Genomic DNA, 57,671 nt, shown 5'->3' with positions numbered 1-57,671 from the left:
GAAGGCGTTGCTTGCAGAACGGTGGCGCCTTCGTCCTTCAGCCGGGTCACCAGCTCGTAGCCGGTGCGCACTTCTGTATGGCCTGCGATGAACGTCTGTCCACCCACGATCAGCGGCAGGAACAGCTCGAGGCCGGAGATATCGAAGGAGAACGTGGTGACTGCAACGATGCGGTCTCTCGCATCAAAGCCCGGCGCTTGCGCCATCGACAGCAGGAAGTTGCTCAGTGCGCGATGGCCAATCTCCACGCCCTTGGGCTTGCCCGTCGAGCCCGACGTGAAGATCACGTAGGCCGAATCCGCATCCGACACGATCGGCAGCGCCACATCTTCGTCGTCGCTTTCGGCAAGCAGCGCTTCCAGTTCCAGCACGCGATGTTCACCCGCTTCCAGCACCGTGCGGCTTGCAGCATCGCTGAGGATGGCGGCGATGCCGGCACCATCGAGGATCTGACTCAGGCGCGCAGCCGGCATGGTCATGTCGAGGGGCACATAGGCGCAACCGGCGCGCCACACACCAATCATGGCAGCCACGGTCATGGCCGTGCGGTCCATCGCTATGGCGACGCGTCCGCGCGGTGCGATACCTGCCGCTACGAGCCGGCGGGCGATCTGGTTGGCGCGTGCATCGAGTTCAACATAGGCCAGGGCTTCCGTTTCGTCCGATACAGCCGTCGTATCGGGGGTTTGGTGGGCCTGCGCCGCGATCATCGCCGGGGTCGTCTGCGACAGATCGAAGTCACGCTGCGTTGCGTTCAGTTCGTCGCGAAGATGGCGAATCTCGCTTTCGTTCATCAAAGGCAGTGCCGCGATAGCCGTTTCCGGATTCTGGGCGATGCCCGCAAGCAAGGTCTCGTAGTAGCCGAGCCAACGCTGCACCGTCGCTTCGTCGTAGACGTCGGTGTTGTAGTCGCAATCCATGCGAAGACCTTCCACCGATTCGATGACGTTCAGGAACAGATCGAAGTTGCTGTAGGCCTTCGCGTTCGGTGTGAAGTGCGTGGCCACGCCGGCCATGTCGAGCTGTTCGTCGACCTTCTCCAGATTGAATTGCAGTTCGGTCAGCGGCAGCCGGTTGAAGTCGCGCTTGATACCAAGGTCGCGGACAAGTGCGCCATACGTGTAGTTTTGACGGTCGCCCGCATCGAACACGTGATCACGCACCGCTTTCATGTGAGCTGCGAAAGGCTTCTCGCGGTCGAACTTGACGCGCAACGGCAGGAAGTTGACGCAGTGCCCGACCAGCAGCGCATCGCCGGCCTGAGACTGGCCTGCCATCGGGGCGGCGATCACGACATCGTCATTCCCAGAGAGGCGGCCAAACAGCACCTGGGAGGCACCCAACAAGGTGGCAAACAGCGAGCAACCTTGCTTCGATGAAGCGGTCTTCACCTGCTTGAGAAGAGGCGCACCAATATGACGTGTGGTCGAGGCGCCGCGGAAGCTCTTCACCTCGGGGCGCGGACGGTCGCCCGGCAGGTCCAGTTGCGGAGCGGGGTCGCGATGCAGGTTCAGCCAGAAGTCGCGCGTTTCTGCGTCGATACCCGCTTCATCCTGTGCCTTGGCGAAAGCGAGGAAGCTCTGCACTTCGTCGAGTTCAGCCTTGCTGCCCGACATCTCGGCCGCGTAGAGGGCGCCCAGGTCGCGCAGGACGATGTTGATCGACCAGCCGTCGCAGACAATGTGATGGGCGGTGAATACGAAGGCCCACTTCTGAGCTTCCAGACGCACCAGCGCGGCGCTTACCAGCGGAGCACGCGTCAGATCGAAGACTTCGCGCGCTTCGGCATCGATGAAGGTCTGCAGTTCGCCGGCTGCATCGGCATGGCCGGAGAGGTCGAATTTTTCCAACGTAACGGTGGTCGACGCGTCGGCGAACATCTTGTCGCCGGAGCGCGAGAACCGGGCGCGCAATGCATCGTGGCGAGCAACCGTCGCTGCAAAGGCGCGTTCGAAAGCGGCCTCGTTGAAGTGGCCCGTCAGCTCTAGGGTGAAGGACTCGTTGAACACGAGCGATGCTTCGTTACCCAGTTGCGCCGACATCCAGATTTCTTTCTGAGGCTCGGTCAGCGGAGACTCGGTGAGCGGCTTCGGTTCGGCCGGTGTCGTAACCTCCAACGCGTCCTTGTTACCGCCAAGAATGCCGACGGCCTGAAGCGCGTCGATACTTTCGATGAAGGCATCGCCGATCCGCTGGATGTCTTCATCCGAGTGGCTGGTCGTCAGGAAGCAGGGGAAGCCTTCCATGATGTGGATGCCGAGGTAGCGCATGTACGGATAGAACAGGCTGCCCAAGCGGTCTTCGCCCGAGAGGCTGACATAGAACCAGCTCGAGAACGATTCTGCGCGTGCTGCAATGCCGACTTTTTCCAGATGCCCGTTGATGCGCTGAACGAGGCCGTTCATGCGGATGCCGAGGTTTTCCTGCAGTGCCGGGCCGGCTTCCTTGAGGTGCAGGAGGACGGCTTTCATCGCGGCCAACACCACGGGATGGCGCACGAAGGTGCCGGCAAAGAAGGTCGGCGGGACTTCGGGAACCGACGCGTCGCCGAATTGCCACTGGCCGCCGTCGAGCGCATCCATGTACTGCGAGCTACCGGCGAGGACGCCGACGGGCAGGCCGCCGCCAACCACCTTGCCGTAGGTCGCCATGTCGCCCTTGATGCCCCAGTAGCCTTGCATGCCGGCTTGATGGACGCGGAAGCCTGTGACCACTTCGTCGACGATCAGTGCGGATTCATTGGCCGCGGTGACATCGCGCAACTGCTGCACGAATTCCTTCGGGCGCAGATTCGGATGGCGCGACTGCACCGGCTCGATCAGGACAGCGGCAATATCGTCGATATTGGCCTTGATCCACTCCAGGCTTTCCGACCGGGCGTACGGCAGCACGACCATGTTGCCCACGGAGTTCTTCGGGATGCCGGGCGCGAGCGGGAAAGCACGCGGGACGCCCGCTTCGCTGCCCGGCTTGACGAGGACTTCGTCGAACTGGCCGTGATAGTCGCCGTCGAAGCAGACGACCTTGTCCTTGCCTGTCACGGTGCGCGCGAGGCGCATGGCTGCCATCACCGCTTCCGAACCGGTATTGCAGAAGGTGACGCGCTGATGCCCGGTCATATCGGCGAACATCTGGGCGACTTCACCCGCGAGCGGGGACTGCGGTCCGATCGCAAAACCTTCCGCCATCTGCTTGTTGACTGCTTCAACCACGAAATCCGGCGTATGGCCAAACGCGGTCTGGCCGTAGCCATTGACCACATCGACATATTCATTGCCGTCGATATCCCAGATCTTCGAACCCTTGGAACGCTGGGCGACGATCGGATAGACAAGCTCCTTCCAGTCCTCGGTGAAGCCGCTGGCGGTACGCGGATCGGCGAGCACTGCACGATACGATTGCGTGCGCGACTTGGAGGCGGCAGTCTTCGCCGAGTAGCGAGCCGACAGATCGCCGATGAAAGCCTTCTGGACATCGGTGATCCCCGCCGAGGTCGAAGCGCCTGGCTTGTACGCGGTGAAGCGCGAAGGGCGGTTCTCGTCGAAGTTGATCTGCGGCGCGGTGGACGCCACGGCAGCCGTGACCGACTTGAGGGCGACGGTCAGGGCCGGAGCCTGGATTGCCGCTGCGGGCTGCTGAGCGGCCGCGGGCACGCCCTGGAACATCTGCAGTTGACGCTCCATCAGGGACTGCATCGCGGCGAGCTGGTCGCGGATCACGGATTGCATATCGCCCGTGACCGGGCCAGCGCCCATGACAGGAGCGGCCAGCACCGCAACAGCGGCCGGTGCAGCTGCGGCAGCGACCGAGGCTGCGACCGGTGCGACTTCCGGTGCCGGATCAGCCGGCAAAGCGCCATCGAGGAACTGCGCGAGGGCGGGCAGCGTCGGGTAGTCGCTCATGATCTGCCGGAAGCTGATCGTGACGTCGTAGCGGCGACGAAGCTGGCGGGACACTTGTCCCATGAACAGCGAGTCGTAACCGAGATCCCAGAAGGTCACGTCCGGATTGGACGTATCCGGCGCTTCGCCGGACATCTCGGTGAGCAGTGACGCGAGTTCAGCGATGAGGCGCGGGGTGCGATCGATTTGGACGGCTTGTGTCATGGCGATATTGGGAGTGTCGGTTATAACGTCGGACGAAGCGGGAGCTGCAATGGTCGCGGCGGCCGTGGTCGTGTTGATAGAGGAAGTAGTTGCAGGAGCGTCAATCCAGTGCCGTTCGGGTTCGAACGAATAGGCCGGCAGCGAAATGCGACGGGCGGCTTCGGCCTGAACGGATTTCCAGTTCGGCGTGACGCCGTTGAGCCACAGCCGCCCGGTCGCTTCGGCGAGGACGGAAAGCTCCCGATCGCGCATGGCGAAGTCAGGCAGCGAGACAATCGCGCCCGCATGCCGGTCCTTGGGCAAACCCTGCATGACGAAGGTCGACAGCGTCCGGCCGGGACCGATTTCCAGGAACAGCGGCTTGCCGTCTGCCGTCACCGTGGTCAGGGCGTCGTTGAAACGCACCACGTTGCGGCAATGACTGGCCCAGTAAAGTCCCGGCACCGGTTGATCCATCGCCGCCCACTGTCCGGTCACAGAGGACACGTACGGGATCTTCGGCCGTGCAAAAGAAAGGGTATCTGCAAGCTTGGCAAGATCTTCCACGACGCCGGACATCATGCGCGAGTGGAAGGCATGCGAGGTATGCAGACGGCGATGTTCGATATCGCTTGCCTTCAGCGTCGCCTCGAAAGCTTCGATGGCCGCGAAGGGACCTGCCACTACGCTGAGCGTTGGCGCATTGACTGCGGCCAGGTCGACATCGTCCGGCAGGATGCGCAGGAGATCGGCTTCCGACAGGCGCACGACCAGCATCGCGCCCGGTTCTGCCGACTGCATGAGCGCGCCACGTTGAGCGATGAGGGTCAGCGCGTCCTCGAAGCTGATCGCCTCGGCTACGCACGCTGCTACCAGTTCGCCAACGCTATGGCCGATCATGGCCGTCGGCTTGATGCCGCGCGAGATCCACAGTTGCGCCAGCGCATATTCGAGCAGGAACAGGGCCGGTTGCGCGTAGATCGTTGAACGGATCGGATGCGGCGTGTCGTCGCCTTCCGGGGCTTCGCTCAACAGCAGCGTGCGGATATCCAGCCCGACGAGCGGCGCCAGCGCTTCGGCGCCCTTGTCGATCCATTCGCGATAGACCGGCTCGGTACGATAAAGCGCTGCTCCCATGCCCGGGTACTGAGCGCCCTGGCCGGGAAACATAAAGACCACCGCGGGCGCGGCCTGAGGAGCCTGGGCTTCAATGGCTCCCTTTTGAAGCTTCGCCTGAGCCTGATCGAGGCTGTCGGCGATAACCACGGCGCGGTGGGTGAAAGAGCGGCGGCCCGTTTGCAACGTCGCGGCGACGTTGGCGAGCGAGACGCCAGGATTGGCTACCAGATGCGCGGCAAGATTGGCCTTCGCGCGTTCGAGCGCTGCCGGGCTTCTTGCTGACAGCGGCAAGATCTGCAACTGCTCTGACGGCGCTTCTTGCGACCCACAGGCGGCATCGGCGCGATAGGGCGCTTCTTCCAGCACCACATGCACGTTCGTACCGCCCACGCCGAAGGAGCTCACGCCGGCGCGACGCGGTGCCGGGCCATCAGCCCAGGGACTCGCCGCGCTGTTGAAGAAGAACGGGCTGCTAGCGGAGTCGATGGCCGGGTTGGCCGAATTGAAGTGCAGGAGCGGCGGCAAGACACGGTCGCGCAGCGCAAGCGACGCCGCGATGAAGCCGGTCACGCCTGCAGCCGCGTCAAGGTGCCCAACGTTCGCCTTCGCCGAGCCGAGGGCACAGAACTGGCCGCCCTCGACGCCGCCCAGGCGGAATGCCTGCACGAGGCCGGCGAATTCGATGGGGTCGCCAAGCGGCGTCGCCGTGCCATGCGCTTCGATATAGCCGATGGAGGCGGGATCGATGCCGGCCTCGGCGTGCGCGATGGCAATCGCGCGGGCCTGCGCATCGACGCTGGGAGCCGTGAAACCGACCTTGTCGGAACCGTCGTTGTTGATGCCGACACCACGGATCACGGCATAGATCGGATCCCCGTCGGCGATGGCGTCGTCCAGACGTTTCAGCAAGACAACGCCGGCGCCGCTGCCGAACACCGTGCCGCTGGCGCCGGAATCAAACGGGCGGCAAACGCCATCGGGTGCACCCATCCCGCCTTCTTCGTAGAAATAGCCGCGCTTCTGCGGGAAGGTGACCGACACACCGCCGGCCAGCGCCATGTCGCAGCGTCCCGACCGAAGGTTCTCGACCGCCAGGCTAATCGCCGTCATCGAGGTCGAGCATGCCGTCTGTACCGAGATGGCCGGCCCCGTGAGGCCGAGCTTGTAGGCGGTGCGGGTGGCGACGAAATCACCAGCCCCGACCAGCTTCTGATACTCGCCGATCTGGAACTGGCTCGTGAACTCGTCGATGACCGCACGGTCAGTCAGGACATGCTTGAGGAAGTAGGTATTCATCGAGGTGCCGGCGAACACCCCGACGGCGCCAGCGACCTTGGCCGGATCGTAGCCGGCATCTTCGAACGCTTCCCAGGCGATCTCGAGGAACAGGCGTTGTTGCGGGTCCGTCAGCGCCGCTTCGCGCGCCAGCATTCCGAAGAAGCCGGCATCGAAGCGGTCGACGTCCGCGAGTATCGGCCGCGCCTTGACGTAACGCTCTTCGCGGCGAGCGCTATCGTCGAAACTGTCTTCCAGTTCCGCCACGTCGAAATGCGTGATGCAGTCGCGACCCGCGAGGATGTTGGCCCAGAGCTCGGAGACATTGCGTGCGCCTGGAAACCGTCCGGACATGCCGATGACGGCGATAGCGCCGCCTTGCGTGTCCCGGCGCAGCTTGATTGCCTCATCCTTCGTCACCCCGAGCGTGGCACGCAGCTGCGTGGCCAGCGCCTCGACATTAGGATGGCGAAACAGATCCACCAGTGCAACCTTGGCCGCCACGTCGCGCACGATGATGGCATGCGCCCGCATCAGATCCAGCGAGCGCAGTCCAAGGTCAAAGAAATTCGAGCGGCGATCGACCGGGTTGCCGAGGAGTTCTTCGAACACAGCCGCCAGCTTCCCGGCGATATCGTCGTCCATCGGTTCCGGTGCGGCCACTGCTGCGGCAGGTGTATCGAGCCCTGCCAGCAGGGCTTTGCGATCGATCTTGCCATTCGGCGTCAAAGGAAAAGCCGGCAGGATACGCAACTCCGTCGGCATCATGTAGTCGGGCAAAGCAGCCTTGAGATAGGCGCGGATGGTGTCCTGCAAGACGGCAGGCGCCGCGGCATCAGCCTTCACGAAGCCGGCGATGGCCTTGCCCCTGCGGCCTTCGAACGCTGCCACGGCTGCGTCGGCGACGCCGGGAGCTGCACGCAACGCATGTTCGATTTCATCGAGCTCGATACGTTTGCCGGCGATCTTGATCTGGCGATCGTTACGACCCAGAAAATCGATGGCCCCGTCCGGGCGCCGGCGGACCAGGTCACCGGTACGGTAGAGCTTGGAACCGGGGGTAAACACGTCGTCGACGAACTTCTCCGCCGTCAGTTCGGGACGATTGAGGTAGCCGAGCGCAACGCCGTCACCGCCCACGACGAGTTCACCGACTTCTCCCTCGCCAACCGGAACCAACTTGTCGTCCACGATATAGACGGCCGTGCCCGCGATGGCATCGCCAATGGGAATGGCATCGCCATTTGCCAAGGCCTCGCCGCCGCGCGGAATGCGGTAGCAGCAGGAGAAGGTCGTGTTCTCGGTCGGGCCATAGCCGTTGATGATCTGCAGCCCGGCATGGGCTTCCATGACCTTGCGAACATGGACGGGCGACAGCACGTCTCCGCCTGTCAGGACTTCTTTAAGCGGTACAAACGCTTCCAGCCGATAGTCGGCGAGCGCATTGAAGAGGCCGGCCGTGAACCAGGCGCTCGTGACGCCGAGTCGCGCAATCTCGGACGCAACTACGTCAAGCGAAGGCTGAACCTCGTTGATGATCGCGGCGCAGCCACCGTTCAGGAGCGGACCCCAGATCTCCAGCGTGCTTGCATCGAAGGCGAGGGGCGCCAGGTTGAGGAAGCGCGTCTTCGGCGACAGGTCAGTGAAGCTCTGGCCACGCACCAGGCGCAGAATGGCGCGGTGCGGCACGACCACGCCCTTGGGTTTGCCGGTCGAGCCGGAGGTGTACATGATGTAGGCAGCATCGTCGCCGCCGGATGCCTGGAGCGGTGCCGGATCGGCAGCCACCGACGAAGCCACGATCTCCGCCAGATCAACCACTACGCCATTCAGGTCGCCAACGGTCGCGAGAGCCGCCGCTTCTGCGATGATGAGCTTGGGCGAGCAATCGGCAACGATGAAATCGAGCTGCGCGCGGGGATAGGCCGGATCCAGCGGTACATAGACTGCTCCCACCCGCAGGATCGCCAGGATCAAAGCCAGCGTGTCCCGGCTGCGCGGAACCATGATGGCGCAGCGCTCGCCTCGCTCCAGCCCCATGCGACCCAGGACGGTTGCAAGACGGGCCGAACGTTCGTTGAGGGCGGCATAACTTTCTTCGCCCGTCGAGTCAATCACAGCAAGATGATTGCGAAATGCCGCACATACGGCATCGAAGCGCACCGCCACACCAGGTGCATCACCTGGGCCGCTCGGCAAATCGTCTAGATATCCATCTCTGTGTGACATTTGCTGCTCTCCAATATTTTAGAATGTAGGCCTTGTACTGAACTGCGCTTGGGCGATAAGCGCGCAGCAAGCACCTATGACGGCGCCCGTTCACGGGAGCGCAAATAACACGAAGCTATGCGCGCCTAACCCGTTCCTCGAACGTGAAATTTACTGTAAGAGAAAGTTAATCGCCCTTGACATAACTATCCGTTCGTCGTCGCACACACCAACGATGCAACAACACATCACCCCGAGGCGCTCGCGGGCCCAGAGCGTGTCAGCACTTTTGCTCAAATTTGGAACGTGGCGGGAGGACAGTCGCACGCCATACCCGGCCGACGTCCCGGACGAGGAAGGGAGCTAAGCCGCTCCATATGGCGCAAGCAGCTGCATCGTGGCGTATACCCCGACCTGCTCTCGCTGTGGGAGCAGGTCTGCAAGCAAGCAAACGCAACGTCTGCTTAACGCGAGTTGCTTCGAGGGGATGGGTAAACGATTGGTTTTCGGCGCTGCGCGCGACGCAACCGCGTCAGGCCGATCAGGTTTGTTCCGGCATTGCGTGAGAATTCGCTCGTCCAGGTTTCTCGCCGGAGGCCGTTTCTCTGGTGAAGACGCCGTCGGTCAATTCATTTCGACAATCGACCAGTCCGTGCGTCGGGCCGCTACCGCTCCCGCACAGCTCGAGGTCGAGGTCGGACTGGATGAGAGGGCGCAAATGCGCCAATGCCTTGCTTCCTCCGCTTCTCCGCCGACAAAGCGAGGTGTCGTGTCACCGCGGATGGAAAGATCGAACTCGAAATGGGTGGGGGGCAGGATAAAGCCGGTGCCGAGCGCTTTCAAGCAGGCTTCTTTGCGCGCCCAGCTTTCAAAGAAGACTTCTTGTCGTTCTCTATCCGGCAACGCGGTGAATTGCGCGCGCTCCTGAACGGAGAATACTTCGAGCGGCATACCCTCCTCGATCGGGCGGACTTTTTCCACGTCGATGCCGACCTCGAAACCGTTCGAGATTGCGAGAGCCGCCGCACTCTCGCTGTGGCTGAGGTTGAAGCAGATATTGCATTCAGGAGGTTGAATCGTGCAGAAAGGTTTGCCATCCGAACCATAGTCAAGGGCGACTTCCTTCGGTGTTAACCCGAGATAGCGGCTGAGGAGCCGCCTGAGTTCACCTCGTCCCGCTACGAAGCGACGGCGATGCCGTTCGAAGCGGAATTTGTCGGCGCGCTCTCGCTCTTGCGTAGATAGTATTTCCCAGTACCGATCAAATTCGCCACTGCAGTCATCGAGATCCCACTGCCAGACATGCACTTCGTGCGCCGAGGGCGGAGTGAGGAGAGAAAAGATCATTGAATGCCTGGGTGCGACTGGTGGTGGGGCTTCTTGATTCTACAGGATCACTACTGGTCATCAAAAGCTGGGAGAGCGGTACTGTGCCGCAAGCGTTGCTGTCGATTGCGATTCCTGCGTACATACAGGTATAGGCGTCACTGCGCTATCGGCTTAGGATGGTTATCGACAGGGGACCTATCAGCCAAGTAATTCGTCACCCGCGGAATTTCTGGCGGCCCCGAACGTTTTATGTCGTTAACGCTAATCAGCGATCAGGGCTGCGGCGGTTCGCATGTGGGCCATCGAACAGTGCCGTCCTGCGCGCAGCGGTCTAATAATGCGGTGACGAATGGCTGAGAGGCGCACGTTGTCCGAATTCGATCCACAAACGAGCGTAAGAGCGAATGAAAATATTAATAGCCAATACCTTATACAGCCCCGATATGGTGGGGGGGGCGGAGATATCTACGCAAATACTTGCAGAGGGCTTGGTCGCGGCAGGCGCCGAAGTGTGCGTCGTCTGCGCAACAGGTACGGGCGTTGATCGTGTCAGCGAACTGAACGGCGTGAAGATTTATCGTCTGCGTCTTAATAATTTTTATTGGCCCCATAATTCAAACAAGCACTCGCGGATCATGAAGATGATCTGGCACGCGGTCGATGTCCATAACGTCCTTATGGCACTTAAATTAAAAAAGATCATTCAGCGGGAAAAGCCGGATATCGTCAGCACGAGCAATCTGGCATGCCTTTCCATCGGCATCTGGCGTATATCGAAGCGAGCCGGTGTGCCGATTGTTCACACCGCGCGCGACTACTATCTGATGTGCCCGTCATCGAAGATGCTGTCGCATAACAAATCATGCGAACGACAGTGCGGAGTCTGCGCGCGCTATACCGGACCGAAAAGAACCGCGTCACAGCGTGTCGATGCTGTTATTGGCGTGAGCCGGTTCGTGTTGCAGAAACATCTCGACAACGGATATTTCGCGAACGCCTCCACAACGGGAGTCATCAACGACTGCTATCTTCCGATGCAGAGCGACGTGCCGCCTGTGGTGTCGGACGTATTGCGCGAAGGCGCAGTTCGACTCGGCGTGCTTGGACGGGTATCCCCCGAGAAAGGCATAGAAGTGCTTCTCGACCAGTTGTGCCGTGACTCGTCGCTGAACAACTGGACCTTGTTGATTGCCGGCAGCGGTGACGCGGCCTACCTGGCTGCTTTGAAGAGCACTTATAACGATCCGCGCATCAGCTTTGTTGGCCATGTCGTGCCCGCGCAATTCCTTCAGAGCATCGACATTCTGGTTGTGCCGTCGAAGTGGAATGAGCCATTCGGCCGTGTCACGGTCGAGGCTTACTCGCAGGGTGTTCCCGTTGTTGGCTCAAACACCGGCGGCATCCCCGAGGTGATCGAGCCGAACTCACACCTGGTCTTCGACATTGATCAGCCGCATACGGTGATCGACAAGATCCACGAGGCTGTCCGGCTATTGAAAGATCCTCAGACACCAACGCGTTTGCGCGACTACGCGGAATCGTTTAGCCCGAAGGCCATGGTCGAGGCTTATCTGGAGGTGTATAAAAATGCACTGAAAGCGAGGCCGTATAGCGTTGCTGCAGCGCATCAAAAAGTCACGTCATAGTGCGTATCAAAGCCTCTTGGTCTCTCGTTATTAAAAGGCCTTGGTTAAACGGTCATCGAGAGACACGCTCGGCGGTCTAAGCGTGTAAACACGCCCTACACGCCAGCATCGGCTTTCTCTTTCTCGGAGAGGCGTTTCGGACGCGGGTTCAACGCGCGCCGGCTTTTCACACGCAACGCGTTGAACTGGGCATGGCCGGCAGCGGTGTTATCGAAAATGCACCAGACTTCGTGCGCTTTTTTCGCCCGGTCATGCAGCGTAAGCGCGAGGGCATCGAGGTAGGGAAATTCATATGACGACTGGTACATCTCCGGCGAGCCATGCAGCCGGAAATACACCAGCGACGTATCTGCCCGGTGCGCGATGAAACAGTCATCGGGTTGGGGATCAGCATCGACGTACGCGATCTTTTTCGACTTCAGCAAGGTGGCCGCGCTTTTCGTGAACCAGCTCTCGTGCCGTGCTTCCAGCGCAATCGGAATGTGCGTGCGTTCGCGCATCAATGTAAAAAAACTTTCTGCCGCGGCCGGATCGAATGCGAGGCTCGGCGGCAATTGCACCAGCCAGCAACCGAGTGTGTCGCCGAGTTGTGTCGCGGATTCGAGGAAGGCATCGAGCAGCGGCTCGCAATTGACCAGGCGCGCGTCGTGCGTAATGGCCTTTGGGATCTTCACGGAAAAGCGAAACGAGCTGGGCACGCTGTCGCGCCAGCGTGCATACGTTTCCGCCCGATGCGGCCGGTAAAAGCTGGAGTTGATTTCGACGCAGGTCAACACCTGCGAATAACGGGCGAGGTGAGTACCCTCGCCGGGGAAGTGTTCCGCGACCGCGTCCGTAAGACCCCAGCCAGCGCAGCCGATCCGTACGGGGCCGGAACTGTGCTTGAGTGGGGGGAGCGATGGTTTGCGCAGCGGCATGGGTGAGTCTCGCTCCAGGAAAATATCAGTGGCGGGCTTCGCCCGGTGTAACGGGTGGTGCATCTGCTTGTGTATCTATGACCACGGGCGGTGTTTCGTCGTCGTCATCGTTCGACCGCGCCCAGAAAAATCGATCCGGCAAATACGCGCCCATGCCGGGCCTGAAGGCTGCGCGGGTCGCCTGGAACACATATTCCTGAGCTTCGCGCGCGGCTTCCGCGGGTTCCTGTCCGTTGGCCAGCAACGCGGCGATGGCGGACCCGAGCGTGTCGGTAATGCCCATCATGCGGTGCTCGGTCCGGTCCCACGTGTCCTGCCGGATCTGGCCTTCCTCGCTGTAAAGCGTGTTCACATGCCGGTGCGTGCCCGTTTCCGTCGCCAGGATGTACTCGCAGCCCTGCGACAGCAAATGCGAGATCGCGGCGTCGAGCGTGGGCGCTTCGGCGTCGCCATCGGGCTGTGCGAGCTGCAGGAGCGTGGCGTGATCGGCGACAAGCATGGTGGTTTGCGGCACCAGCAAATCCGCGATCGATTCGCGCAATTCGTCCGCCGCCAGCACGTGCTCGTCGTCGAGCGTGAAGTCGGGCGCGAGGATCAGCGGCACGTCGTCGTAGTCGGCGACCACTTCTGCAATTGCACTCACCACTTCCGCGCGCGTCGCCGCGCCGATTTTGAAGGCCGCTACAGGCATATCTTCCAGCAACATGCGGGCCTGAGTGCCGACGGTGTCAGGGTCGAGGCCGGTGACTTCATCGCAGGTCGCCGAGTCGCGCACGGTGTAGCCGGTCAGGACGGTGAGCCCGTGACAGCCCATGCTGGCAAGTGTCAGCAGGTCTGCCTGCAGGCCGGAGCCGCCCGTGGGATCGGACAGGCCAAAGGTTAGAACAATAGGAGGGGTGTCGCTGGGCATCGGATTATTCGTGTGTTCGATCTATCGGCTATTCAAGCGGCCGGACAAGGAGTCGGCGCAAACGGCACGATTATGCGGCCTAAAGTCGCGCGGACACATGAGATGGGCTTTTTTTCGCACCAAAACCGGGTGAAACAGTGCGCGGGAAGCAATGCAACGAGGGACCGATACTTGCTGGAAGGGCGTTGCGCGCCGTGTAACGCTCAATGGCGGGCCAGTGACGGTGCCGGCGATGGCGCCGACGGCGGGGCCAACGGCGGGGCCAACGAAAGCCTGACGAAACCCGAAAGCCGTCCGAATTTCGTCCGAATTTCGGCCGATTCCCGGCCGATTCCCGGCCGATTCCCGGCCGATTCCCGGCCGATTCCCGGCCGATTCCCGGCCGATTCCCGGCCGATTCCCGGCCGATCGGCCGACGCTGCTGCATTGCTAGGCATCGCGCCGCCAAACCGGTACCATCATGCACTCATTTAACCGATTGCCCGACGCGACATAAGTATGGAATACAGAAGCTGGATGTGCCTGATTTGTGGCTGGATTTATGACGAGGAAGCGGGACTGCCCGAGGAAGGGATTGCGCCGGGCACTCGCTGGGAAGACGTTCCAATCAACTGGACGTGTCCGGAATGCGGCGCGCGCAAGGAAGACTTCGAAATGGTCCAGATCTGAGCAAAGGCTCGGATGTCGTGCAGGAAAAACCGCGCCGCATGGATGGGATGCCTTCATGCGGCGCGCCTTTGTTTACGCATGGGAACATGACATGCGCTTCGCATGATGCGTCGTGGTTCGCTTTGTGGTTCGCGGCGCGCATGATGGTCAGATAGACCACAATCAGATCCGTGAGCAGGAACGTTCGGCCAGCGAGTTGGCTCGACTCGACTCTTCGGGCGTGTGTCCGGGTTGTATCGCCAGAGGGGATGCGGCGGCATGCATCGGCATGCATCGGCAGATCCTGGCGAAAACGTGCCCGGGTTCGATCAAGATCCATCCGATGCACGGCTTAACGCCAGCGTCGGCTCGTGAGCGTTCCATGACAACACAATCCGGCTTGAGCAACACGTTCCAGGCATTGCCCAACCCGCGCGGGGGCGCCGTGCGGATTGCGGAGATGGCGCTGACCGACGCGCTGCACGCATTCATGCGCGACGGCGACACGCTCGGGGTCCTGCGTCGCGGGATTGGTGCGTTGCACTCGGCGGGCTGGCTGCCGGCGCAGCGTTTTGGCGAGACCCTGGTGCTGGTGTCACCGCTTGCCAGCCTGACCGACAAAAATCGCAACCAGTTCGCCGAGGCGCTGCGTGATTTCAGCGCGGCCGTGGAGCGCCGCAATCTGCGCGAGCTTGCCTGTTCCACGCTGCTGTTCGAGCATTATCGCGGGCTGCATGCGCTGATGGCCGCACATACCCGTGCCGCGCCCGTTTCCTTCGATGACCTCGCGCTCGCCGGCCGCGCCATTGCGCCGGCTACGCTGCGTTCCATTTCCCCTGAGCGCCTTGCTCGCGTGCGGGCACACTACGAACGTGCGTTGCTGATGCTGCTGCGTTTGAAGGCCGGCGAGTTGCGGGGAGAGGCGGAAATCGTCTCTATCCTGGACGCCTGTCTGGCCGATCTCGCCGGTCCCGATCCCTACGATTTCTGGCGTCTGGCGGGCGCGGTGGTCGAGGCATTGCGTTTGCAGCCCGATCCCGACACCGCTGCTGACGCGCATCGCCTGTACGCTCGCTTCAATCTGGTTCTCGCCGATCAGGCGCACGGTTTGTCGCATGCGCCCAAGTCGCTGGTGCGCGCCGCGCTGGCGCTGCTGTGGCGCGACTACGCGTTATACGGCGCGTCGGCGGAGGATTCCGTCCAGGTCGATGTGTTGCGCGATTACGGCTTGACCGTGGACTGGCACATTGCTGCGTCGCAGGAGTCCGAGGACGCGTGGGAGCGCAATGCGGAGCAGGCGCGTGATGCCTCCACTCGCGATCTGGGCGTATTGCGCGTGAACGCGGTTGCGTACGAGGACTTCCTGACGAGCGCCGAGCCGGCTATTGGCGCGTTGATCGAGCATGGGATCTCGGCGCGGGAGGCTAGCCTTATTGACGTACCCGCTGCGCTCAAGGCTGCTGACGCGGCGTATCGGCTGGGCGCGGCGGCGTGTGCGCTAGGTCTTGGTCATGTCGCGTTGCTTGCCGACACGCTCGGGCTTGCGTGGCGGCGGATTGCTTATGAGGCACAGACAACGCCGGTGGGCTCGCCGCTCGACGCCGCGATTCCCGAGAAGGCCGCTCAGGCGCTTGGCGCAATGTTGCATCAGGCTGCGGCGGGGATTGCGCCTTCAGAGCACGGGTCGTCTGTTGCGGCGCTGACCGCAATGATCGAAAGGGGCATGGCGGTCGCGCGATAGGTTTGTTTCCGTTCGCGCTTACCGGCAGGAACCTCGCTTAAATTGCGCTACTTGATTGCGGCATACCGCGCGAGTGTGACTTTGCGCGCCGCATCGTGATCGACGACCGGCATGGGGTATTCAGCGCCCAGCGAAATCTTCGCGGCCTTCAATGCATCCGGTTTCGCTTTCCACGGCGCATGGATGTCCTTATCCGACAACGCGGCGAGTTCCGGCACGTAATGTCGGATGAACTTGCCGTGGGTATCGAATTTCTCCGACTGCGTGATCGGATTGAAAATGCGGAAATACGGCTGTGCGTCGCAGCCGCTCGACGACGCCCACTGCCACCCGCCATTATTCGATGACAGCTCGAAGTCGTTCAGCAGGGACTCGAAATGCTGCTCGCCCCGCCGCCAGTCAAGCCCGAGATCCTTCGTGAGAAAACTCGCCACGACCATCCGCAAGCGGTTATGCATATAACCCGACTGATTGATCTGGCGCATGGCGGCATCGACTAGCGGATAGCCGGTCTGGCCTTCGCACCACGCGGCGAAATTGGCATCGGCGGCGTCGCCCGTTTCCCACTTGATACGGTCATATTCCGGCTTGAACGCCTTGTGGTCGCCCGGCACGCCAACATACGGAAAATGGTGCAGCACCGAAAAATAAAAGTCGCGCCAGACCAGTTCGGACAGCCACGTTTCCGCGCCTCGATTGCCGTGGCGCTGAGCGTCGTGCGCGGTGCGGGCTAACGCGCGAATCGAAATGGTGCCGTGCCGCAGATGGACGCTGAGATAGCTCGGACCTTTGACGGACGGGAAGTCGCGGGTCCGGTCGTAATCGGCCATGCGGTCGATGAAGTCATCGAAGAGCTGGTACGCGCCGCTCGATCCTGCCGGCAACGCGGGCGCGTGCGCAGCGCTGAATCCAAGTGCCTCCAGCGATGGAATGCCGTGCTTCACGCCAGCCGGCGGCGGCGCCAAAGCATCGAGATTGTCCTCCGACGCATACGGCTTCAACGCGTCCGGCGTAAGCGATGCCAGCCAGTTGCGCTTATAGGGCGTGAACACGGTGTACGGTTTACCCGCGCCCGTCAGCACGTCGTCCTGATGAAAAATCACCTGGTCTTTGAACGTGAAAAACGCCACGTCCGCGCTGGCCAGTTTTTTGCCGATATCCTCGTCTCGCGCTTTCGCAGAGGGCTCGTAATCGCGATTGGTGAACACCGCATCAACGCCGCATTCGCGGGCCAGCGCCGGAATCTCGTGCGACGGCACACCGTGCCGCACCATCAGTCCACCGCCCGCGTCGCGCAGGGTTTTATCGAGTTCGATCAGGCTGGCATGAATAAACGGCACGCGCCGATCGTTTTGAGGGAGGGGCGAGAGAATTTCGCTGTCGAAAATGAACGCGCACAGCACCCGGCGGCAGCGTGTTAGTGCGTGATAAAGTGCAGCATGGTCTGCTACGCGCAGGTCTCGTCGAAACCAGACTAGTCCCAGATCAAAGTCGGCCATCAAGCAGTGCCTTTGAAAAAATTTGAATTATGTCCAAGACTTCCGATCGCATCAATTTGACCAATCAGTTCCTGATCGCCATGCCTAACATGGCCGATCCCACGTTCTCGGGGACTGTAGTCTACCTTTGCGATCACAGCGAGCGCGGTGCGCTCGGCCTGGTGATCAACCGGCCGACCGACATCGACCTCCAATCGCTTTTCAATCGCATCGACCTGAAACTCGAGATCGAGCCGCTCGTGCATTTGCCTGTTTATTTCGGCGGCCCGGTGCAGACCGAACGCGGCTTCGTGCTGCACGATCCGGCCGACGGCGATGTCTATACATCGTCCATGAGCGTTCCCGGCGGCCTTGCCATGACCACGTCGAAAGACGTGCTCGAAGCGGTTGCGAGCGGCAAGGGCCCAGCACGGTTCCTGCTCACGCTCGGCCATGCCGGCTGGGGCGCGGGGCAACTCGAGGAAGAAATCGCCAAGAACGGCTGGCTGACCGTGGAAGCCGATCCGCGCATCGTCTTCGACGTGCCCGCTGAAGACAAGTTGCAAGCGGCGTTGTCGCTGCTTGGCGTGTCGCTGTCCATGCTGTCGGGCGAAGCGGGCCACGCATGACGGGTGACGGCCGCCCTGACACCCGCGCCGAAGCCACGCTGCTCGCCTTCGATTACGGCGAGAAACGCATTGGCGTCGCGGTCGGCAATACATTGACCGGACACGCCCGGGCGCTGACGGTGTTTGAAAACCGCAGCCGTGAATATCGTTTCGAAATGGCGGGTCAATTAATTGCCGAATGGAAACCCATGACGGTAATTGTCGGGCTGCCGATGCATCCCGACGGCACGCCGCACGAAATGACCCAACTGGCCACGCGCTTCGGCAACCAGCTCAATGGTCGCTTCAGCGTGTCGGTGACCTGGGTGGACGAGCGGTATTCATCGGTGGAAGCGAAGGCCGAAATGAAGCGCAACGGCGTGAAGATGAATGCAAAGGGCCGTTACGACGATATCGACGCCGAAGCCGCGCGCGTCATTCTCCAACAGTATCTAGACGGACTTGATAACAACCATGAGTTCCATTGACGCCGAGGCGCTGTATCGCGAGTTGCTGGGTCTGATTCGCGCGGCTTATGGCGAGTCGCTGACGCAAGCCGGCGCTCCGGTGCTCGCCGGTATTTATAGCGGTGGCGTGTGGCTCGCTGAACGGCTGGCCAAAGACCTGAACGTGGCCGAATTCGGCGTGGTGAACGTGTCGTTGCATCGCGACGATTACGCCAAAAAAGGCCTGCACAGCCAGGCCAGCCCGACCTCGTTGCCGTTCGAAGTCGACAATCGAAAAATCCTGCTGATCGACGACGTGCTCTCAACAGGTCGGACCGTGCGTGCAGCCGTCAACGAGCTTTATGACTTCGGCCGACCGGCCTCCGTGGAACTGGCCGTGCTCGCCGATCGCGGCGGCCGCGAGTTGCCCATGGCGGCGCGTTTCACCGGCGGTGTAGTCGATGTACCCGCGAGCGCCAATCTCGTGCTCGCGCGGCGCGACGACGGCACGCTGGCGTTCACGACTGAAGCTCGCACGGATTAAAGCGCGCGTGTAAGAACAGCAGCGACGCCTCTCCCCCGACAAAAACACCGCACCATCAGGATCGACATGAACACGGCCACCCAGGGTTCTGCCGAAAGCAGCGTGCCGGACAGAAAACCGGCGTCTTCGCGCTACGGTTTTCTCAAAGGCAATCCGCAGCTCACGAAGAACGGCGAACTCAAGCATTTGCTCACCATAGAAGGACTTCCGCGCGCGATCGTCACGCATATTCTCGATACCGCCGAACAATTCGTCAGCGTGACGGATCGCGAGATCAAGAAAGTGCCGCTGCTGCGTGGCAAGTCAGTCTTCAACCTGTTCTTCGAGAACTCCACGCGCACCCGGACCACGTTCGAGATCGCCGCGAAGCGACTCTCGGCGGACGTCATCAACCTGAATATCAATGCATCGTCCACGAGCAAGGGCGAGTCGCTGCTCGACACCATCAACAACCTCTCGGCCATGCACGCGGATATGTTCGTCGTGCGTCATGCGTCGAGCGGCGCGCCGTATCTGATTGCTGAACATTGCGCGCCGCATGTGCACGTGATCAATGCCGGCGATGGGCGTCATGCGCACCCGACGCAGGGTTTGCTCGACATGTACACCATCCGTCATTACAAGCGCGATTTCACGAATCTGCGCGTGGCTATTGTGGGTGACATTTTGCATTCGCGTGTCGCCCGTTCGGATATTCACGCGCTGACCACGCTGGGTGTGCCGGAAGTGCGCGCGATCGGTCCGCGCACCTTGCTGCCGGGCAATCTCAACGAGATGGGCGTGCACGTGTATCACAACCTCGACGAAGGGCTGAAGGGTGTCGATGTGATCATCATGCTGCGCTTGCAGAACGAACGCATGAGCGGGGCGTTACTGCCGTCGGCGCAAGAGTATTTCAAGTCCTGGGGACTCACGCCGGAGCGTCTTGCGCTGGCTGCGCCCGACGCTATCGTGATGCATCCCGGACCGATGAATCGCGGCGTGGAAATCGATTCGCAAGTGGCCGACGGCCCGCAATCGGTGATCCTCAACCAGGTCACATTCGGCATTGCCGTGCGGATGGCGGTAATGGGCATCGTTGCCGGAAATCACGACTAACACCATGAAGATCCTTATAAAGGGCGGCACGCTCATTGACCCGGCTGCGGGCACCCAAACTCAGGCCGATGTGTTTATCGCGGCGGGGAAGATTGTCGCCATTGGCGATGCCCCCGCCGATTTTCACGCGGCGCGGGTGATCGATGCAAAAGGGTTGGCCCTTGCGCCGGGTTTTGTCGACTTGAGCGCGCGGTTGCGCGAGCCGGGGTTTGAACACAAGGCCACGCTCGAGTCCGAAATGGCGGCTGCGGCGGCAGGCGGCGTGACCAGTCTCGTCTGTCCGCCCGATACCGATCCCGTTCTCGATGAACCGGGTCTTGTTGAAATGCTCAAGTTCCGCGCGCAGAAGCTGCATCAGGCGCACGTGTATCCGCTCGGCGCGTTGACCGTGGGGCTCAAGGGCGAAGCGATCACCGAAATGGTCGAGTTGACCGAGTCGGGTTGTATTGGCTTCTCGCAAGCCGATACGCCGATTGTCAATACACGCACGCTGTTGCGCGCGCTGCAATATGCGACCACGTACGGGTATGCCGTGTGGCTGCGCCCGCAAGACTCGTATATGGCGAGCGGCGGCGTGGCGGCGAGTGGCGCGGTGGCGTCGCGCCTCGGCTTGTCGGGCGTGCCGGTGTCGGCGGAAACCATCGCTCTGCATACTATTTTCGAATTGGTGCGGGTGTCGGGCGCGCGAGTGCACTTGTCGCATTTGTCGTCGGCGGCGGGCGTGGCGCTGGTGCGTGAAGCGAAGGCCGAGGGCTTGCCTGTGACCTGCGACGTGACCATCAACCACGTGCATCTGACCGATATGGACATCGGTTATTTCAATTCGCAATTTCGTCTCGATCCGCCGTTGCGCTCGCAGCGTGACCGCGACGCGATTCGCGCGGGGCTGGCGGATGGCACCATCGATGCAATCTGCTCAGATCACACCCCGCTCGACGACGACGAAAAGCTGCTGCCTTTCGCCGAAGCGACGCCGGGCGCGACTGGGTTGGAACTGTTGCTGTCGCTGACGGTGAAATGGGCGCGGGAGACGGGGGTGCCGCTGGCGAAGGCGCTTACGCGCATCACGACGGCGCCGGCCGGCGTGCTCAAGCTGAACGCGGGGCGTATTGCCGTAGGTGAAACGGCTGATCTCTGTCTCTTCGATCCCGCCGCCGAATGGCTCGTCGAGCCCGCCAAGCTCAAGAGCCAGGGGCACAACTCGCCGTTCCTCGGTTATGAATTGCCGGCACGCGTACTGATGACCATCGTGTCGGGGCATATTGCCTTTGACATCCTCTCCGCCCTAATGGACGGGGATTCCCTCTGCAGGCGCTCGATGTCCCGAGCGGGCAAGGATATTTAATGCAGCATTCACATCACGATCATGGACCGCACTGCAATTACTGCACATCCAATGCCTTATTCCAAGCCCTGCGATACCTTTCGGCCGCGAGTTGGGCAATGTGCCGCAACTCGAGCAGGTTTGGGAGGTAAACCGTTCGCTCACTTCTTCGACCATAGCCCCGTGCGCAATCGCTTTGAACTTGAGCATGTCTCGGAAGGACGACCAAGCGGCATCGTTGACGGACTTCGCCATCTTGGTCTTGGCGAGTCCGCTGCTGTCGACGTTGCCAACAGCGATGTAATCAAACTCTCGCACGATGCGATGCGAGAGTTTGTGAAGAAAATCGGCACGTGCGTTTTTGACCTTCTTGTGAAGGTTCACGGCGAGGCGTTTTTTTCTAGCCCGTTGTGCCTTTGCAAGCCTTTCCTCAAGCTCGCGGAAGTGGCGCGGATTGGCGATTTTCTCGCCAGTAGAAAGCGTGGCGAAGTCTTTGAGGCCAAGATCAATGCCGACACCGGACTGAATGGATCGGGCCTGAGTGTCAGGAATTTCGATAACTATGTTCAAGAACCAGTTGCTACGAGAATCTTGCGCAAAGCACGTCCCGTCTTTGACCTTGCCATCAGGCAGGTCGCGGGAATTGAACACTCGAAAGGTGTTTCCAGCGAACCGAAAGGAGTCGCCCTTACGCTTCAGGTCACGGCCTTTCATCGGAACCCACCCAAGCGAACGCCTGCCTCGATATCGCAGAAACGGCCGCTTGAATTGTTGGCGCGACTTGCCGTATTGCTCGCAAACGGCATTGATCGTGCCGGAGTGGATGCCCAGCTCCTTACTGGATCCAGTCGTGAGGACATTCAAGTCAAAACCTGTCGGCCACTTCTTCCGCCACTTCAGTGCATGTTTCTGCGTGTCATTGCAAAAATTCCAGACGAAGTTCACCGCCCGCGCTTGCTTGTTAAGGAGTCCGCTGAGGGACTTCACACGGTAGCGATAGACCTTAATCATTTCTGGCGCTTCAGGTATTCGTCAATGGCGCGACGGATCAACTCGGCCACCGAAAGGCCCGTCTTTTCCGAGAGTTCCTTGAGCCGCTCGATGGTCGGCTCAGGGATAAAAGTGTGTGTGCGCTTCATGCACACACCATACCGAGCTCAAGCGCGGAATGCAATGCTCGCGCATCGCGCTCCTTGTACTCCCCGCCCTGAAGGGCGGCTTTTTCCCGGAGCAAGTCTGGTGAAGCACGCCGACAGGTTCTGACCATGTTCACTTTCCGCAAAGCACGGATTTTTGGGCATCTGCTTCACGGGATGTGGACTGTGGCCACGCGTTTTCCCAACGCGACGCCGCAGGTGCGCATGGAGCTGAATCGCCGCTGGTCGATTGAAATGTTGCGCCGTTGCGGGATGAAGCTTGTCGTGCACAACGATCAGGCGCGGCTCGATAGCGGCGCGCTCGTGGTCGGCAACCACGTGTCCTGGATCGATATCTACGTGGTCAACGCATGGCGGCCGACGCCGTTTGTCTCGAAGGCTGAGGTTCGCGGCTGGCCGCTGGTCGGCTGGCTCGCGCAGCAGCTCGACACGATCTTTCTTCAACGTGAAAAACGTAGCGATGCGAAACGCATCATGCATGAGCTGTCGGATCGGCTCGTGCGCGGTGAACTGATGTGCGTGTTTCCGGAAGGGACGACGTCGCTTGGGCACAACTTGCTGCCGTTTCACTCCAACATGTTTCAGGCTGCTGTGTCGGCGTCTCGTCCGGTGCAACCGATCTGCCTGATGTACGAAGATGCGAACGGACGGCAGTCGGAAGCACCGGCTTATATCGATGACATGACGCTCGCGTTCACGCTGAACGCCATGCTCCGCGATACGCCGCTCACAGCGCATCTTTACGTCTGCGATGCGATCGAGCCGGGTGCGGACCGGCGCGTGCTGGCTAAGCAAGCGCAAGCGGCGGTGGAGGGGGCGTTGCGGCGGATGCAGGCGGGGTTGAGGGCGCCGGTGGCGGTTGTTAGCGATGATGCGGGCGCGGTTGCCGAGTTCGAAGCGGTGGCGCCGCCGGATTGAACGTTCATTCCATCGTTGCGCGGCAGTTCGAGCATTCCACCTGCGTTACCGTGCGCTCGGCCGGACTGCTTGCCAACCGCACTGCCGTCAGCTCTGCGCCCCACACGCAGCCTGAATCAAGGCCGATGATGTTATCGCGGATGATCAGGCCGAGCGCAGCCCAATGGCCGAACACGACCGTGACATCCGCGGTACCGCGCGACGGCAGGTCGAACCAGGGCATGAAGCCTGGAGGCGCTGAATCCACACCTGCGCTTGACGAGAAATCCATCACGCCGTCGGCGGAACAGAAGCGCATGCGGGTCAACGCATTGCATACGAGGCGCAACCGGTCGCTGCCCTTGAGCTTGGGTTTCCATCGATTCGGCTCGTTGCCGTACAGGCTCGCCAGCGTCTCCTTCCAGTTCGGCGCACGCAGCGCCCGCTGGAATTCATCGGCTAGTTCCAGCGTCAATGCGACATCCCATTGCGGCAACACGCCCGCATGAACCATCAACATGCCCTGATCGAAATGCGCGATTGGACGATGCCGGATCCAGTCGAGAAGATCGGCGGCGTCGGGGGCGGTCAGGATGTCATCGATGGTGTCGCCTTTTTTTGACTTCCGAATTCCCGCTGATACGGACAGCAAGTGCAAGTCATGATTACCGAGGATAGTGACTGCGCGGTCCCCCAGGGCGATCAGGTCGCGCAACGTGCCAAGCGAGTCCGGACCGCGATTGATGATGTCACCCGCGAACCAGAGTGGCGTTGTTTCGCTCGGCGCGGCCTTGGTCAGCAGGCGCTGGAACTCTTGGCGGCAACCCTGGATATCACCGAAGGCGAGGGGAATTGGGTGTAGGGCAGGTGAAAGAAACATAAAGGAGGGCAATCGGCTACAAAAAAGATGGGTGGGCGCCACGCGGGCATTGCCGGCGAAGGGGCCGGCGGTATTCAGGCCTGCTCGGTGAGGCCTGCCTGAGAAGCGTCTGATCCATCGCGCATATTAACTGACAACCTTCGATATGGCTTCCAGCTTCCTGCGCCGCGGCTTGGCCGAGCTGCGGCGAACGGGCGCTTCGCCGTCCCTGGAGAGCTGAAAAACGCGATTTAACGCTGTCAACTAATTTTTTTGATATTGAATATTTTTTGACAACAAGGGGCCTGCGAAAACGCAAGATGTCTGTACGCAGTCATTTTTTATCGATTTTTCGTTCTTTACAATCGGACCCTCTGAACCGCTGGCCGCTCTTTGCGGGACGTGCCGCTGTCAAAGCCGATCCGCACGGGTGATTATCGGATTGTAATTCCACGGATTTACATAAGCCTCTTCGCTTCTTACTTTGGCGAATAAGCATCGAGACGGGTCGGACACAATTCATCACATTGTTTAGGGTTCTCCCCATTTCGCGCATCGATAGGTGGCGCGATAGATCTACACAAAGGAGCTAAAATTGACGAGCGCAGTGATCACGGGCGTTACCGGACAAGACGGGGCATATCTCACGCAGTTGTTGCTTGAAAAGGGTTATGACGTTCACGGCACCTACAGGCGCACGAGCTCGGTCAACTTTTGGAGAATGAATGATCTGGGGCTCTTGAATCATCCGAAGCTCAATCTGGTCGAGCACGACCTGACCGACCTGGGCGCGTCCATTCGCCTGATCGAGAAGGCCAAGCCGCAGGAGATTTACAACCTCGCGGCGCAAAGCTTCGTGGGCGTGTCGTTCGAACAGCCTGCCACGACGGCCGAAATCACGGGCATAGGCGCGTTGAATGTGTTGGAAGCCATTCGCACGGTCGACCGGTCTATTCGTTTTTATCAGGCTTCGACGTCCGAAATGTTCGGCAAGGTTCAGGCCATTCCGCAGAAGGAAGACACGCCGTTCTATCCGCGTAGTCCCTACGGAGTAGCCAAGTTGTACGCCCACTGGATCACGATCAACTATCGTGAGTCCTACAACATCTTCGGTTCCAGCGGCATTCTGTTTAATCACGAGTCACCGCTGCGGGGCCGGGAGTTCGTGACGCGCAAGATCACGGATTCAGTCGCCAAGTTGTCGCTTGGCTTGCTTGACGTGCTCGAACTGGGAAACCTGGACGCAAAACGCGACTGGGGTTTCGCGAAGGAATACGTGGATGGCATGTACCGGATGTTGCAGGCGACCGAGCCTGACACCTTTGTACTTGCCACCAATCGTACCGAAACCGTTCGTGACTTCGTGACGATGGCGTTCAAGGCCGTCGACGTCGAACTGAGCTGGCGTGGAGCGGGAGTGAAGGAAGAGGGCGTCGACGCAAGCAGCGGCAAGGTACTGGTCCGGGTGAACCCGAAATTTCATCGACCGGCCGAGGTGGAACTCTTGATTGGCGATCCGTCGAAGGCAAGAGAGAAGCTGGGTTGGGAACCTAAAACGACGCTCGAGCAGCTATGCAAGATGATGGTCGACGAAGATTTGCAACGCAATAAGACGGGATTCTTGTTCTAAGCAGCAGATGCACGACGCGGCGCGTTTCGCCGCCGCGTCGATCCCGACGGGCCCTGGAACAAGTCGATTTCAGGGTCTTCGGCGTCCTCGGGTCCCTTCTTCGGGTCCCTGTTGTCACCGTAGTCCGAGCCAGCGTAATTCTCCTTCACTTCTAGTCGTCCGCAAACTTCCCCTTTGTTCAACCTGCTCATTTTTCGTGCAGATCGGGCGCAATAATTGCGTCCGTGCCTAGTCATAGCCGTGTACCTAAATCGCTTCACTACTTCAAGTAATTTTTGATAGACGGCGATTATCTTGTGATTCGACGTTTGAGTGGATTTTGTATCTAGCACGTAAGAGTCTTTTTTACATATTTCATCGATCGGCCGCGAGCTTCGCACAGGGTCCAGACCGCCGGAGCGAATGACGGCTTGCGTTACGCTTGCACGAACGCCGGCTGGACGAACAACGTCGAAATTCGAGCGCACAAACGGCCGGAAAGAGGTTCTTGTCCCTTGCCCAGCATACGTCAGGCATTTAGCGAGGTCCGCTGTGATATCGTGTTGCCTACCGACTGCGACGCGGTGCACAGCGATCTTTGAGGAGATCCGCACCGTTTGAGGCTTGACTTTTACCGGCTGTGGTCGCGGCAACCTTAATATTGATAATCAACTTTTCTGAATAAATTCAATGATATTAGTTACGGGCGGCGCTGGCTTTATCGGAGCCAATTTCATTCTTGACTGGCTGCGTACGTCGGACGAGCCGGTTTTAAATGTAGACAAGCTCACGTATGCCGGTAATCTCCAGACGCTTCAGTCGTTGCGGGACAACCCGGGGCATGTCTTTGCTCAGGTCGACATTTGCGACAGAGCGGCGCTCGATGCGTTGCTGAAGCAGCACGCGCCGCGTGCAGTGCTGCATTTTGCGGCGGAAAGTCACGTTGACCGGTCGATTCATGGTCCAGCGGACTTCGTGCAAACGAATATGGTCGGAACCTTCACGCTGCTCGAAGCGGTCCGTTCGTATCTGCAAACGTTGAGCGATGAGGGTCGAGCCCAGTTCCGGTTCCTGCATGTGTCTACCGATGAAGTGTACGGCTCGTTGTCGAGCACTGACCCGCAGTTTTCCGAGACCACGCCGTATGCGCCGAACAGCCCGTATGCCGCGACGAAGGCCGGGTCGGACCATCTGGTTCGTGCGTACCACCATACGTACGGCTTGCAGACGCTCACCACGAATTGTTCGAATAACTACGGCCCCTATCAGTTCCCGGAAAAGCTGATTCCGCTGATGATTGCGAACGCGCTTGCCGGCAAGCCGCTGCCCGTCTATGGCGATGGTCAGAACGTACGTGACTGGCTATATGTTGGCGACCATTGCAGCGCAATCCGCGAGGTTCTCCAGCGCGGCAAACCCGGCGAGACGTACAACGTTGGCGGCTGGAACGAGAAGAAGAATCTCGACGTCGTGCATACCCTGTGCGACTTGCTCGACCGGCTGAAACCGAAGGCGAGCGGGTCATATCGCGACCAGATCACTTACGTGACCGATCGCCCGGGCCATGATCGCCGTTATGCAATCGACGCGCGAAAGCTTGAACGCGAACTCGGCTGGAAGCCGGCAGAGACCTTCGAGACAGGTCTGGCCAAGACGGTTCAATGGTATCTCGACAACCAGGTGTGGTCCGATGAAGTCGCTTCGGGCGAGTACCGGAAGTGGGTCGACACGAACTACACGCAGCGCACGTAACGCTGGAACGCAACTACAAGGACTAAAGATGGCGCGAAAAGGCATTATTCTCGCCGGCGGCTCGGGCACGCGGCTATATCCCATTACGCATGTTGTATCGAAGCAATTGCTTCCCGTGTACGACAAGCCGATGATCTACTACCCACTGTCGACGCTGATGATCGCGGGCATTCGGGACGTCCTTATCATCTCGACGCCGCAGGACACGCCGCGTTTCGAGACCATGCTCGGCGATGGCAGCCAGTGGGGGATGAACATACAGTACGCGGTGCAGCCGTCGCCCGACGGCCTTGCGCAGGCGTTTATCATTGGCAAGGAATTTATTGGCAATGATCCGTCGGCGCTGATCTTGGGCGACAACATTTTCTACGGCCACGATCTGGGCAAGCAGTTGGAAAGTGCGGATTCGCGCGCCGACGGTGCAACCGTTTTCGCTTACCACGTGCACGATCCGGAGCGTTACGGCGTGGTCGAGTTCGACAAGAAATTTCGCGCGTTGTCGATTGAGGAAAAGCCCGCCAAGCCGCGTTCGAACTATGCGGTGACGGGTCTGTATTTCTACGACAACACCGTCTGCGATATTGCTGGCGACATCAAGCCGTCGCCGCGCGGAGAGCTTGAAATCACTGACGTCAACTCGCGCTATCTTGACCAGCAAAAGCTTGATGTCGAGATCATGGGGCGCGGTTTTGCTTGGCTCGACACTGGCACGCACGATTCGCTGATCGAAGCGGCGACATTCATTGCCACTTTGCAGAAACGTCAGGGGTTGGTCGTGGCATGCCCGGAAGAGATTGCCTACCGGCGTGCATGGATCGACGACGAGCAGCTGCTCAAGCTTGCCAAGCCGTTGTCGAAGAACGCGTACGGCCAATATTTGCTCAACCTTCCTACGGACCAAGTCGCATGGCCATCCAGGTAACTGCTACGGCGCTGCCCGAAGTCAAGATTATCGAGCCGAGGGTGTTCGGTGATGCACGCGGCTACTTCTACGAGAGCTTCAACGGCCGTGAGTTCTCCGAGCAAGTTGAGGCGAGCGTTGAATTCGTGCAGGACAATCATTCGCGCTCGGCACGCGGCGTGTTGCGCGGACTTCATTATCAGATCGAGCACGCGCAGGGGAAGCTCGTGCGCGTGGTTGAAGGTGAAGTATTTGATGTCGCCGTCGATATCCGTAAGAGCTCGCCGAACTTCGGCAATTGGGTGGGCGTGAATCTGTCGGAAGAGAACCACCGGCAGCTGTGGGTGCCCCCGGGCTTTGCGCACGGATTCGTCGTGTTATCGGAGTCGGCTCAGTTTTTGTATAAGACCACCGACTACTGGTACCAGGCGTATGAACGCAGCATCGTGTGGAACGATCCGGAGATCGGGATTGAATGGCCGATCGATTTCGAGCCGTTGCTGGCGGCGAAGGATGCGGCAGGCAAGCGGTTGGCGGAAGCCGATCATTTCGCGTGAGGGTGGTTGAATGACGACGCGTGAACAAGCAACAATTCTGCTGACTGGCGTGAACGGCCAGGTCGGCTTTGAACTCGAGCGAAGTTTGCAAGGACTGGGTCGCGTTGTGGTGCTGGATCGCGGCCGGCTTGATCTTGGTGATCTCGATCAGGTGAGACAAGTTGTTCGGGATGTGAAGCCCACGTTGATCGTGAATCCTGCGGCATACACGGCCGTCGATAAAGCTGAATCCGACGCCGATGCCTGCATGCGTGCGAACGCCGAAGCGCCGGGCGTCATGGCGGAAGAGGCCAAGAAGCTGGGCGCGGCACTGATTCACTACTCGACCGATTACGTTTTCGATGGTACGAAAGACGGTGCTTATGTCGAAGGCGATGTCGTCAATCCGCAGAACGTCTACGGCAAGAGCAAGCTCGCTGGCGAGCAGGCGATTGCTGCTTCGGGTTGTGATCATCTGATTTTCCGCACGAGCTGGGTGTATGGGACGCGCGGAAAGAACTTCCTTCTGACTATGTTGCGTCTGGGCGCGGAACGGGAAGAACTGAGCGTGGTAGCAGATCAGATCGGCGCGCCGACGTGGTCGAATACGATCGCGACGTTGACGTCGAATGTGCTGGCGCAAGCGGTGGGTGGTTCTGGTGATTGGTGGAAGCAGAGCTCGGGGGTGTATCACCTAACGGCTTCGGGCGCGACGTCTTGGCATGGGTTTGCGCAAGCCATCTTCGATAACTCGACGCTCGAGAAAAAGCCCACGGTCAAGCCGATTCCGGCTGCTTCTTATCCAACGCCGGCCGCGCGGCCCGCGAACTCCCAGATGTCGAGCGACAAGCTTTTTGCGACGTTTGGTGTGAAAGCGCCTGAGTGGGATGAGGCGTTGCGGCTGTGTATGGCTGAATCAAAACAATAACTTGACCGGCGCTGTACCCGCCGGGGTCAAGGATTCCTCTTTTATGTCATCAAACGAAAGCTCCCGTACTAACCTTGACTTGTCGTCAATTCGACTTGAGCATATTCCGCGCGCCAACCTCGGCCGTTCGAAAGTATTAGTGGTTGGCGACGTCATGCTGGACCGTTATTGGTTCGGTAACGTAGACCGGATTTCTCCGGAAGCGCCGGTGCCTGTCGTGCACGTTCAGCGCACCGAAGAGCGGTTGGGGGGCGCCGCGAATGTCGCTTGTAATATCGCGGGTCTCGGCGCGCAGGCCTCTCTGATCTGCGTAATCGGCCATGACGAGCCAGGTCGGCGTCTCGTCGAATTACTCGCTGCGAGCAACGTCCACGCACATGCTGAGCGCGACGTCTCGATCGCCACGATTATCAAGTTGCGCGTGATCGCGAGACAGCAGCAGTTGCTACGCGTCGACTTTGAAGAAACGCCGACGAAAGAAATCCTTTTGGCAGGTCTCGCCCGCTTTGAGGCCGTCCTGCCCGACGTGGACATCGTGCTGTTGTCGGATTACGCGAAAGGTGGTCTGACGCACGTCTCTACGATGATCTCGAGGGCGCGCGCTGCAGGCAAACAGGTTCTCATCGACCCCAAGGGACCGGGCTGGACACGCTATCGAGGGGCGACGCTCATTACGCCGAATCGTGCAGAGTTGCGCGATGTAGTCGGCGCGTGGTCGTCTGAGCAGATGCTGGCCGGGCGCGTTGACACGTTGCGCAAGTCGCTCGACATCGACGCATTGCTCCTGACGCGTTCAGAAGAAGGCATGACGCTTTTTAGCGACGCTCCGCCAGTCCATGTTCCCACCGAAGCACGCGATGTTTTTGACGTTTCCGGTGCGGGAGACACGGTCATTGCAACCGTAGCCACCATGCTAGGAGCCGGATTGTCGCTCATCGACGCTATACACTACGCAAATCGTGCGGCCGGTGTGGTCGTCGGAAAGCTGGGTACGGTCCCAATAAGCTTCGAAGAACTGTTCCCATTGCGCCAACCTTAAATTGATGAGCCGTTTGCGGTCTCGCTAAAGAAATTCCATGACAATCATCGTTACCGGCGCGGCCGGGTTTATCGGCAGCAACATCGTCAAGGCGCTCAACGAGCGTGGCGAGCAACGTGTGATCGCCGTCGACAACCTCACGCGCGCCGACAAATTCAAGAACCTGGTCGATTGCGAAGTCGACGATTTCCTCGACAAGACCGAGTTCGTCGCGCGCTTTAAACGCGGCGATTTCGGCAAGGTCAGGGCCATTTTCCATGAAGGCGCGTGCTCGGACACCATGGAGACCGACGGCCGCTACATGATGGAAAACAACTTCCGCTATAGCCGCGACGTGCTGGACACGTGCCTGGAGCAGGGCGTGCAATTCTTGTATGCATCGTCGGCGGCGGTGTATGGCGGGTCGAGTGAGTTCGTCGAGCGTCGCGACGTTGAGAAGCCGTTGAACGTGTACGGCTATTCGAAATTTCTCTTCGATCAGATCGTGCGCCAGACCCTGCCGAAAGCGCGCACGCAGATCGCTGGTTTCCGCTATTTCAACGTGTACGGGCAGCGCGAGAATCACAAGGGGCGCATGGCATCTGTCGCGTTCCACAACTTTAACCAGTTCCGCGCCGAGGGCAAGGTCAAGCTGTTCGGTGAATACAACGGGTATGGCGCGGGCGAGCAGACGCGCGATTTCGTGTCGGTGGAAGACGTGACGAAGGTCAATCTGCACTTCTTCGATCATCCGGAGACATCGGGCATTTTCAACCTGGGCACAGGGCGCGCGCAGCCGTTCAACGACATTGCGTCGACGGTGGTGAACTCGCTGCGGGCAATTGACGGCGAAGCGCCTTTGTCCCTGGCGGAGTTGGTGCAACGCGGGCTGATTGAGTACATTCCGTTCCCCGACGCGTTGCGCGGCAAGTACCAATGCTTCACTCAGGCGGATCAGTCGAAGCTGCGCGCGGCCGGGTACGACGCACCGTTCCTGACGGTTCAGGAAGGGGTCGATCGCTACGTGCGTTGGATGACCGATCAACGTGGCTAACCCGGGGACGGGAATCGCCGTCGTCTTCTACCACCCCGATGACCAGTGCATCCGCCGGGCCAACCGGTTTGCCGATTTTGGCCTATGCGTGGTGATCGATAACACCGAAGGGGCGCAAAGCCGCGCTGAGCTGGGTCTTGAGGATCGCGTCGTGTTGATTTCCAACGGCGACAATCTGGGGATCGCGACGGCTTTGAATCAGGGTATCGACTACCTGATTGAGGCCGGGTGCGAGCGTGCGCTGCTTTTTGATCAGGACAGCGAGCCGTCGACCGAACTCCTCGAGGGCCTGCCGCGCATGCTGGCTGACCAGTTGAGCAGCGGTCGGAGAGTCGCCTTGCTCGGCCCGGCCTACGACGACGCCCGGCTGGGAGGGGTCGCGCCCTTCGTGCGCTTTGGGTTCCCGGCGTTGAAACGGATTGTGCCGGAGGGTACTGAGCCTATAGAGGTCGACTTTCTGATCTCATCAGCGTCGTGTCTGAATCTCGGTGCGTGGCGCGACATAGGTCCGATGGACGATTCGCTTTTTATAGACTTCGTCGACGTCGAGTGGTGCGTGCGGGCTCGCGCGGCGCACTATTCGGTATTGGGTACGCCCTTGCTGAGCCTGCGGCATTCGCTTGGCGGCGAGCCGATCCGGGTGCTCGGACGCGCTTATCCGAGCCACAGCCCGCTGCGGCACTACTATCTGTTCCGCAACGCGACCAATCTGATCATGCGTGGCTATATGCCGTGGACCTGGAAATGGACCGAGATCGTTGCGATGCCGGTTCGTCTGGTCATCTACGGACTTTGGCTCACGCCTCGCCTGGAGCACGTGCGCATGGCGTGTCTTGGAATTTGGCATGGCTTATTGGGGCACATGGGCGCGTTCGGGAAGATATAGCGCTTGTAATGAGATAAAACGCGAGTGTAAGACTCACTGGAATTAACGGAACCTCAAGACAAACTTCAATGTTCAAACTTATATCGTTAGACCTGACGCAGAGCTTGGCGTCATGGAGGCTCTGGACGCTGCTTGGCTGGCTCGAAGTGCGGCAGCGTTATGCCCGCTCACGCGTCGGCCCATTCTGGCTCACCATCAGCATGGGCGTGATGATTGGAACGATCGGCGTGGTGTACGGCACGTTGTTCGGCATGAGCATGCACGACTACCTGCCGTTTCTGGCGGTCAGTCTCGTGATGTGGACCACGTTCGCTCAGACGGTGCAAGAAGGCGGAATGGCGTACATAAACAGCGGAACTTACATTCGTCAGGCCGCGACGCCCAAGCTGATCTACATCCTGCAAGTCGTCTGGCGCAACCTGGTGATCCTGGCGCATAACTTTATCATTGTGGTTGTGCTGATCGCGGTCTTCGGGGTCAAGGACTGGGAGATGCTGCCACTCTTCATTCCGGCGCTTGTGATCTACATGCTTAATGCAATGTGGATAGCAATGCTCGCCGGCCTATTGTCGGCCCGGTTCCGAGATCTGCCACAGATCATCGCCGCATTGATCCAGATTGCGTTTTACGTTACGCCGATTATTTATCGCCCGGATGCGTTGAAGCGCTACGCCTTCATTGTCGAGTGGAACCCGCTGGCTCACCTGATCGAACTCGTGCGGTCACCGCTTATTGGACAAGCACCAAGTGCGCTGACGTGGGAAGTGACGATCGGCATGGCCATCGTCGGCTGGATTGTTGCGCTCTCGATGACCGGCCGCTACCTGAAACGCATTCCCTATTGGGTTTAAGAGAACACACATGGCTTTCATTGAGCTCAACGGAGCAACGCTGGACTTGCCGATTTACGACGTGCAAGGCCGTTCGCTGAAGAAGCAAGTGCTGCGGATGGGACGACGCAACTCCATTGCCGAAGACACCGATGGCGTGATCGTGGTGCGCGCGCTCGACAACGTCGATCTCCGTTTTGACAGCGGTGACCGGATCGGCCTGATTGGCCACAACGGAGCCGGCAAGTCCACGTTGCTGCGGATCATGGCCGGAATTTATTCGCCGACTATTGGCACGATTGCCAGCGACGGAAAGATCGTGCCGCTCCTCGATATCAGCCTCGGCATGGATGAGAATTCGACCGGTTATCAGAACATCCGCCTGCGAGGACTCCTGCTTGGCATGACCGACGCCGAGATCAAGGAAAAGATCGAGGGCATCGCGGAATTTTGCGAGCTAGGCGACTATCTCGACCTGCCGCTTCGAACCTATTCAAGCGGCATGCGCGTGCGTCTTGCATTCGCGGTATCCACTGCGGTCGACGCCGAAATTCTGCTGCTGGACGAAGTCATGGGCGTGGGAGACGCATCGTTTATGCACAAGGCCCAGGCGCGGCTGGCCGACCTGCATAGTCGTGCCGAGATCGTCGTGCTGGCAATGCATGCCAATGCCGAGATTCGACGCGTATGCAACAAGGCGTTGTGGATGGACCACGGGCGGGTGCGCGCGTTTGGCGCAGTGGAAGAGGTCGTCGCGGCCTACGAAGCACAGGTCGGATAGATGCGCTGGAGTTTGCTGCCGCGTTCTCTGAATCAGTTGCTCCGTGGTGTTCAGCAAGCCATCCGCGTGCGCGGTGGTGCGTTGCCGGTTGCACGCGCGGTTGCGGGCGTGGTTCGGAGCGGCGGACTGGGTGGAGTGCGGCGGTTGCTCGCGCGCGCAGCGGCGGCGACTGACGACTACGCCGGCTGGATCCGCCAGTACGACACAATCGACGCACAGCAGCGCGCAGCACTGCGCGCCGAGGCGGAGGCGATGATTTCGCGGCCGCTCATATCGGTTGTCGTTCCCGTGTACAACACGCCCGATGCGTTCCTTCGCGAAATGATCGAGTCGGTGCGCGCTCAACTCTATCCGGAGTGGGAGCTTTGCATTTGCGACGATGCGTCGACGGCACCGCAAGTTGCCAAGACGCTGGCAGAATACGCGGATCGCGATCCACGAATCAAGGTGGTGCGACGTACGCGCAACGGCCATATCTGCTCCGCGAGTAATGACGCCTGTGCGCTGGCTGGTGGCCGCTTCATCGCTTTGCTCGATCACGATGACATACTACCGGAACACGCGTTACTGATGGTCGCCCGTTACGTTGAGCGTTTTCCGGACGCCCGTATGTTCTTCAGCGATGAAGACAAGCTCGCGCTCGATGGCCAGCGCGTCGAGCCGTACTTCAAGTCGGACTGGAATCCCGTTCTTATGCTCGGACAGAACATGTTCTCGCATCTCGGCGTGTTCGAGACGACGCTACTTCGGGACGCAGGCGGCTTTTGGGCAGGCTTCGAGGGAAGCCAGGATCATGACCTTGTGTTGCGTTGCTCCGAGCGGATCGACGCGAAACAGATTGTCCACATCCCGCATGTGCTTTATCACTGGCGTCTGAGCGCAGAAAGCACGGCGGGCAATGTTGCGGCCAAGCCCTATGCGCGCGAGGCATCGCTGCGGGCGGTGCGCGAGCACTTGCAAAGACTCGGACATGCGGCGAAAGTCGAAGCCGTGAGCGACAAATCGTCAATGGTACGTGCGACGTTCGAGGTTCCCGAGCCGAAGCCGTTGGTGTCCATTGTGATCCCCACGCGCGATAGGAGTGATCTGCTCAAACGCTGTGTCGACAGTCTCCGTGAGCAGACGCGCTACGAGCACTTCGAGATCATCATTGTCGACAACGGCTCAACCGACAGCGACGCGCTCGCGTTGCTCGAGCGTTACGCACGACAACCGGATGTGACGGTGCTACGCGTGGACGCACCGTTTAACTTCTCGGCGCTGAATAACGAAGCGGTGGCGCACGCGCGGGGCAAGCTTCTATGTCTGTTGAACAACGACATGGAAGTAACGCAGCCTGACTGGCTTGATATCTTGTGCGGCTACGCGTTGTTACCTGAAACGGGTGCGGCAGGCGCCGCGCTCTGGTATCCGGACGACCGCCTGCAGCATGGCGGCGTTGTGCTTGCGGGCGGGTCGGTTGCGGGTCATATGCATCATTTGCTGCGTCGCGGCGAGGCCGGTTATTTCGGCCGCGCTATGCTGGCGCAGCAGGTCAGCGCAGTCACTGCGGCCTGCCTCGTGGTCAGGAAATCGTTGTATGAATCCGTAGGCGGACTCGATGCGAGCGGCCTGGGCGTGGCCTACAACGACGTTGATTTTTGTTTGAAACTCGATCGTGCGGGATATCGGAACGTATACGTGCCTTATGCGGGTCTCTACCATTACGAATCGGCGACACGCGGGCGTGACGCCGACGGCGAGCGGGCTGAAAGATTGCTGCGCGAAAGTCGATGCATGCACGAACGTTGGGGCGCGGCGCTCTGGAGTGATGTGTTCTACAACCCGAACCTGGCTATTGAAGGCGGCAGGTTTTTCAAATTGGCGTCTCCCCCGCGGGTTAGACAGTTCGAATAACGCAGTGCCAACGATCTAACACGTAAGAAATATGGAATTTACCGGTGAACGTTTTGTCCCCGATCAGCATGGCGGTATTGAGCTGGAGCACATGCATCGCTACGAATGCGCAGCCGATCTCGTGTCAGCAAAGGATGTCCTTGATATAGCAAGCGGTGAAGGCTATGGCTCCGCCATCCTCGCGCGAGTTGCACGCAGTGTCGTAGGCGTCGATATCTCCGACGAAGCGATCGCTCACGCACGGGGCAGCTACCGAAATATCAACTTGGAGTTTCGCGCCGGTTCCGCTGCGGACATCCCGTTGCCGGACGCATCGGTCGATGTGGTTGTGAGCTTCGAAACGATCGAGCATCACGATCAGCACGAGAAAATGTTTGCCGAGATCAAACGAGTACTGCGGCCTGGCGGTTTGCTCGTCATGTCGAGCCCGGACCGGCGTACTTACTCTGAAATCCCGAATTTCAACAATCCATTCCATGTCAAGGAATTGAGCCGCCAGGAGTTCCAGGCACTTTTGAACGCATCGTTTGCTCATGTTGCGATGTACGGACAACGCGTGATCTATGGTTCGGCGCTGCTGGCCGAGGGCAGCGGTCCGCTGGTGAGCTACGTTCAGGACGACGAGGGAATTCAGCGGGCGCCTGGTCTCATCGACCCGATGTACCTGATCGCGCTCGCATCCGATGCGGCGTTGCCCTTACTCGCCTCGGGTGTGTTTGAAGGGCGTTTCGAAGACAACGAACAGATGGTCGGGCTTCAGCGTTCTCTAAAGGCACGGGAGTTCGAGATCAGCGAGTTTCACGAGGGGCGGACTTCGCTGGAAGCTGCGGTGGCGACTTTGCGCGACGCTGAAGAGGCAGCGCGCAAGCAGGCTGCACTGAACGCAAGTTCGTTAGCTGAAAAGGACGTGGAACTGCAACGCAACAGCGGCATGCTCGCCTCGCTGCGCAAGCAAACTTCCTTGCATCGCGCGGAATTGATCAAGCTTCAGCGTGAGAAAAAAGAGTCGGATGCAACAATAAAGCATCTCAGCGCCCGCGTTGCCGAATTGAGCGCGGCCGTCCACGCCTATCGCACTTCCTGGAGCTGGCGCCTCTCAGAACCGGTAAGAGCGGCAAGCGTACTTGCACGGCGCATACGCAATATCGCGCTGGTACCGGCGCGCATGGTGCGCAGCATTGGGCGACCCGACTACATAGCGGGCAAGGACGTGCAGCAAGTAGAAGGTGGCTTCATCAGCACCGGCGACGACCCGCAATTTCAGGTGGTGACCGGCTGGAACGGGATGAAGGCCGGCTGGGCGCGCATGGAGATCGAGATTGTGTCCGATGAGGCGGATCTGAGACCGATCGTTTATGCGGTTGCCGGCGACAGAGGTGAGCAGGTTTTCTCCTTCCCGATCGCGAGCTATAGGGAAGGACGTGAGCAACGGTTGATCGTGCTGCCCGCCGGAGTGCGTAGCCTTCGTTTCGATCCAACCGACCGGCGTGGTGTGCGTTTTTCCATCAAATGTTTGTCGGTGCGTAACGTGAGCAAGTTGGCGCTAATTCGTGAAGGGTATGCGGCGCTCGACCCCGAGCAGCGAGCGACCCTGTTCCGTGCGGTCGTGCGCGGCGATCTGCGCACGGTCAAGACGCTGGTGCGCGGCGGCATTGCCACGAAATACGACAACGGCGAGTATCGGGCGTGGGTTGAGCGTTACGACACCCTTAGCCAGGACGATATCGCCCGTATTCATGCAAAGGGATCCGAATTACCCCTGAAGCCACTGATCTCGGTCTTGATGCCGGTTTTCAACCCGCGCCCGAAATACCTGAGCAAGGCGCTCGACACTGTCCTTACACAGACCTACGAAAATTGGGAACTTTGCATTGCTGACGATGCCTCGACGAACCCCGAGGTCCGCGCGGTGCTGGACGAATACAGGCAGCGTGATTCGCGCATCAAGGTTGCATTCCGTCCGAAGAACGGCCATATCTCAGCCGCCAGCAACACGGCTCTCGATCTGGTGACGGGGGAGTTCGTCGCGTTGATGGATCATGACGATGCGCTACCGGTGCACGCGCTTTATATGGTCGCGGAAGAAATCAACCGGCACCCGGACGTCGACCTGATTTACACCGACGAAGATAAAGTCGATGAGAACGACCGCCGTCATGACGCGCATTTCAAGACCGACTGGAACCAGGAGCTTTTCTATTCGCAGAACTTCATCGCCCACATGGGCGTGTACAGGAGTTCGATTGCACGAAAAATCGGCGGATTCCGAGTGGGTTTCGAAGGTAGCCAGGACTACGATTTCGCCCTGAGATTCCTGCTTCACTCGCACCCGTCACGCATCCGTCACATTCCCCATGTGCTCTATCACTGGCGCATTTTTCCGGGAGTCGCCAGCTTCTCGACCAATAACCCGGATGCATCAGTGGAAAGCGCACGGCGTGCGCTGGTCGAGTATTTCAGCCAGGCGGAGCCGACTTCGGAAGTGGTCGGCATCGAACAGTTCCCAAGTTGGTGGCGCATCAAGCGGCAACCGCCAGTCGTGTTACCGCGCGTTTCGCTGATTGTGCCGACACGCGATCGGCTGGGCGTGTTGAAGGTTGCAATTGATGGCCTGCTGCATTCAACGAAGTACGACAATATGGAAGTCATCATCGTTGACAACGAGAGTGTCGAACCGGAGACACTTGATTACTTCGAGATGGTGAGCCACGATCCACGCGTGAAGATACTTCGAGTGGAGGGCGCCTTCAACTTCTCAGCGCTCAATAATCGCGCAGCCGAGATCGCGACCGGATCAGTCCTGGGATTTATCAACAACGACATCGAAGTCATTCACGACGATTGGCTGCTCGAACTCGTCATTCAGGCAAGTCGCTCAAATGTTGGAGCGGTTGGAGCAAAGCTTTACTACGCCAACGACACCGTCCAGCATGCGGGCGTGATTCTTGGTTTGTACGGCGTGGCGGCGCATGGCCATCGGCATTTCCCACGTCATTCGAACGGCTATTTCGGCCGTCCGATGCTTGTTCAAAACATCTCGGCTGTGACGGCGGCGTGCATGCTGGTGCCCAAGAACGTGTTCGAGAATGTCGGGGGGTACGATGAAGAGAATCTCACGGTCGGCTATAACGACGTTGACCTTTGTCTCAAGATTCGTGAAGCCGGATATGACATTGTTTTTACGCCGTTTGCCGAGCTTTATCACCTGGAGTCAGTATCGCGGGGCGAAAACGTGAGCGCTGCGCAGATCGAACGTGACGCCCGTGAACGCGGCTATATGTTGTCGCGCTGGGGCGATGTCATCGCCTGTGATCCGTTCTACAGTCCGAACCTCACCGTCGCGTCCGAGAACTTCGCGCTGGCGTTCCCGCCGCGTGCTCCCAAGAGCTGGCTGAATCCGTAGGAATCTCTATCGTGGTGAACGCACCGATCAAGCGAGAAATAAAACGTATCCTGAAGCGCGCGGCGCCAGGACTCGCCAGCCGCTTGCGCGCGTGGGCGGCTCCCGATGTTGCCGCGCCTGTTGTAGTGCAGTCGGAAGGGATGGACGCACTGCGCGCTGCCATTCGAGCGACGCAGCGCCGCTTTGACGAAACCCATCCGGTAACGGAGGAATCTGTCACACGCATTGCGCAGAATTCGTCGCTGATCGTGGTTGGCGTTGCTCCGTTTCCCAATGTCGCTATGCTGATCGATGCGCTCGTCGCGGAACGTATCGTGTTGCGTGAGATGGTGATCGTGGATGCAACCGCCGAAGAGCCGCGCCTGGTTGCGATCCGCGACCACCGTGCGGCCTGGAGTCGTCGCTTGCCGCTCACGCATTTTGTCGTCGTGCCGTATTCGCGTCAGGAACTAAGGTTTGCCGACGCGCTGGAGCAGGGCTTCCAAATTGCACAAGAACGTTATGTTTGGGTTGCCGGGCGCGACCTGGTTCCAATGGATCGTTGCTTCGAATACTTGTTTAAGGCGCTGGCGACCTCGGACTCTCGGGCGACGGTTCTCTGCCACACAGCCAATCCGGGCGGCCAGTTGCAAAGTGCCGAGGTGCCGGCCGACACACTGGACGCTGTGGCCCGCGAAAAAATTTTGCGGGCCGAGCGTTTTGACTTGCTCGACGCTCATATGGACGACCGGGACGGTGGGTTGTCCACCCACCCGCTGATCGAACCACTGAGATCGTTTCGGCAGGGCATCTTCGGAGGCCCTCGCGCGTTGCTTGTAGACGAGATGGGACAGTTGCTCGACCCACGCTTCATCACCAACATAGCGGTTGCCGATCTCTCATTACGTCTTGGCAAGCACAGTATTCCGATGGTTCGTACATCGGCCGCTGCCGCCTGGTCGATGCGCGAGGAACCTACCGATGCTGTGGCGCCTTGGGAGGCCATCCACGACTGGCGCTGGCTGCTCGACAAGCGTTCGGGCAGCTGTGACGACCCGGGGCGCGTCGAGATCGTTTGCCCCTTTCATCGCGGCGACGTTGTGCTCGCGACGCAGGTCGCAGGTTATGCGGCAAGTCTCGGCATCCGGGTGCGCATGCACGTTGCCGCACCGCTCGTGTCATGGGCGAAGGATTTTGCGCCCGATCTCGAGATTGAACCCGTGCCGGTTCAGGTCGCTTCCGCTGAAGAGACTTATCCGCTACTGCTTGCATCGTATCGATACGTCGCACAAAGGACTGACGCCTCGCCTCGCCTCGCGCGTTGCCATCCCACGCGCGGCTTGTCCGAGACCGGGCAGAATCTTGTTGAATACATGCTTGAAGAAGTTGGCTTGCCGGTCGATACGGTTTTGCCAAACATAAAACCATCGACTACCGAAGAGCATCGCCGCGTTGCTGCTGAGATCGTGCGCCCGTTCGGTCAGGAAGTCATATTCGTGCATCCGCTCGGAGGCTGGAGCCTGAAGTCGCTCCCGGCCCACATCCTTGCGGAGTTCGCGAAGCACGTGCGTGACGCTGGTTTCAAACTGATTCAGATCGGCGGCGCGGACGATATGCCAGTTGATTTTTGCGACGGCGCGATCCTGCAAAACTTCATGCCCGCGCAATGGCGCGAAATTTTGGCACTCGGCCATGCGCTTGCCGGTGTTGATTCGTGGACCTCGCATTTCGGCGCAATCCTTGATATACCGCAAATATCCCTCTACGGATCAACACATCCGAAGCACGTCAACACGAAGAGGTTCTTCGCGGAGCAGTCGAGCCCAAGTCTGATTCTCGGCCCGATCGTGAACTGCTCGCCTTGTAACTCGCTCACGTGTGTGGCTTTTCGGGAGCGCAACTTTTGTACTGGGTATGCAATCGATTCCGATGCGCTCAACAGCTTTCTGACGGCGATCCGGGTGCCGGTGGGTCCTTGAGATTGAGTTGCCTGTTCTGCGTCGCGCGAGTCGTTCTGCTCGCCGCAGAGTTGGTTGTTCATGGCTTCAGGTCGGCGAGGAGATGGACCCGGTAAGACGCCTATCAATGCGTGAAGCACGCGAAGCCCGTTGGCCGCAGTTTCTAAGGTGTGTAGACTGTATGTTAAATTTTTTACGGATGTCCCATGCACGAGAGCGCCAAGGTATTGTGACGTCGAAACCTTTGTTGTCGGAGGGCTTTCCTCCTGCGATTGGACCGAACCGGTAAAGAAGCTTCGCCTCGTGCTCAGTCGCGAAAGCCGATTCAACCCGTTCGCTTTCAGGAAATGACCCGTCGGAGAGTCACCGGTGAATGGAAGTTCAGTTCTGCAGTCTCTTTCCCGGAGGCGCACAAATTACCGGGGCGCCGACTCGTACTGGAAGTGATGGGTAACGGATACGGATACAAAGTACGCAGTGTTCGCAGCTTCGTTCGGCATAAACGTGCTCCTCGGCTTCCCGCGATCCAGCATGTTAGATCAATAGCAATGCTGCCGTAGGAGTAGTTGCTATTTAACTAAGAAGTATCTGAGATAGAGATGAATATAATCATTGGGTTGACGGAACATATTGGAGATATCATTGCGTGCGAGCCAGTTGCTCGTTATCTCAGAAAAAAATATCCACGTGCCCATATCTCTTGGGCTGTACTTCATGCATATCGTGATCTGATCGACGAGAATCCGTTCGTCGACGAAACAGTTACGGTTGATTGCCTCACGGACTGGATCAGGCTGACGAAGCACGAGTCATATGACAAAGTGGTCGATTTGCATGTGAATTATCGGGTTTGTTCGCATTGCAGAATTCCGCTTATCAAGGAAAACGGAAACCCGTTCGTCAATGCCTACGAGTGGTTCGATTACGGTGCGCTGCTTGAAGCTTTCTCGTATGGAGCAGGGTTGCCGAAGCTGTCGGCTCAGCCAAAAATGTATATTCGAGCCGAGGACGTGGATGCGGTCAATTCTCTCGACCTGCCGCGCGATTACTGCGTGATCCATCGTGAGTCGAACAACGTTGATAAAGATTGGACTGCGGAAAATTGGGTCCGGTTTGCCAAATGGATTCAAGCGGAACTCAAGCTTTCGATAGTCGAAATCGGGGCAGGGAAAAGTCTTGTGGCCTCGCCACTGGACGGGTTGTCCACTAGTTTGATCAATCGGACATCGATTCTGCAGACTGCCGAAGTTATCCGCCGCGCCCGTTTCTTTGTCGGTATCGATAGCGGTCCGGCGCACATGGCCAATGCGACAAGTACGCCAGGCATTGTCCTTCTGGGCCGTCTGAATGTGTTCCGCCAATATACCCCGTTCACCGGTTTTTATGCCAGCGACGCCCCTGAAGTAAAACTTGTCCGAAATCTCAACGGTCCGGCGAGAGAGACGCAACTTGACGACGTCATTGCCGCGACTAGTTATGTCGCAAAAATGTTGGAGACGAAGCGAGGGGCTGGTTTGGCAAATGTCAGCACTGCGCGTGTTTCGAACGGTCAGTCAATATCCGAAAGTAACTTAGCTATATCTGTTCCAGTGGCTGCTGCGCAAGCTCACGACAAAGCACAGGTGATCGCTTCGGGCTACTTTGATCCGGCGTGGTACACCGTGCAGTATCCCGACGCCGACAATGAAGGAGTAGATCCGCTCGACCACTTCGTCACGATCGGCGGTGCGCGCGGTTACTCGCCAGGCGCAGAGTTTGATGCAGCGCATTACTTAAAGATGAATGTGGATGTTGCAAAATCCGGGACCAACCCTCTTTTGCATTTCATCGATTTCGGTAAAAAAGAAGGCCGACATATCAAATCAGTAGGTCGGAGTCCCGAAGGGGGCGTATGGCCCGACTTGGCCCGGACGCGCGCGCGTGAACAGGCATCCGGATTTCGCCCGCGTTTGTCAACTCCGCTCGATCGGGAAGATGAGTCTGGCGACTCAGTGAAGGCTGATGAGAGTTCGAACCAAGTGGTTCCGCGCACGTTTGCTTTCTATCTTCCACAGTTTCACCCAATTGCCGAAAATAATCTGGCCCACGGTGCAGGTTTCACCGAATGGACCAACGTCATAAAAGCCGAACCCCTTTTCAGGGGACATTATCAACCGCGCATACCAGGTGAATTGGGTTACTACGATCTGCGTTCGTTCGAAACAATGCGTGAACAGGTTCGGTTGGCTATCGAGCATGGCATCACTGGATTTTGCTTCTATTACTATTATTTCCACGGCAAGAAGCTTCTGTACAAACCCGTCGAGAATTATATTAATTCAGACATTGAGGCGCCGTTCCTCTTTCTTTGGGCTAACGAGAATTGGAGTAAGCGTTGGGACGGCGGCAACAACGAAGTGATTATTGCGCAGGAACATTCCGATGACGACGATTTAGCGTTTATCCGGGATCTAATGCCGGTTTTTCGCGATAAGCGTTACGTTAAGGTTGACGGTAAACCTGTATTGCTTATTTATAAGACGCACCTTTTTCCAAATATTCTCGGTACCACGGAAATCTGGCGCGCGGAAATGGAACGGCACGATTTTCCCGGGATATACCTTGTCATGGTTGACGATTGGGTTGCTGACCCCGTCCACCCGCGGATGCTCGGATTCGACGCAAGCTATGAGATTCCCTCGAACATAGTCCCTCAACAAGTGGTGAATTTGGGGAATGAGGAGCTCGATCTCGCGGACGATTTTAGAGGGCGTATCGTAGATTACGAGAAATTCGCGCATTACCATATGAGCCGGCCGTTTCCCGAGTACAAGCGCTTCCGCACGGTGATGTTGCCTTGGGATAACACGCCCCGATATGGATCTGGTGCAATGGTTCACGTCAACACAGGCGGAGACGCTTACAAGCAGTGGTTATCTCAGGCAATCCTGGACACGCACGACCGATACTCACCGGACGAGCAGATTGTGTTCCTGCATTCATGGAATGAATGGTGCGAGGGAACCTACCTGGAACCGGATGGAAAGTCCGGTCGCAGGTTCTTAGAGGAAACCAGCGAGGCTATTAAAGACGCAAAAAGCGTACTGGCATTGGGCGATGACTCTCAAGCACGAAATGCATTGCTGAAGTGGCAGCGGGTGCAGCGTAAAAAGGACGAGGGTGCGTATCGGATCATGCAGGCGAACCAGTTGCAGACTGGATATGTTCATCGTGAACTTGAGCGTACGCGTACAGCCTTAAAAAAGGCGGGGGTAGAGCTGGCGGAACTCGATCCGGATCCTGAAGCAAAACTAGCGGAAATCGCCCGCGAAGCGGCTGCTGCACATGTCGAGGTTGACCGGTTGCGAGCGGAAGTGGCTGCTATTCGCTCATCTACGTCCTGGCGCCTTATGGCTCCTGTCAGGGGTATTATTGGAAAATTGCGCGGAAGGTGAGAGCTGACGGAGTTTCCGCTCCCCTGGATGGCAGTGGAGCGGATATTGATCTGTGGATCTAACGAATCAAACGGTAGATACCAGTTTTTTCCACACGACCCCTCAATACGGGAACTAGTAGCACCAACGGTTTGTTTCGCATTTGCGAGACCGTTACCGCTTCAGTTGATTGCGCCAGACACCGTAATGCGCGATACCCGAGACGTGACAATCAATAGTCATCCAAGGTGGACACAACGGTTCCCGATTGGACTAATTGCTCGTCCCGAGCGGATCACCGACCGCCGAGCATTTTGCTTACGCGGGTAGCCACCGAGTACACTTTGTTAAACGCCGTCAGAAGGCTCAGAGAACCTTACCGCGGAAACATTTGATAAGTTTGAGGCAAAGCTGCTATGAATTTAGAAAGTAAAAACATCGTCTTCTCCACCACGCGGCAATGGAATCCTGGCGATGAAATAATCTTGCTGGGCGTGCGCAAAATATTTGATGAGTTGGCGAAATTCCGCGTTAACCCTGTAATTTTTAATCGAAATCCGGATCTGCGGTCCGGATTTCCTGGGCTTGAATTGTCTGATGATTCGGCGAGTTTTTTCGACAACTCATTTAAGCCGGACAGCGACGGTGGTGCGATCGACTGGGTCGTATTCGCGGGAACGCCCGAATGGTGCAACGTCCGCAGCTTTGACCTCTATCAACAGATACTGAAGTCCAATTTACCTGTGATGTTCCTGGGTGTGGGAGGGGGCTTCAACCTGTACCGTGACGAATTTCGGGAGGTAATCGGGAAGGCTAAGGCCTTTACAGTGCGTGAGGACGACACGCTAAACGCTGTTGTAGGACAGGGATTTTCTGCCCGGCAATTACCTTGTCCAGCCTTGTTGTCGGCGCCTTCCGGCAAGGAAAAGAAAATTACCGCCGTCGATAATATTGCTCTTATTTATCAAGCATCACGAAACGATTCGGTATTTTGGGGAAGCTTATCATCCGAAGCTTATGATTTTCAAATAGAGATATTTCGTCAGATTATCAGCGGTTATGGATCCCGATTCAAGTTTTCCATTGTGGTTCATTATATTGACGAAATAGCTCTCGCTAGTCATGCGTTTCCTGGCATGGATGTGCACTACTCATATGACTCAGCAGATTACTTTGATATATACAGCCAGTTTGATCTTGTGATTGGACCGCGAGTGCATGGGATAGGCGCAGCAGCATCCGTTGGCGTTCCAGGCATTGCCATTTCTCACGATCAACGAGGCATGACGTCTGCGGGCTTTTTGGCCGATATCGTCAAGGTCGGTACGCCGCTGGATGTGGTTGTCGCGGTATTCGACGAGGCGATAAAAAACGTTGTACCGAGGAATGAGGCGCTGGCTGCCCACAAACGCGCGACCATGCGGGAATATGTGGACTTGGTTGGAAAGGCGCTGGAAGATCCCGAGGTGCGATATAGCGGCGTAATGTCTGTTGCCGATCCGGAGAGCCGGCCCCCTGGGCTGTCCGCGTTGTCTGAAAAGCTTGACCGGACGGATCTCGCACTTAAGGTGGCGCAGAAACTCGCCATCGAACGTGGTCACGAGATCGCCCAATTGTCTGAACGGCTTGATCGAACAGATCTCGCGCTTGGAGTGGCACAAGCGCTTGCCGTTGAACGCGGTCATGAGATTGCCCTATTAACAGAGCGGCTCGCAATCACTCAAAACGCACTTGATAGTACGCAGGCACTTGCGCGCGAGCGTGGCGACGAGACGAGCCAACTACGCGATCAATTGACGAAAACCCACGCGGGGTTAGAGGAGGCGCGGGCAGACCTCACGGCGCGCGCAGGCGAAATCGAGCAAACGAAGGTCAAATTGACCGAGACGGAGGTGGCACTTGCAGAGGCGCAATCGTCTATTGCGAACCTCGCACAGGAGCGGGACGCCGCGCTGAAAAGCAGTTGGACGAAATTAACGGAGCGGTTTCGAGAGTACTCACAACGAAGGGCTGACTAATTGTTAGGTGCAGGTGGCTCGGGCATGGGCGGCTAGGGATCGCGCATCACGCGAGTACCAAGGTTTCTGTGGTGTTGAGCTAGAGCTAGAGCTAGAGCTAGAGCTAGAGCTAGAGCTAGAGCGAGGGTTTCGCCTAGCCCCCTGAAGGATCGCCTATCATTTGTTGACACCGTCAAACGGGTCCTTCGGCGATCACGGCTCGACTGGCTGTTCGAGCGGTGATCGCGCGAGAAGTAGCTGAGTCCGAGGGACCGAACAGAATCGAGACGGACTTGCGGAGCAAAAGATCCGAATGTTGGGCGAAACATATCGGAAACTCCCCTGAGAGCTGCCAACACGCACGATCCTCCTCGCTGCCTATACTTGCTCGGTCGCGTGTTTCGCAAGGAAGACGAGCTGATTAGTACGCAGCGCCTCTTCTTTATAAATTTCACGAACTTCATCGGGGATTGGAAAATCATCGTAAGTTCGATGCTCTCGAGTGATCTCGAAACCTGCGGCTTTCGCGGCCCGAATAATCTGCCAATCCGTGGCGCGGTTGAGCGTTTCGTATGTCCTAAGAAGTGACTCGTACTCCTCCTGATTGCTTGTACGTTTTCTTAGTTCAGCGTAGTAAAGATTCTGCTGCATCGATAGATGAGCCCACGGAACCGGTATCCATGGTTCCAGGTGCGAACCATAAGCTGAATAAAACAAGGGGGTGGTCTGGAGGAACATCACACCTTGGGGTCGTAAGACTCGCTTCATTTTGGCTAGGCAATCGAGCAGCAAATCTTGTTGAATGTGCTCGAAGACTGACCAACTATAGATCACATCGAACGACCCGAATTTTTCGAGCGACGCGCTCGGGTCCACCATCTCAATCTGGAGGTTATCTGGCAAACGTCGAAGTCCAAGTTGGGATTGCGCAAGCGGTAAGGCCGATTCGATTTCTCGATGAACGTCTACACCGACAACGCGGTGAGCGTTTTGATCCACGGCCATCGCGACTGCCATAGTGCCCTCACCGCAGCCGAAGTCGAGCACGTCTTTGCCTGCTATCCCCCCAGCCTCGCTCGTCCAATCAGCAATTATCTTCGGTACATCTAGAAACTTGGCTCTGTAAGTTGCATCTTGAATCCGATCGGCAGACCATTCCTCAGTCATCGAGCTTTCTCCATTGGGCGTTTCTTGGGATTGAGTGGCGATTTGCAAATGTAGTATGTCTCATGTTGAAGTATCTGAGGGAGCATAGAAAAATAGACACGCTAAGACGTTCCGCTGTAAGTGACCTATCTCCGTTAGGTCGCAAAGTTTGGCCCGCTTCGTCCCGCGCAATCTTCTAGCCTCAAGTTTCATGCGGAGAGGACAGGATAAATTCGTCATACTTACCGAACCGATTTCTTCCGAAAAATAATCTCAACCGATTGCATGCGCTTAAGGCATAAACGAAACATGGGTAGGTATTTTCGTTCGCCATGGGTTCAAGGTTTTTTGCAAGTTAGACTTTGTAATAAGTATCCATTGGTACCCATCGAATGTTCGATCTCGTCAACTTCACCACGGTTGCGCGATCGTACTTAATTATTTGAGCCAGCGTGTGAATTTTCTACGCAAATATACGTTCCGATATGATGTCGCCTGCCAACAAAGCCTGCACTGCCGGCGGGTCTCCCGGGCAATCCACCGAAGTTAAGAAAAGAACTTTCATCAACAGTGTTTTTGGGTCATGGGTTTATGGGGTTTCGGTTTCTTGCTGCGTGGTTTTGACAGATTTTCTTGATGGCGATAGGTCTGCTGAGCGACCAGGCGCAGCACGTTATGGAGTAGCTTTTCGACCTTCATCCCGAGCAGCAACGCGGGCAGCAAAGGCTTAAGCGCGGTATGGACATAGGCACGGTTAATGCGTTGCGATGCGGGCAGTTCGGCGTCGGCGTGTGCGGTCAGCGTGGTCAATGCCTGCAAGTTGTCGGTCACCACCTTGGCAGCGACATCTTGTACGACGGCCTGCTGGGACAGACCGGAGACGTGTTCTAGATTGAGGCGATGCTTGAGTCGCTTGAACAAGGGTAAGTCATTCTGCCCGTCAACATCTCTCGCATGACATCGTAGTGCGCTACCGCTTTCACCCCCTTGTGGGTGAGCGTCTCGCGGTGGTCCGGTTGCATTACGTCAACGATGAGCCCTGCTACGTCATCCGGCGCTCTAACGGCACGACGGTGTCCGTCCCCGCGTGGATGACCGAGCTTGCGGCCGCCAAAGTGCGAGTCGTCGAGCAATCGCGCTTGTCCATTGCAGCGCTACTGGAGCTTCGCCGTTGTGTATCGACGTTCTTATCCTTACGGGATAGCCCGAGCCCAACAGGAGAACTCGACGCCGCCCCGCCCGATGGTTCAGATAGTGCTGTTCGAAGACGCCAGCGCAGTCCCCTTGCCGACACTACCGCAGGACGTTCAGCTCCAACTGCAGCAGCAGATGGTGCAGTGGATACGAGCCATCGCCGTGGCGATCAACCAGGGGGGCGATGAACAAGATCACCGCTGAACATCTGTCGCGGCTAGCCTGTGTATATGTCCGCCAATCGACGCAGGGCCAGGTGCAGAACAACCTCGAGAGCCAGCGTCGGCAATATGGGCTGGTTGAGCGCGCTCGGCAATTGGGGTGGGAGCGCGTTGAGGTCATCGACGACGATCTCGGCCGCTCCGGTTCAGGCACGCTGCGCCCGGGCTTCGAACGGTTGCTGGGCTTGCTTTGCGATGGCGAGGTCGGCGCGGTTCTGAGCATCGAAGCGTCGCGCCTGGCACGGAACGGGCGAGACTGGCACACGCTGCTGGAGTTCTGCAGCGTTGTGGGGGCGTTGCTCATCGATGCAGAAGGCATCTATGATCCCGTGCAGATGAATGACCGGCTGCTGCTCGGCATGAAAGGCACGATCAGCGAGATGGAACTGGCCAGCTTCCGGCAGCGAGCGCACGAAGCGATGAAGCAGAAGGCTAAACGCGGAGAGCTTTACATGCATGTGCCCATCGGCTACGTACGCACCGTCGAGGATCGCCTCGAGAAGGATCCCGACGAGCGTGTGCGCGCGGCCATCGACTTGGTGTTTCGCAAATTCGCCGAACTCGGCAGCGCCACGCGCGTGTATTTCTGGCTGGGCGAGCAAGGTATCGAGATGCCGGCTGTGACGAGCGCCGGCAGCGCAGAGCGCCACGAGTGGAAGGCCCCGCGCTACCACAGCGTGCTGAGCCTGCTGCACAATCCGATCTACGCGGGTGCTTATACACATGGCCGCAGCAAGACCAGCGTGCGCATTGAGGATGGGCGCAAACGTGCCGTGCGTACCCACCAACACAGGCCCGAGGATAGGGCGGTGCTGATTCGCGATCATCACGAGGGCTACATCGACTGGGACGTGTACTGCGCCAACCGGGAGTTGATGGCCCACAACACCAATGGACATGGCAGTGCGGTGCGTGGCTCGATCAGGAGCGGCAGCGCGTTATTATCAGGATTACTACGCTGTGGGCATTGTGGGGCCAAGCTTAGCGTGAACTATCCAGGCCCGACCAGCATCCGCTATCAATGCACCACACATATCCTCAGCCGTGACCACGCCTGCTGTGTCGTGTTCGGCGGCCTCGGCGCGGATCAACTGGTGGCCGAGCAGGTGCTGCGCTGCCTGCAACCGCTGGGACTGCAAGCGGCGGTGCTGGCCATCGAGCAGTTGCAAAGCGTCGACGACGAGCGGCTCGCCCAGAAGCGCCTGGCGCTGCAGCGTGCTCGCTATGAAGTCAACCGTGCACAACGCCAATACGATGCCGTGGACCCCGCCAACCGTCTTGTTGCCGGGTCGTTGGAGAAGCGTTGGAACGATGCATTGGCCGTACAATCGCGGCTGGAGGAAGAGGTCTCCGAGTTGATGCGACAGCGCCCCGATGCACTCAGCGATGAGACCAGGCAAGCCCTCATGGCGTTGGCCGAGGATATACCACGCCTGTGGGAGCACCCCGACACGACGCCCGATGTCAGGAAGCGTATCGTGCGAACCGTGATCAAAGAGATCGTCGTGACCGCTGATGGCGACTCGGTGCGCTTCATTGTGCATTGGCAAGGCGGCGATCACACGGAGCTGAGTCTGAAGAAGACACCTATCGGTGCGCATCGCTACGTCACGAGCGCAGAGACGATCGAGTTGATCACCTCGCTGGCCCGCATGCAGCCCGATGAACGTATTGCAGCGACGATCAATCGACTTGGACACCGTACGGCGCATGGGCAAACATGGACAGCTGCGCGAGTGTGTTCGATCCGCAAGGGTCATAGTATTGCCGCCTACCGCGAGGGCGAGCGCCAGGAGCGCGGCGAGTTGACCGTTGACGAAGCGGCGACCTCGCTCAACGTCACACACACCACCGTGCTGCGGCTAATCCACCAGAAGGAACTGTCGGCCAGGCAAGTCTGTCGCAATGCGCCGTGGACCATTCGCCAAGCCGATCTCGATGAATTTCTCGCTGCCCGGGCCGAGCAAGGCCCGTCAACGCACGTCGCGGGCCAGTTGGGCCTTGATATTCAATGACATACGAAGGAGTGCATTATGGAAGGCCGTCGAACGCTTCTTCTATTCGCCAGCGCTGATGGTAGAGGTCGCCGAAGCAACTGGCGGGAAAGCGTACCGAGTCGAATAAGGTGGTCATCAGGACGCGCACATTGCCGTTCGGGGCGACGTGGCGGACCAGGCGCACCGTTTGAGGTTCGCGCGGGCACTCGTAGTCACGCGCGTCGCGGCAATTGGGAGCGCCCAGCGTGACGATCTGTTCGAGCAGTCCGGAGCGCAGGAATTTGCGCACGCAAGCAAACCCGGAGGAATCGACACGCATGCAAAATGGAAGTTGAAGCTGGTTCAACACGGCCACCAGCCAGCGGCAAGGATAGCCTCGGTCGAGGAGCAGCAAATCGGTGCTCGAGAGGCGATGGAGATGTTCGAACAGCATCTGCCGCTCGCCACGCTCGTGAACGCTGTGCAGCGAGGCGGCAAGCATCAATTCGGCACCGGGGAGAAACAGCCCAAAGGCGATTTGATCGGCCAGCGCCGCGCGCTTGACATGGCTGGCGCGCAGACCGAAGCGCATGGTGGATGCATCGGCGGCGACCAGTCGCAAGCCAAGCCAGCGCGGTATAAAGCCATAATGTTCGGCGCGCTCGATCACCCAGTCGTTGAGCTGCGGGAGGGCGCTCAAGGATAGCTTGGCTCGCGCTTGCGCGAAGGCTTGCTCAGAGACGTGGCGCACCAGTTGCGCTTGTTGCCGTAGATGGGCGAAGAACACATCGAGTTCGGCCTGTACGCTCATGCGCATGCCGGTGAGTAGTAACGCGACCAGAGAGGGCAAGGGCAACTTGCGATTACGCGTAAACGCCCTGGGATGTTCGGAATGCCGGGCTATTTGAAGAAACTCGGCCGACTGTAATCGCGCTGCAAGATCGGCAAAAAAAGCGGGAAGAGACATGGTCGCCAATGAGGAAAAAATCTCACTGCGCGACGCGATTTTTAAGGTGTGTCAAGTGGTTTTTGTTTTATTTATAATTAATATACGGAATCCTTAACTTTGGTGGATTGGTCTCCCGGGGGCTCTCGGCAATGGAACACGGGTTTTCTGAAAGGCTGTACACGTTGTCCATTGTCTCAACACGCTTTTAACGCGAACGGGGTTAACATCTCTCGCATCTGCGGATTCGAGGAATGGGCGGAGACCCGGGGGACAACGCCGCGATCCCTTGCCCACGGTTCAAGTGTCGTTACGATTGTTCGACAAAAGTACTGGAAAACCGTAGACAACAGAACATGAATATAATTGTCCCAATGCCGGAACAGTTGCACGTTGTCCCAGAAAAATTGTCTAAATACCTTCGTTGCTCGGAACGCAAGCAATTATTCCGGGGAGAACAGGCGAGGAGAACGAGAAAGCATCCCGGGTGATGCAGGGGCGCGCACGCGAACCGGTCGTTTGTACTTAGAGTTGGAGCCAGCGCGTGTTAGGTTGGTCAAAGCGGTCGTGAAGCACTGGAGGGGGAAGGTAAAGTCAGAACAGTACGGACGATTGCTGATGCTGAGCGCAAGGGTTCCAGTATCAGATATCGTGTGGTCGAGGTGAACGTGCGAACGACGAGATCAGACAGCGCCCAAGATGATCGTAATCGAGACGCTTACATTTAGGATCTTGGCGCTTGATTGCGACCTTGGTGAACCGCCGGGCTTTCTGCGTAAATGAGCCTGGTTGGTAACTTGGATAGGCTCAGATCAGGTGCTACTAGCCGCGCATGCTGTCGGCGTTGCTTTTGCACTCTTGGATTTACACAGCGAAGGGAAACGGCTACGCCGTGAAGCACGACGACGTCGTTGTGTTGAACCTTTTAACAACAAATGAAACGTATGCCAACAGCAAATCACCGTAGTGCATTGAATGAGCGCGCCGCGCTAGTCGTTGGTTTCTTGTTAGCCGTTGCCGCCGTGCTCTCCGTAAGCGTGGTGTGGACGACGCTTGCTTGGGAGACGAAGAATATTTTCGCCGCACCAATGTACGACGACATGTTCGACCATCAAAGGATGCACCACGCCTTATCGGGGGTGAAACAATTCCTTGCTTACATGGTTTCCCCTCACAACGAACATCGTATTTTTACGACTCGCGTCGTTTCGCTCCTAGACGAGCGCTTCCTCTCTGGCAGAGAGTATGGTCAAGTAATAGCAACAAATGTCCTTCAAATCGCAGCCGCTGTGGTGTCGTGGATCGCTTTCCTAAAAAGCGGAATTACAAAAAATGCATACCTGAAACTCGCTTTATTGGCACTGCTCCTGCTGTTTTTCATCAATCCGAATTTTCTTTATACGCTGATTTATCCATTTCAACTGCAGCACGCATTTATGGCTTGCATTTGCGTCGTCGGTGCACTTGTTATAAGCGACGCGTCCGCGAACTCGGATAACTTGGACCATCGGAGCTTGCTTGCGTATCTGTTGCTGCTCGCGCTGATTGCGACCCTGACACTGGGTAACGCCCCTGTTGTCCTAATTGCGGCTGCCGGCACGGCTATCGTGCTGCGCTGGAAGCCGTCACTTGTCGCCCTATTGCTAGGACTGGCGATCGCGCACGTTATTTTGATTCTATTGATTACACCGACGACTGGGACCAAATCCTACAACGTCATTCAAATCCTAAAATTCGCGCTGATGTATTGGGGCGGTCCTTTCATACGGCTCGACGCGTGGCCAGCAAGCTTTGTGACATGGACGGCGTCTCCCTATTTGGCCGGATTGTGCGGTGCTGTAGTGCTTGGTACGACTGTAGCTTTTGCGATCGCCCGCTTTGTCAGACCAGGGTTGGGTGGCCGTCTTGCGGTATTCGGTCTGGTGTTGTTGATCGTCATCGTGGTGACAGGATTGGCCGCCGGTCTGGCTCGCGCGCAATATGGAATTTTGGAAGCTGCAAACAAAAAATATGCATCATTCGCGGGACTTGGCTGGCTCGGCGTCTATGCAGTGGTTTCGGGCGTTCTCTTCGATGCAAGGGAGCGGCGGCGACGGTATGTAGGCGCGTCGATGGTGATCGCGATGACGATCATGCTTTCATTTGCCTTGTCCGGGTTGAACCACGAAATGAGGCTGTGGGAAAAGGCGCGAGATAGAAACTGGGAGTCAGCATTGGCTGGATTTATGCAAATCAACGATCGAAACGAGATACGGCTTCTCGATGAAAACGAGGTAGAAGCTGCTCAATATATGCAATTTGCGCGAGAGCACAATCTGGGAATTTTTTCTTATTTTCCTTTCCGATGGGGCGACAGTGCTTCGGTTTTCCTTGCTGCGCGCTCTGAGACGGCCTGTCGTGGTGCTGTGGAAGCAGTCGGATCAATCCCGAATAGCCAGTCCGAGAAAATATTCGATGTGCCCGGCACTCCAGTTACGATTTCTGGCTGGGCTTGGATGACGGACGACCATTCGCCGGCGAAGAACGTGATCGCCGTTGATGGAACAAATCAGATCGTCGGCGTCGCTACGAGTACCCGAACAAGCGCTGCCGCGGAAGAGTGGTTAGGACAAAAATTTGAGCAGAATGTCGGGTGGTTTGGTTATGCCCGAACAACTCAATGGCAGTCTTTAAAATTTTATGCGCTCTCCGAATCCGGTAAGTCGTTCTGTGCCCTTGGCCAAGTTGGAAGCGTGAGGTAGCGGCGGCGGTAGGGAAGTGCTTGCTCAGCCGTTTTGAAATTGTGTGAAAGTGGTCGCTCCTAGCGACCACTTTCCGATTCAGCATAGACTCGTGGCGTACATCGGCACGAGGTGACACGGCATACTAGACCACTGGCCGGTTGCGACGCTGACAGTGCCGACCTCGTACATCGTTGGCTAGTTTAGCTGCGCTATTCGAAGATCCTAACGGTGCAACACCGCGGAGGCTCGTGCCCTCTTTTGTGTCCCAATAAGCAGTAAGGATTTTCGGTCGAATATTGGGGTCGTTTTTGGAACGCTTTCCACTCTACAAAAAGGCCTCCGCTAGCCCGAGCACTTTTTTTAAGAGAAAACTCCGTGCCTCTCGCTGCCGCGCCGGCGGCGCATGTCGAAAGGTACCACGGCGATTGTCAGCACCGGTCTGGCGCCGCAACGCAGGCGTTGCGAGGCAGGCCCGCATATCCGAGCGGATACTGATTCTGGTTCCGACTTCAGGCTATAACAGTGCGTTTTGGAAGCAAGAAGCCTCGCAAGACAATCAGCATTGGCTTCTCGATCAACAAGTGCGCGACTATACCGCACCCGATCCCGGCGCCGATCAATAACGGGAAGGCGATGATCAAATGCTTTTCGAACGGAATGTGCCACCATTTCCCAGCCTCACCGAGAAACTCAATGGCAGTGATATGCGTTAAATAGATGGCATAGCTCGCATCGCCTCCCAAAACAATGAATCTATTCTTCAACCAGGCTGTTCTTTCAAAGGCAATCATCCCTACGACCATCATCGCACTCGGCACACCCCAAGCGATTGGCCGCGCCGACGTTTGAGTGTAGTTAATCGCGAAAATTGCGAGAGCACCTAGAACAAGCCATAGACCTATGGCTGGCTTCAAACGAGCCCTTAGGATGTCGATCGTTTGTGCAACTACAATCCCGGCAGCAAATTCCAGAAGAAACTGAGTTTCGGGGAATGTTCCACGCACGGAACCAGGGACCTGAATTAAGATTGGCGACACGCAAAGCACAAGTATCAAACAGGCGTTGCATGCGTTTTTGCGAAAAAAGATCAAGCATACTGTTGCGATCCCATAGAAAAGCATTTCGAACTCCAGCGTCCAGGCCGGATAGTAAATCGGATACCAAGGATGCCCAAACGGCGGCCATAGAAAAATAGATCTTAGAATTTCCGAAGGCGCGGGCGTCAACCCCCATGCAACAAATCTGAAATAGCCATAAACGAGCGTCGCTGTCCAGTACAGCGGCATCACTCGGATTAAACGCTTGACTGCGAAGCGTGTAGATGTGTCGTTGCCCTGTAGTGCAAGACCGATTACGAACCCACTAATCACGAAAAAGACGTCTACGCCCGCAGCGCCCACGGTTACCTTACCGGTGTAGCGCTGCAGAACATGGTGAACTACCACTGCCGCAGCCGCGAAGAATCGTAGGAAGTGTACCGAGTAAATTTTGTTCTTTTCGAACATTGACCTTGCTCCAAGGCGGCACCGTTGCGAATTAGCCGCAACGGGAAGGTGCGGAAATATGTTGAGTGACATGGTAACAAATCGCCTCAACACCCGCGCGCAGGCAAACGCGCTCCAGCAGTTATCGTGCCGACGTGATATGTGGCTATCTGATCACCTCAGTGCTCTTAGGGATGCTCCCGAAGAGAGGTGCAATAAGCGAAATTATTTCAGCCGTTACATGCGGCTATTTCGGCCCGTTCTGATGGTATTCGCCGTTCGGCGGCACCGCGAAAATGCCGTGCTTATCATGTTTGTATTCACGCAGGACCACACGCCGGATTATCGAAACGGAATTCCTCAATTACCCTGGGGGCGTCGAATACGAGCTGACCGGATGCTCAGAGAGCATGGCTCATTGGTAACCCCGATCCACGTCGCGAGCGTAAGACAAAGACTTCCTCGTCGAGGATCACCCGGCAGCGCGCATACCTCGCTCGAATCTGCGCATTGCGCGAGCGCGGAGTGTGACCAGTCATACGTCCCTGATGAAAGGCCGCCGTGGGACTCCTGTTAAATCGTGTGCGGCTCTATGAAAAACTACGCGGCGACCTGCATCGCTAGATAGTCGGACCTGCAAAATTCAGTTTGCTTGATGCACGACGCCGATAGGGAATTTTGTCGGAGCAGGAAGGCTAAGCGGCCGGAAGCGTTCCCGGTGCGCAAACAGCGGATGCGATGGCACATTGAC

37 protein-coding genes and 1 pseudogene (1 of these 38 running past the window's edge) are annotated in these 57,671 nt (G+C 58.2%); 26 read left to right on the top strand and 12 right to left on the bottom strand.

What is annotated here, in order from left to right:
• Positions 1 to 8,708 carry the 5' portion of a hybrid non-ribosomal peptide synthetase/type I polyketide synthase gene (locus FH08_RS0134610; protein WP_051888752.1) on the bottom strand. The gene continues 1,174 nt to the left of window position 1, outside the view, so only the first 8,708 of its 9,882 coding nucleotides appear in the window; the start codon lies at positions 8,706 to 8,708; the stop codon falls past the left edge of the window.
• Between the two features lie 603 nt (positions 8,709 to 9,311).
• Entirely contained in the window at positions 9,312 to 10,034 is a 723-nt protein-coding gene (locus FH08_RS0134605; RefSeq protein ID WP_031362720.1) for a 4'-phosphopantetheinyl transferase family protein, read from the bottom strand.
• A 386-nt stretch (positions 10,035 to 10,420) separates the two neighbouring features.
• On the opposite strand from FH08_RS0134605, the gene FH08_RS0134600 reads away from it, so the two are divergent.
• Complete coding sequence (locus FH08_RS0134600) at positions 10,421 to 11,662, top strand: glycosyltransferase family 4 protein (RefSeq protein WP_031362719.1); 1,242 nt, start codon at positions 10,421 to 10,423, stop codon at positions 11,660 to 11,662.
• A gap of 95 nt (positions 11,663 to 11,757) precedes the next feature.
• Here FH08_RS0134600 and FH08_RS0134595 read toward each other — a convergent pair whose 3' ends face one another.
• Complete coding sequence (locus FH08_RS0134595) at positions 11,758 to 12,579, bottom strand: DUF72 domain-containing protein (protein WP_051888751.1); 822 nt, start codon at positions 12,577 to 12,579, stop codon at positions 11,758 to 11,760.
• A 25-nt stretch (positions 12,580 to 12,604) separates the two neighbouring features.
• Positions 12,605 to 13,489, bottom strand: a complete 885-nt coding sequence (gene thiD, locus FH08_RS0134590; RefSeq protein ID WP_031362717.1) for a bifunctional hydroxymethylpyrimidine kinase/phosphomethylpyrimidine kinase — start codon at positions 13,487 to 13,489, stop codon at positions 12,605 to 12,607.
• A 498-nt stretch (positions 13,490 to 13,987) separates the two neighbouring features.
• Between thiD and FH08_RS0134580 the strand changes: the two genes are divergently transcribed.
• A complete protein-coding gene (locus tag FH08_RS0134580) occupies positions 13,988 to 14,158 on the top strand; it encodes a rubredoxin (protein WP_025527884.1) in 171 nt (56 codons plus the stop codon).
• A 361-nt stretch (positions 14,159 to 14,519) separates the two neighbouring features.
• Entirely contained in the window at positions 14,520 to 15,878 is a 1,359-nt protein-coding gene (locus FH08_RS0134570; protein WP_031362715.1) for a hypothetical protein, read from the top strand.
• A gap of 47 nt (positions 15,879 to 15,925) precedes the next feature.
• Here the strand turns inward: FH08_RS0134570 and FH08_RS0134565 are convergent, their stop codons facing one another.
• The gene (locus FH08_RS0134565) at positions 15,926 to 17,377 is read right to left on the bottom strand and encodes a cryptochrome/photolyase family protein (RefSeq protein WP_031362714.1); all 1,452 of its coding nucleotides are present in this window, start codon (positions 17,375 to 17,377) and stop codon (positions 15,926 to 15,928) included.
• A gap of 29 nt (positions 17,378 to 17,406) precedes the next feature.
• On the opposite strand from FH08_RS0134565, the gene FH08_RS0134560 reads away from it, so the two are divergent.
• From FH08_RS0134560 to FH08_RS0134540, 5 genes and pseudogenes are all read left to right on the top strand, one after another.
• The gene (locus tag FH08_RS0134560; protein ID WP_031362713.1) at positions 17,407 to 17,985 is read left to right on the top strand and encodes a YqgE/AlgH family protein; all 579 of its coding nucleotides are present in this window, start codon (positions 17,407 to 17,409) and stop codon (positions 17,983 to 17,985) included.
• Positions 17,982 to 18,452 carry a Holliday junction resolvase RuvX gene (gene ruvX, locus FH08_RS0134555; RefSeq protein WP_031362712.1) on the top strand — a complete coding sequence of 157 codons (471 nt, stop codon included), beginning with the start codon at positions 17,982 to 17,984 and terminating at the stop codon, positions 18,450 to 18,452. The genes FH08_RS0134560 and ruvX overlap by 4 nt, the downstream gene beginning before the upstream one ends.
• Positions 18,439 to 18,954: a bifunctional pyr operon transcriptional regulator/uracil phosphoribosyltransferase PyrR gene (gene pyrR / locus FH08_RS0134550; RefSeq protein WP_031362711.1), complete on the top strand. Its 516-nt coding sequence runs from the start codon at positions 18,439 to 18,441 to the stop codon at positions 18,952 to 18,954. The genes ruvX and pyrR overlap by 14 nt, the downstream gene beginning before the upstream one ends.
• Positions 18,955 to 19,020: 66 nt before the next feature.
• Positions 19,021 to 20,052: an aspartate carbamoyltransferase catalytic subunit gene (locus FH08_RS0134545; protein ID WP_031362710.1), complete on the top strand. Its 1,032-nt coding sequence runs from the start codon at positions 19,021 to 19,023 to the stop codon at positions 20,050 to 20,052.
• A 4-nt stretch (positions 20,053 to 20,056) separates the two neighbouring features.
• Positions 20,057 to 21,325 (top strand): annotated as a pseudogene (locus FH08_RS0134540) (dihydroorotase); the annotation flags it as partial.
• 12 nt (positions 21,326 to 21,337) lie between these two features.
• Here the strand turns inward: FH08_RS0134540 and FH08_RS0134535 are convergent.
• On the bottom strand, positions 21,338 to 22,387 hold the full coding sequence (locus FH08_RS0134535; protein ID WP_031362708.1) for an RNA-guided endonuclease InsQ/TnpB family protein: 1,050 nt from the start codon (positions 22,385 to 22,387) through the stop codon (positions 21,338 to 21,340).
• A complete protein-coding gene (locus FH08_RS50800; protein WP_075583414.1) occupies positions 22,384 to 22,515 on the bottom strand; it encodes a CopG family transcriptional regulator in 132 nt (43 codons plus the stop codon). Before FH08_RS50800 ends, FH08_RS0134535 begins: the two co-directional genes overlap by 4 nt.
• 126 nt (positions 22,516 to 22,641) lie before the next feature.
• Here FH08_RS50800 and FH08_RS0134520 point away from each other — a divergent pair, with 126 nt between their 5' ends.
• Entirely contained in the window at positions 22,642 to 23,451 is an 810-nt protein-coding gene (locus FH08_RS0134520; protein WP_035568206.1) for a lysophospholipid acyltransferase family protein, read from the top strand.
• A gap of 4 nt (positions 23,452 to 23,455) precedes the next feature.
• On the opposite strand, the gene FH08_RS0134515 is transcribed toward FH08_RS0134520, so the two are convergent.
• The gene (locus FH08_RS0134515) at positions 23,456 to 24,310 is read right to left on the bottom strand and encodes a symmetrical bis(5'-nucleosyl)-tetraphosphatase (RefSeq protein WP_031362706.1); all 855 of its coding nucleotides are present in this window, start codon (positions 24,308 to 24,310) and stop codon (positions 23,456 to 23,458) included.
• A gap of 574 nt (positions 24,311 to 24,884) precedes the next feature.
• Between FH08_RS0134515 and gmd the strand changes: the two genes are divergently transcribed.
• The 15 genes from gmd (at position 24,885) to FH08_RS0134440 (ending at position 47,251) form a co-directional block, all read left to right on the top strand.
• Positions 24,885 to 25,919, top strand: a complete 1,035-nt coding sequence (gene gmd / locus FH08_RS0134510) for a GDP-mannose 4,6-dehydratase (RefSeq protein WP_031362705.1) — start codon at positions 24,885 to 24,887, stop codon at positions 25,917 to 25,919.
• A 669-nt stretch (positions 25,920 to 26,588) separates the two neighbouring features.
• Positions 26,589 to 27,650, top strand: coding sequence for a dTDP-glucose 4,6-dehydratase (rfbB, locus tag FH08_RS0134505; RefSeq protein WP_031362704.1), 1,062 nt, complete (start codon positions 26,589 to 26,591; stop codon positions 27,648 to 27,650).
• A gap of 28 nt (positions 27,651 to 27,678) precedes the next feature.
• Positions 27,679 to 28,572, top strand: a complete 894-nt coding sequence (gene rfbA, locus FH08_RS0134500; RefSeq protein WP_031362703.1) for a glucose-1-phosphate thymidylyltransferase RfbA — start codon at positions 27,679 to 27,681, stop codon at positions 28,570 to 28,572.
• A complete protein-coding gene (gene rfbC / locus FH08_RS0134495; RefSeq protein ID WP_031362702.1) occupies positions 28,557 to 29,108 on the top strand; it encodes a dTDP-4-dehydrorhamnose 3,5-epimerase in 552 nt (183 codons plus the stop codon). The genes rfbA and rfbC overlap by 16 nt, the downstream gene beginning before the upstream one ends.
• Before the next feature lie 10 nt (positions 29,109 to 29,118).
• Positions 29,119 to 30,015, top strand: a complete 897-nt coding sequence (gene rfbD, locus FH08_RS0134490; protein WP_031362701.1) for a dTDP-4-dehydrorhamnose reductase — start codon at positions 29,119 to 29,121, stop codon at positions 30,013 to 30,015.
• 43 nt (positions 30,016 to 30,058) lie between these two features.
• Entirely contained in the window at positions 30,059 to 31,054 is a 996-nt protein-coding gene (gene rfaE1 / locus FH08_RS0134485; RefSeq protein WP_075583413.1) for a D-glycero-beta-D-manno-heptose-7-phosphate kinase, read from the top strand.
• 37 nt (positions 31,055 to 31,091) lie between these two features.
• Complete coding sequence (rfaD, locus tag FH08_RS0134480) at positions 31,092 to 32,087, top strand: ADP-glyceromanno-heptose 6-epimerase (RefSeq protein ID WP_031362699.1); 996 nt, start codon at positions 31,092 to 31,094, stop codon at positions 32,085 to 32,087.
• Complete coding sequence (locus tag FH08_RS0134475; RefSeq protein ID WP_235210591.1) at positions 32,080 to 32,973, top strand: glycosyltransferase family 2 protein; 894 nt, start codon at positions 32,080 to 32,082, stop codon at positions 32,971 to 32,973. Before rfaD ends, FH08_RS0134475 begins: the two co-directional genes overlap by 8 nt.
• A gap of 68 nt (positions 32,974 to 33,041) precedes the next feature.
• Entirely contained in the window at positions 33,042 to 33,824 is a 783-nt protein-coding gene (locus tag FH08_RS0134470) for an ABC transporter permease (protein WP_031362697.1), read from the top strand.
• Between the two features lie 10 nt (positions 33,825 to 33,834).
• A complete protein-coding gene (locus tag FH08_RS0134465) occupies positions 33,835 to 34,584 on the top strand; it encodes an ABC transporter ATP-binding protein (protein WP_031362696.1) in 750 nt (249 codons plus the stop codon).
• Positions 34,585 to 36,480, top strand: a complete 1,896-nt coding sequence (locus FH08_RS0134460) for a glycosyltransferase family 2 protein (RefSeq protein WP_031362695.1) — start codon at positions 34,585 to 34,587, stop codon at positions 36,478 to 36,480.
• A gap of 31 nt (positions 36,481 to 36,511) precedes the next feature.
• Positions 36,512 to 39,883: a glycosyltransferase gene (locus tag FH08_RS51470; protein WP_051888749.1), complete on the top strand. Its 3,372-nt coding sequence runs from the start codon at positions 36,512 to 36,514 to the stop codon at positions 39,881 to 39,883.
• Between the two features lie 11 nt (positions 39,884 to 39,894).
• On the top strand, positions 39,895 to 41,841 hold the full coding sequence (locus FH08_RS0134450; RefSeq protein ID WP_031362693.1) for a glycosyltransferase family 9 protein: 1,947 nt from the start codon (positions 39,895 to 39,897) through the stop codon (positions 41,839 to 41,841).
• 578 nt (positions 41,842 to 42,419) lie between these two features.
• Entirely contained in the window at positions 42,420 to 45,254 is a 2,835-nt protein-coding gene (locus FH08_RS48855) for a glycoside hydrolase family 99-like domain-containing protein (protein ID WP_035568200.1), read from the top strand.
• A gap of 395 nt (positions 45,255 to 45,649) precedes the next feature.
• The gene (locus FH08_RS0134440; RefSeq protein ID WP_031362691.1) at positions 45,650 to 47,251 is read left to right on the top strand and encodes a polysaccharide pyruvyl transferase family protein; all 1,602 of its coding nucleotides are present in this window, start codon (positions 45,650 to 45,652) and stop codon (positions 47,249 to 47,251) included.
• Positions 47,252 to 47,608: 357 nt separating this feature from the next.
• Here FH08_RS0134440 and FH08_RS0134435 read toward each other — a convergent pair whose 3' ends face one another.
• Entirely contained in the window at positions 47,609 to 48,397 is a 789-nt protein-coding gene (locus FH08_RS0134435) for an SAM-dependent methyltransferase (RefSeq protein ID WP_031362690.1), read from the bottom strand.
• 543 nt (positions 48,398 to 48,940) lie between these two features.
• Positions 48,941 to 49,297 carry a hypothetical protein gene (locus FH08_RS0134430; protein WP_031362689.1) on the bottom strand — a complete coding sequence of 119 codons (357 nt, stop codon included), beginning with the start codon at positions 49,295 to 49,297 and terminating at the stop codon, positions 48,941 to 48,943.
• A 457-nt stretch (positions 49,298 to 49,754) separates the two neighbouring features.
• Between FH08_RS0134430 and FH08_RS0134420 the strand changes: the two genes are divergently transcribed.
• Positions 49,755 to 51,806, top strand: a complete 2,052-nt coding sequence (locus FH08_RS0134420) for a recombinase family protein (RefSeq protein ID WP_031362688.1) — start codon at positions 49,755 to 49,757, stop codon at positions 51,804 to 51,806.
• A 16-nt stretch (positions 51,807 to 51,822) separates the two neighbouring features.
• Here the strand turns inward: FH08_RS0134420 and FH08_RS0134415 are convergent, their stop codons facing one another.
• Positions 51,823 to 52,734, bottom strand: a complete 912-nt coding sequence (locus FH08_RS0134415) for a transposase (protein WP_235210595.1) — start codon at positions 52,732 to 52,734, stop codon at positions 51,823 to 51,825.
• A 923-nt stretch (positions 52,735 to 53,657) separates the two neighbouring features.
• Here FH08_RS0134415 and FH08_RS0134405 point away from each other — a divergent pair.
• The gene (locus FH08_RS0134405; protein WP_152602991.1) at positions 53,658 to 55,454 is read left to right on the top strand and encodes a hypothetical protein; all 1,797 of its coding nucleotides are present in this window, start codon (positions 53,658 to 53,660) and stop codon (positions 55,452 to 55,454) included.
• A gap of 491 nt (positions 55,455 to 55,945) precedes the next feature.
• Here the strand turns inward: FH08_RS0134405 and FH08_RS0134400 are convergent, their stop codons facing one another.
• Complete coding sequence (locus tag FH08_RS0134400) at positions 55,946 to 56,941, bottom strand: acyltransferase family protein (protein ID WP_031362685.1); 996 nt, start codon at positions 56,939 to 56,941, stop codon at positions 55,946 to 55,948.
• Positions 56,942 to 57,671: the final 730 nt, after the last annotated feature.

This window comes from Caballeronia sordidicola (assembly GCF_000729995.1).
GTDB classification, from domain to species: domain Bacteria; phylum Pseudomonadota; class Gammaproteobacteria; order Burkholderiales; family Burkholderiaceae; genus Caballeronia; species Caballeronia sordidicola_A.
Note: the sequence above shows the minus strand (reverse complement) of the source record. Positions and strands in the feature narration are given on the sequence as shown.

Bases quoted from the DNA above. Each gene is read 5' to 3' on its own strand.
- FH08_RS0134595 (WP_051888751.1), bottom strand. From the start codon at position 12,579: ATGCCGCTGCGCAAACCATCGCTCCCCCCACTCAAGCACAGTTCCGGC.
- FH08_RS0134470 (WP_031362697.1), top strand. From the start codon at position 33,042: ATGTTCAAACTTATATCGTTAGACCTGACGCAGAGCTTGGCGTCATGG.
- FH08_RS0134535 (WP_031362708.1), bottom strand. From the start codon at position 22,387: ATGATTAAGGTCTATCGCTACCGTGTGAAGTCCCTCAGCGGACTCCTT.
- FH08_RS0134560 (WP_031362713.1), top strand. From the start codon at position 17,407: ATGTCCAAGACTTCCGATCGCATCAATTTGACCAATCAGTTCCTGATC.
- rfaD (WP_031362699.1), top strand. From the start codon at position 31,092: ATGACAATCATCGTTACCGGCGCGGCCGGGTTTATCGGCAGCAACATC.
- FH08_RS0134515 (WP_031362706.1), bottom strand. From the start codon at position 24,310: ATGTTTCTTTCACCTGCCCTACACCCAATTCCCCTCGCCTTCGGTGAT.
- FH08_RS51470 (WP_051888749.1), top strand. From the start codon at position 36,512: ATGGAATTTACCGGTGAACGTTTTGTCCCCGATCAGCATGGCGGTATT.
- FH08_RS0134435 (WP_031362690.1), bottom strand. From the start codon at position 48,397: ATGACTGAGGAATGGTCTGCCGATCGGATTCAAGATGCAACTTACAGA.
- FH08_RS0134565 (WP_031362714.1), bottom strand. From the start codon at position 17,377: ATGGCCGACTTTGATCTGGGACTAGTCTGGTTTCGACGAGACCTGCGC.
- FH08_RS48855 (WP_035568200.1), top strand. From the start codon at position 42,420: ATGAATATAATCATTGGGTTGACGGAACATATTGGAGATATCATTGCG.
- rfbD (WP_031362701.1), top strand. From the start codon at position 29,119: ATGACGACGCGTGAACAAGCAACAATTCTGCTGACTGGCGTGAACGGC.
- rfbB (WP_031362704.1), top strand. From the start codon at position 26,589: ATGATATTAGTTACGGGCGGCGCTGGCTTTATCGGAGCCAATTTCATT.
- FH08_RS0134465 (WP_031362696.1), top strand. From the start codon at position 33,835: ATGGCTTTCATTGAGCTCAACGGAGCAACGCTGGACTTGCCGATTTAC.
- thiD (WP_031362717.1), bottom strand. From the start codon at position 13,489: ATGCCCAGCGACACCCCTCCTATTGTTCTAACCTTTGGCCTGTCCGAT.
- FH08_RS0134440 (WP_031362691.1), top strand. From the start codon at position 45,650: ATGAATTTAGAAAGTAAAAACATCGTCTTCTCCACCACGCGGCAATGG.
- FH08_RS0134405 (WP_152602991.1), top strand. From the start codon at position 53,658: ATGCCAACAGCAAATCACCGTAGTGCATTGAATGAGCGCGCCGCGCTA.
- FH08_RS0134545 (WP_031362710.1), top strand. From the start codon at position 19,021: ATGAACACGGCCACCCAGGGTTCTGCCGAAAGCAGCGTGCCGGACAGA.
- rfbA (WP_031362703.1), top strand. From the start codon at position 27,679: ATGGCGCGAAAAGGCATTATTCTCGCCGGCGGCTCGGGCACGCGGCTA.
- rfaE1 (WP_075583413.1), top strand. From the start codon at position 30,059: ATGTCATCAAACGAAAGCTCCCGTACTAACCTTGACTTGTCGTCAATT.
- rfbC (WP_031362702.1), top strand. From the start codon at position 28,557: ATGGCCATCCAGGTAACTGCTACGGCGCTGCCCGAAGTCAAGATTATC.
- FH08_RS0134605 (WP_031362720.1), bottom strand. From the start codon at position 10,034: ATGATCTTTTCTCTCCTCACTCCGCCCTCGGCGCACGAAGTGCATGTC.
- ruvX (WP_031362712.1), top strand. From the start codon at position 17,982: ATGACGGGTGACGGCCGCCCTGACACCCGCGCCGAAGCCACGCTGCTC.
- FH08_RS0134580 (WP_025527884.1), top strand. From the start codon at position 13,988: ATGGAATACAGAAGCTGGATGTGCCTGATTTGTGGCTGGATTTATGAC.
- FH08_RS0134600 (WP_031362719.1), top strand. From the start codon at position 10,421: ATGAAAATATTAATAGCCAATACCTTATACAGCCCCGATATGGTGGGG.
- pyrR (WP_031362711.1), top strand. From the start codon at position 18,439: ATGAGTTCCATTGACGCCGAGGCGCTGTATCGCGAGTTGCTGGGTCTG.
- FH08_RS0134415 (WP_235210595.1), bottom strand. From the start codon at position 52,734: ATGTCTCTTCCCGCTTTTTTTGCCGATCTTGCAGCGCGATTACAGTCG.
- FH08_RS0134460 (WP_031362695.1), top strand. From the start codon at position 34,585: ATGCGCTGGAGTTTGCTGCCGCGTTCTCTGAATCAGTTGCTCCGTGGT.
- FH08_RS0134520 (WP_035568206.1), top strand. From the start codon at position 22,642: ATGTTCACTTTCCGCAAAGCACGGATTTTTGGGCATCTGCTTCACGGG.
- FH08_RS50800 (WP_075583414.1), bottom strand. From the start codon at position 22,515: ATGAAGCGCACACACACTTTTATCCCTGAGCCGACCATCGAGCGGCTC.
- FH08_RS0134420 (WP_031362688.1), top strand. From the start codon at position 49,755: ATGAACAAGATCACCGCTGAACATCTGTCGCGGCTAGCCTGTGTATAT.
- FH08_RS0134570 (WP_031362715.1), top strand. From the start codon at position 14,520: ATGACAACACAATCCGGCTTGAGCAACACGTTCCAGGCATTGCCCAAC.
- FH08_RS0134400 (WP_031362685.1), bottom strand. From the start codon at position 56,941: ATGTTCGAAAAGAACAAAATTTACTCGGTACACTTCCTACGATTCTTC.